The following is a 55,971-nucleotide window of genomic DNA, read 5'->3' on the forward strand; positions in this document are numbered from 1 at the left end:
GAGCCGTCGTTGGCGCTGGGCGCGGGCAGCGACGGCCTGGATATCGTGCGGCGTATTCTGCGCGAGGCCCGGTCACACCTAACGGAAGAGGGGTGGCTGATCGTCGAAGTCGGCAACTCTGACCGCCATGTGGAGGCCGCCTTCCCCGAGGTGCCCTTTATCTGGCTTGAATTCGAGCGTGGCGGCCAGGGCGTGTTTGCCCTGAGCGCCGCTGAACTCGACGCCCATGCGGCGTCTTTTGCGTGAGGAATTAACGCCCATGTCTGGCAATACGTTTGGCAAACTGTTTACCGTCACCACCTTTGGCGAAAGCCACGGCCCCGCGTTAGGGGCCATTGTCGATGGCTGCCCTCCGGGCATTGCGATTAGCGAAGAGGATCTGCAGGGCGATCTGGATCGCCGCCGCCCCGGCAGCTCGCGCCACACCACCCAGCGCAAAGAGCCGGATCAGGTGCGTATTCTGTCCGGCGTGTTCGAAGGCAAGACCACCGGCACCTCGATTGGCCTGCTAATCGAAAACACCGACCAGCGCTCCAAAGATTACTCCAAGATCAAAGACCAGTTCCGCCCCGCCCACGCGGACTACACCTACCATCACAAGTATGGTCACCGGGACTACCGGGGTGGCGGCCGCTCCAGTGCCCGTGAGACCGCCATGCGCGTGGCGGCGGGTGCCATTGCCAAAAAGGTGCTGGCGGCACAGGGCATTCAAATTCGCGGTTACATGAGCCAGCTCGGCCCGATCAAGATCGACTTCAAAACCTGGGAAGCCGTCGATCAGAACGCCTTCTTCTGCCCCGACCCCGATAAAGTCGCCGAGCTAGAAAGCTACATGGACCAGCTGCGCCGGGACCAAGACTCCGTGGGCGCGGAAATTACCGTGATTGCCGATGGCGTGCCCGTAGGCCTGGGCGAGCCGGTCTTCGACCGTCTGGATGCTGACCTAGCGCACGGTTTGATGAGTATCAATGCGGTAAAAGGGATCGAGATTGGCGCGGGCTTCGGCTGCATTGCCCAGCGCGGCAGCGAACACCGCGATGAGATGACGCCGGATGGCTTTCTTTCCAACCATGCGGGCGGCGTACTGGGCGGTATCTCCAGCGGCCAGCCCATCGTCGCACGCCTAGCGCTGAAGCCGACCTCCAGCATTACCACGCCAGGGCGTTCCATCGATGTGCACGGCGAGCCGGTCGAGGTGATCACCAAAGGGCGTCACGACCCCTGTGTGGGCATTCGGGCAACGCCGATTGCCGAGGCTATGATGGCGATTACGCTGCTCGACCACTGGCTGCGCCACCGGGGCCAAAACGCTGCTGTCAGCGTTGATACACCGCGTTTAGGCCAGCAATAACGCCAAGGTACGCTGAGTGGTTCGCTGCTACACTCAAAGAAGACGGTTAAGGAGTGCCCTATGAAAATTAACGTTGAGTTTGACCTGACGCCGGATGAATTTCGGCAGTCGCTGGGGCTGCCCGATGTGGAAGCGTTCCAGCAGAGCCTGCTGGACAACATCCAACGGCAGATGGAATCAGGGGTAGAAGGTTACGACCCCATGAGCTTGATGCGTCCTTTCCTGCAGCAACCCATGATGCAGCAAGGACTTTCACAGGGGCTTGCTAACTTTGGCACCTATCAGCAGATGATGCTGGATATGCTGCGTCAGGCCGGTAGTGCCCATAGTGGCGGTGCCAGCCAAGCAGATAGCGAACCCTCGTCGGCGGCCAGTGAGAAGACCACCAAGGCGAAAGCCACGGCGTCGTCGCGCTCTCGAGCCAAAGGGTAGGCGAGTCAGGCGCTATCAAAAGGGGCCCTGCAGTGGGAGTTAGTGGCATGTTGCAAAGCAGCATGCCACGTATTACTCTTTTTGCGGTGCAACAATTTGCGATGTGATGAGCCACTCCAGGCTCATGCCAAGGAACGAGAGACAGGAGCAACCACAATGCAAGATAAAATGATGGACGCCTTTAACGCCCAAACCCGCCAAATGTTCGAGCCGATGCGTAAGATGAACTCGCTAATGCTCAACAACATGGAAAAAATGACCCAATACCAGCTGGAAGCGATGAAACGCTACAGCCAAATGGGCACCGAGCGCATCCGCAGCGCCACAGAGATCAGCGACGCCGAAAGCCTGCGCGATTTTGGTACCAAACAAGCGGAAATGATGAACGAGCTTTCCCAGCAAATGCAGGAGGACGCGCGGGTGATGAGCGAAATGAGCCTGCAGTTCAAATCCGAAATGGAAAAGCTGTTTAGCGAAGCCGGACAAAAAATGAGCGAACAAGCCAGCGCGGCCGCCAAAGGCGAGCAGCCTGCCAAGGCGTCCAGTCAGTCGTCTCGCAAGAGCTAATCGTTGAAAGAGTCGTGCGGCGCCCATAAGGCGCCGCCTTCTTTTGTCGTGTTCTTTAGTGCGTTGCCAGGGCGGACGCCGCCCAGCAGGTGAGGGGGAAGTGGTATGCAGTCAGGGTGGAAAATGCCGTCTCAACACTATTCGCAAGAAGAGATGGAGGCATGGAAAGAGCAGCTCGACGACATTGGTGAGCAGTACAAAGCGCTCTTGGGAGACTTGCTGACGCGCATGGCGCCCAGCGAAGCCGCCGACTCCGTCTACAGCGATATGCGCGAGAGCTTCGAAGCCGCCGCCCGTTCGCTGATGAGCAACCCGAATCTGCTGTGGCAGACCCAGTCGCGGCTGCTGCAAGACCAGTGGCTGCTATGGCAGCAGGGCGTGCGCGCCATGGCCGGTGAACAGGTGGCTCCGCTGGTGACGCCGCCCAAACATGACCGCCGCTTCAAGGACGACGCCTGGACCACCGACCCCTACTACATGGCGATCATGCAGCAATACCTGCTGTTTTCGCAGATGGTCGACGAGCTGATTAACGACCTCGACGGGTTAGACCCCGTACATAAGCGCAACCTGACGTTCTATGCCCGGCAGTTGGTGAATGCGATGTCACCCACCAACTTCGTCTCCACCAACCCGGAAGTGATGCGCCGCACCCTGGAAACCAAAGGCCAGAATCTCGTCGATGGCCTGACCCGGCTGCGGGAAGACCTCGCCAACTCGGCAGAGGGCATCAACGTGCGCATGACCGATCGCAGCGCCTTTGGCGTGGGCGAGAATATCGCGGTAACGCCTGGCGCCGTGGTGTATGAAAACGAGCTGATTCAGCTCATTCAGTACACGCCGACCACCGAAAAAACGTTCAAAACGCCGCTGTTGATCGTGCCGCCCTGGATCAACAAGTACTACATCCTCGATCTGCGGGAAGATAACTCGCTGGTGAAGTGGATGGTCGATCAAGGTCACACGGTCTTTCTGATCTCCTGGCGTAACCCAGGTCCCGAGCAGCGCGACATTACCTGGGCCGACTATATGCAGATGGGCCCGATCAGTGCCATGGAGGCCATCGAGCATGCCTGTGGTGAGAAGTCGGTCAACCTGCTGAGCTACTGCGTGGGCGGCACGCTGACGGCCTCTACCGTGGCCTACCTCACCAGCACCCGCCGTGGCCGCAAGGTGAAGTCGGTCACGTACATGGCCACGCTGCAGGATTTCCGCGATCCGGGCGATATCGGCGTGTTCCTGAACGAGCGCGTGGTGCAGGGTATCGAACAAACCATGCAGATGAAGGGCTATCTGGATGGCCGCTCCATGGCCTATACCTTCAACCTGCTGCGGGAAAACGACCTGTTCTGGTCGTTTTATATCAATAACTACTTGAAGGGCGAGATTCCGGCGGCCTTCGATCTGCTCTACTGGAACACCGACGGCACCAACCTAACGGCCGGTACCCATGCGTGGTACCTGCGCCATATGTACCTTGAAAACCGCTTGGTACAGCCCGGTGGCATTGAGCTGGATGGGGTTAAAATCGACCTGCGTAAAGTCTCAGCCCCCAGTTACTTTGTCTCCACTAAAGAAGACCACATCGCCAAATGGAACAGCACGTATTACGGTGCACTGCTGCCCAAAGGCCCGACGACCTTCGTGCTGGGCGGTTCTGGACACATTGCCGGTATCGTGAACCCGCCCCATAAGAACAAGTATGGCTACTGGACCAACGACACGCTGCCCGACAGTCACGACGCCTGGCAGGAAGGCGCGACCTTCCACGAAGGCTCCTGGTGGCCCCACTGGCAAGCGTGGGTGACGGAGAACGGCTATGCGGATGCCGACCCGAAAAAGATGGTGCCCGCCCGCCAGCCGGGGGAGGGGGAGTTAAAAGTGATCGAACCCGCACCGGGCCGCTACGTGCGCATGACCATTCCGGAAGTGTTAGGAGAAATCCCCAGCAGTACTTAGCCGGCGCGTTTTAACGAAGCCGCCTAACACGAAGCCCCCGGCCACGAACGTGGCTGGGGGCTTTTTTATGGCCGCTGGGCTATGGGCATTAGCGCCGACGCACGAACCCCGGCAGCAGCAGTAACCCCGCCAGCAACCAAACGGGCAGGCTGCCCAGTCGGGTGAACGGCGTGAGCCCCTCCATGGCGTAAAACTCGCCGGTGAGGTAGGTGGTCTCGAACTGCGGCGCGCGGTCCACCACGTTGCCACGCGGGTCGATGATCGCGGTAATACCGTTGCTGGTGGCACGTACCACGTAGCGGCCGTTCTCCAAGGCGCGCAGGCGCGCCATTTGCAGGTGCTGGTGCGGGCCAATGGAGGCCCCGAACCACGTATCGTTTGAAACGGTCACGATCACGCCGCTGTCTGCCGCCCGTTGGGCGACCAGCTCAGGGTAGATGATCTCGTAGCAAATGGCGTTACCGATAGCGACACCGGCCGCTTGCATGGGCGTTTGATCCGCAGCGCCCTTGGTAAAGCTGGACATGGGCAAGTCGAAGAAGTTGATTGCGCCGCGCAGCAGGCTCTCCAGCGGCAGGTACTCACCAAACGGCACCAAGTGCTCTTTTTGGTAGCTGCCTTCCACGTTGCCAACGCCAATCACGCTGTTGAAGTAGCGGTCGTCCTCATCCAACTGCACGATGCCCGTCAGCAGTGCGGTGTCGACGGGCAGGTTGGCCTGCACTCGTTCCAGCACGGGCCGCGCCTGGCTATCGATCATGGGCAGCGCGGTTTCCGGCCACAAGATCAGATCTGCCTCGTCTGCGACGCCGCGAGTCAACTCGCTGTAGGTATTGGCGGCGGTGCGCTGGCCTTCGGGGGTCCACTTGAGCAGCTGCGGCAAATTCCCCTGCAGCAGCGCCACGCGAGTCGGTTCGCTGACCGGTGTCGTCCACTGGTGGGGTAGCGCAAGCGGGGCTAGCCAAATGGCCGCCAGCGGAAGCGCGGCCCACCACTGGCGGCGCAGCACTTCCACCCCCAGCGTGCCGGTAAGCACCACCAGCAGCGAGAGTAAGTACACGCCCCCAACGGGTGCCCAGCTAGCCAGCGGGGAGTCCACGTAGCTAGAGCCCACCAGCAGCCAGGGGAAGCCGGTAAACAAGTAAGTGCGCAGCACTTCGCCCAGCATCCACGCGCCTGCGAAAGTGAGCAGCGCCCAGCGGGGGCCGATAAAGCGCCGGTAGAGCCAGAACGTGCCCGCGAAGAACAGCGCCAGTACGCCCACAAACAGCGCGGTTAAAAAGACCGCGAGCGGCACACCGGTATAGCCGTAGTCGTGAATCGAGACGTAAACCCAGGAGGTGCCGCTGGCAAACAGCGCCACGCCATACAGCCAGCCTTTTAGCGCTGCTTGGCGCGGGGTAAGCGTGTGTAGGCCCACGTACAACAGACCCATGGCCACCGGGCCTAGCCACCAGAGTTCGAAAGGGGAAGCAGTCAGCGTGGTGAAGCCGCCCGCCACCAGGGCGGCGAGCAGCTGTAGCGTCAACGTGGGTGTAAACCCCATGGCGATATCCTATCTAGGGTGGTAGAGGCAGTGGGAGAACGACCGCCTAGTCGTCCTGTGGTTCGTCGTCAGCGGCGTTGCTGTCGCGGTAGGCTTCGAGCAGGCGAATGCGGCGGTTATCGGCGTTCAGAATGACGAACCGCCAGCCGCCCAGCGTCGTGTGTTCGCCGCGACCGGGTAGGTGACCAAACTGCTGCATCACCAGCCCGCCCACCGTATCGAATTCGTCATCGGAGAATTCGGTGCCGAAGCGTTCGTTGAAGTCTTCGATGGGCGTGAGGGCGCGAATGGCGAAGTGGCCGTTCTCCAGCGTGCGGATGTCGTCCTCTTCATCGGTGTCGTGCTCGTCTTCGATATCCCCGACGATCTGCTCGAGAATATCTTCGATGGTGATGATACCCGCCGTGCCGCCGTACTCGTCCACCACGATCGCCATGTGGTTATGGGTTTCGCGGAACTCTTTGAGCAGGGTATTGAGGCGCTTGGATTCGGGAATGAACATCGCCGGACGCAGCACGTCTTCCAGTTTGAACGCGTCGCGGCTCTCTTGCGATTGCGACAGCAGCGGCAGCAGGTCTTTGACCAGCAGAATGCCTTTTACGTCGTCCAGGTTCTCGCCCACCACCGGGTAGCGGGAGTGGCCGGTCTCTTGGATCAACGGCAGGTAGTCGTCCCGCGTTTGGTCGAGGGTAATGGCCGACACCTGAGAGCGTGGGATCAAGATTTCACGCACCTGCTGATCGCTGATATCGAGCGCCCCCTCAATAATCATGATGGCGTCTTGATCCAGCTTCAGTTTCCCTGCGGTGTGGCGTAAAAACGTCATCAGCTCATCCCGCGAGCTGGGTTCGTCGTTGTCTCCGGAAAGGGCGCCAAAGAGTTTCTCGAGCCATGATTTTTGATTGGGGTTGCTCGATCGGTCTTCGCTCATTGCGTCAAATCTCTCAGTTACGAAAAAAGGTGTTACCAGGATGATCGTACGTACACGCCATCGTTTTATCACTGAGTGGCCGTTGACACCACTCTAAACGTTCGCTTGATTTAGGGGGTCGGCTTAAGCGTGATAAGGATCAGGAATATCGAGAGTCGCCAACAGCTCGCGCTCTAGCTGCTCCATCTCCTCGGCTTCCTGGTCGTCGATATGATCGTAGCCCATTAAGTGCAGCGTGCCGTGTACGACCATATGCGCATAGTGGTGGGCCAGCGGCTTCTGCTGTTCGTCGGCTTCGCGGGCGACCACGGCGTGGCAAATGATCAGATCGCCCAGCAGCGGCAGGGTGATGCCGGGTGGATTCTCGAAAGGAAACGAGAGCACGTTGGTGGGCTTGTCTTTACCGCGATAGTCGCGATTCAGCGCCTGGCTCTCCTCTTCGTCCACGAAACGGATGGTCAGCTCTTGGCGTTCGTCATCCGGATGGCGAGAAAAGACACAGCTCACCCAATGGGTGAGCTGTTCGAGCGACGGCAGCCGCGGTTCGTCGATGGCCGCCTGCCGGTCGATCACGATATCGCTCATCGGTCGTTCTCTCCCGAGCGGTCGCTATAGCTGTTGCGTTCCATGGCCTGCATACGCGCTTCGCGCTCCTGCTGGCGAGCTTCACGCCGGGCGCGCTCGGCCACTTCCTGCTGAGACTCGAACTCGTCGTAGGCTTCGATGATGCGCTGCACCAGCGGGTGACGCACCACGTCCTTCGCGGCAAAGTGGGTCACGCCGATGCCGGGGGTGTCTTTGAGGACGTCCAGCACCTGCGACAGCCCTGAGCGCTGCCCGCGGGGCAGGTCGACCTGGGTAATATCGCCGGTGATCACGGCGGTGGAACCAAAGCCGATCCGTGTCAGGAACATTTTCATCTGCTCCGGCGTGGTGTTCTGGCTCTCATCCAGGATGATGTACGAGTTGTTCAGCGTACGGCCACGCATGTAGGCCAGCGGGGCAATCTCGATCACCTGACGCTCGATCAGTTTCGCCACCTGCTCGAAGCCGATCATTTCGTACAGCGCGTCATACAGCGGGCGCAGGTACGGGTCGATTTTTTGCGCCAAGTCGCCCGGCAGGAAGCCCAGTTTCTCACCGGCTTCCACCGCTGGGCGTACCAGCAGAATGCGGCGCACCTCTTGCTGGTTGAGCGCTTCCACGGCAGCCGCCACGGCAAGGTACGTTTTACCGGTGCCCGCTGGCCCGATGCCGAAGTTGATGTCGTGTTCGCGGATGCTCTGCACGTAGCGCTGCTGGTTCAGGCCGCGCGGTTTGATCATGGTGCGCGGTGTGCGCATGATCACTTCATCGCTACCGCCTTCGCCATCCTCTTCCTCCTCCAGCGCTTCCAGGCCGGATTCTTGCAGGAACAGGTGCACGGTATCCGCCGAGAGTTCATCGGCGGCGGTTTCACGGTAGAGGTGTTCCAGCACGTTGGCGGCCGCTTTGATACGGTTCGCGGCACCGGCCAGCTGAAAAACGTTGCCACGGTTGCGCAACGTCACGTCCAGGCGGCTCTCAATCAGCTTTAGATGCTCGTCCTGTTGGCCGCAGAGACTTGCGAGACGCTGCGGGTCATTGGGTTCAAGGCTTAGGGTGATAATGCGATTGGCCTGAGGTGATGGCTGGCTCAAGAGTAAGAAACCCGTTAGTTGATGTGTGTGAGTCTCAGCTTACTGCCCCGGCGGGGCCGGGGCAATTACCTAGGATACGCGAGCGATCAATAACGCTCGCCAGAGGCAAGCTCGCCACGCAGCGAGTTGGGTAGCGCTTCGGTGATCTCGACATCGACGAAATAGCCGATCAGCTCGGTCGGGTTGGCCGCGCGGAAGTTCACTACGCGGTTGTTTTCGGTGCGCCCAGAGAGCTGACCGGGGTCTTTCGGTGAAAACCCGGTCACTAGAATGCGCTGCGTGGTACCCACCATACGGCGACTGATTTGCGCCGCCTGCTGCAGAATGCGCTCCTGCAGGATGGCGAGGCGCTGCTTCTTCACGCTTTCCGGCGTGTCGTCGGCCAAGCCAGACGCCGGGGTGCCGGGGCGCGCCGAGTAAACGAAGCTGAACGAGTGGTCGAAGCCGATGCGATGGATCAGATCCATCGTCGCTTCGAAATCTTCTTCCGTTTCACCGGGGAAGCCGATGATGAAGTCGGAGGAGAAGCTGATATCCGGACGGTTCGCGCGGATACGCTCCATCTTCTCGATGTACTCTTCTGCCGTGTGCCCGCGCTTCATGGCGCTAAGGATGCGATCAGAGCCTGATTGCACCGGCAGGTGCAGGTGGCTGACCAGCTCCGGTATCTCGGCAAAGGCGTCCACGAGGCTGTCGGTGAACTCCACCGGATGCGAGGTGGTGAAGCGAATACGGTCAATGCCATCGACGGCGGCTACGCAGGCAATCAGCTCGGCCAGGTCGATCTCGTCGCCGTCGTCGTTCTCGCCACGGTAGGCGTTCACGTTCTGGCCCAGCAGGTTGATCTCTCGCACGCCCTGGTCGGCCAGGTGGATGACTTCATCCATCACCGCCTCGAAGGGGCGCGAGACCTCTTCGCCACGGGTGTAGGGCACCACGCAGAACGTACAATACTTAGAGCAGCCTTCCATGACCGAGACGAAGGCCGTCGCGCCATCGGACTTGGGCTGGGGCAAGTGGTCAAACTTCTCGATTTCCGGAAAGGTGACGTCCACCGCCGCAATTTGGTTGTTGTTGCGTGCGTCGAGCATTTTCGGCACGCGGTGCAGCGTTTGCGGGCCAAAAATCATGTCCACGTAAGGGGCGCGTTTGCGCAGCGCCTCACCCTCTTGGCTGGCCACGCAGCCACCCACACCAATTACCAGATCGGGATTGGCGTCTTTCAGCTTTTTCCAGCGGCCTAGCTGGTGGTACACCTTATCCTGCGCCTTTTCACGAATGGAGCAGGTGTTGAGAAGGATGACATCCGCCTCCTTCTCGTTATCGGTGAGCTCCAGCTGGTGAGATTCGCCGAGTAGGTCCGCCATACGCGAGGAGTCGTACTCGTTCATTTGGCAGCCGTGCGTTTTGATGAAGAGCTTCTTCGCCATCGGTACCTGTCATCTATGGGTCGTCAAAGTGGACGAGGGATGAATGAAATAACGGTGAGACAGCGGCAGCGCTGCCGTCGAATGGCTGCATTATACGGACACAGCAAACCAGGGGCTAGCATTCCCCCATAATCGATACTTGACCCGCGCGATTCAATCAGTATACTACGCACCGTGTTTAAGCAGTTCCTCGATAGCTCAGTTGGTAGAGCAAATGACTGTTAATCATTGGGTCGCAGGTTCGAGTCCTGCTCGAGGAGCCAAAACACTTGTCAGCACAATTGCTTAGAACATTTTAAGTGAATACTGATAAGTGATAGGCTCTGCTTCAAACGCAACAGCAAAAGATGTTCCTCGATAGCTCAGTTGGTAGAGCAAATGACTGTTAATCATTGGGTCGCAGGTTCGAGTCCTGCTCGAGGAGCCAAGCTGCTGTTCTGCTAAAGATCTTTCTGTTGTTCCCCGATAGCTCAGTTGGTAGAGCAAATGACTGTTAATCATTGGGTCGCAGGTTCGAGTCCTGCTCGGGGAGCCATCTAGCTTACCATCTTTCCTATCTAAATGAGTGCCCGCCCGCTGCCAACTGGCATTTTGGGTTTTTTTTTGTGCGTGGCTGTTTGTGGCGAGTCATTTCTTAACGCTTTTCCACGCTTCGCGTAAACTAGTTGCTTCAATTTATAGCGTGGGAAGGTGTCGTGGGGAAAGCGGCTAGCCTGCAGGCGCTGCAGGTCTTTAAGTGTTTGAGCGATGAAACGCGGCTGATGCTGGTGCTGTTGATTGCCCAGGAGCAGTCGCTGTGCGTGTGTGAGATGACCTACGCGCTGGAGGAGTCCCAGCCCAAAGTGTCGCGCCATTTGGCGCAGCTGCGCCAGTGCGGCCTGCTGATGGATCAGCGGGAAGGGCAGTGGGTTTACTACCGTTTAGCGCCGCAGCTGCCTGCCTGGGCGCAGTCGATTATTGATTCAGGTGCGCAGGGGAGTGCAGTGCAGCTTGAGGCGCTGACGCAGCGTTTGGCGCGTATGGGGGATCGTCCGGCGCGGCGTGCTGCCCTCTGCTAGTAGCGTTTCGGTACCAGCAAGCGTCCACAAAAAACGCCAGCCCTCGGGCTGGCGTTGTTGTTGCTAGCGCAGAGTAAGCGTGGGTTAACGCTTGGCCATGCGCTGGCTCTCTTGCAGGTGAACGTAGTCGAGCAGCACTTCAGCGGCTTCGAGCACGTGGGCGCGGTCCACGGGCATCTCTTCGTCGTCGCTGTCGTTCTCAGCTTCGGCATCTTCCGTGGCGGCGGTGCCGTCGCTACGCGCGTCCATCCACTCTTCCAGTTCAGGCAGCCCCAGGGCGCGGCGGCGCTGGTTTTCCAGTGAGAGCTGTTCGGCTTCTTGGGCTTCTAGCTCGCGTTGGCGCTGTTCCCGGTTCAGGCTGACGCTGGTGTGCTGTTCACGCAGCTGGCGAGCCAGCGTGGACTGACGCTCCAGGTAGCGGAAGTTGGGGTTCTCTTTGGCGCGCTCTTCATGGCGAGCAATCAGCGCGGGCAACACGCGTTCCGGCTCGCCGTAACGGCGGTACTGCACGTTTTGCACGTTGTCCCACGCCAGGGCGTTATCCAGGCTGCTTTCGCCAATGCGCTCGGGGTCGATCAGGCTGGGGAAGGTGATGTCCGGTTCGACACCGCGATTTTGGGTGCTGTCACCTGAAATGCGGTAGAACTTGGCGCGGGTCAATTTGATCTCGCCGTGGCTCAGCTCGTTCAGGGTTTGAACGGTACCCTTACCAAAGGTCGAGGCGCCCACCACGATTCCGCGGCCATAGTCTTGAATGGCACCGGCGAAGATTTCCGAGGCAGAGGCCGAGAGGCGGTTTACCAGCACGGTAAGTGGGCCGTCGTACACGGTGCCTGCTTCGGTGTCGCCGTAGAGCTGAATGCGGCCCTGGGCGTCGCGTACCTGCACGGTGGGGCCACGATCGATGAACAGGCCGATCAGCGAGTTGGCCTCTTGCAGTGCGCCGCCGCCGTTATTGCGCAGATCGAGCACGATACCTTCCACACCCGCTTGTTTGAGGTTCTCGATTTCGCGGGCCACGTCGCGGGTGGTGCTGCGATACTCTTCTTCACCGGCTTGCCAGGCGTCGAAATCGACGTAGAAGGTGGGCACGTTGATGACGCCGATGCGATGTGGCTCGCCGTCGCGCATCACTTCGATCACTTCGCTGTCAGCCGCCTGATCTTCCAAGCTGACCGTGTCGCGGGTGATCTCGACGATTTGCGAGCGGGTCATGTCCACGGCTTGGGCAGGCACTACGTCCAGGCGCACCACGGAGCCTTTGGGGCCGCGAATCAGGTCGACGACGTTATCCAAGCGCATGCCGACGACGTTGACCATCTCGCCCTCTTCCTGGCCGACGGCGATGATGCGGTCGGCCGGTTCCAGCACGCCTGCGCGCTCAGCGGGGCCGCCGGGCACGAGGCTGGAGACTTTGACGTATTCACCGTCCGCTTGCAGCAGCGCGCCAATGCCTTCCAGCGAGAGGCTCATCTGAATATCGAAGGATTCGCCTTGACGAGGGGAGAGGTAGCCGGTGTGTGGGTCGATGGTGCCGGAGATAGCGGCCATCAGCAGGCCAAACACATCTTCCGATTCCGCTTGGCGTAATCGCGAGAGCTGACCTTCGTAGCGCTGGCGCAGGTTGTCTTCGATCTGCTCCGCGTCCTGGTCGGTAAGAGCGAGGGTCAGGGCGTCGTTTTTCAACCGTTTGCGCCATAGCTCGTCCAGCTCGCTGTCGCGGGTGGCCCAGGGAGCGTCTTCACGATCCACTTCCAGGCGCTCGTCGCTGTTGAACTCCAGCGATAATCCTTCGTCCAATTCGGCGAGCAGCCACTCCAAGCGGGCGGTGTGACGCTCGCTCAGGCGGTTGTAGAGGGCGAAAGCGTCGTCCAGGTCGCCATCGAACAGCACGTCGGCCATGTCGTTCTCAAGGTGGCGATAGGGTTCGATGTCTCGGTTCAGTAGGTAGGCGCGCTGACCATCCAGAATATCCAGATAGCGTTGGAAAGCTTCCTGCGACCACTGCTCGTTGAAAGTAATATCAGCATAGTGGCCGTAGCGGAGTGAATCCGCAATTTCCACTGCCGCTTGGCGTTGTTCGTCGGTCGGCGCGAGTTGCGCCAGCGCTGCCGGGCTGGTGATCACCAGCATCACGGCAAGGGCGACCGAGCGCGAAAGCGTTGCAAACAAGCTCATCAGTCAAGCTCTCCCGGATTTGTGTACACTCATTCTTCCCTAGACCCGCAGTTAGCCTATGAGTTGCGTAGGCCGAGGGAGCATTGTAGCAGGTCATTTCCCCTGTGAGACTCAATCATTACTGTTATGAGGAATTCCATGTCCGAGGCTTTCAACGCGGAACGTTTAACGCGGCTGTGCGATTTTTTGCAGCAGTCGCCTACGCCATGGCATGCCACCCAGAGCATGACTGAGCGTTTGGAGCAGGCGGGCTTCACGCGCCTGGAAGAGACCGCGAACTGGCAGCTCGCGCCAGGAAAGCGCTACTACGTGACGCGTAACGATTCGTCGGTGATCGCGTTTCAGTTACCCGCTGGCAAACTGACTAGCCTGCGTATGATGGGCGCTCACACCGATAGCCCAGGGCTGCGCCTGAAGCCCAACGCGACCCAGTACTCGGCCGGCTGGCTGCAGTTGGGCGTGCAGGTATATGGCGGCGTGCTGCTAGCCCCCTGGTTCGACCGCGATTTGGGTTTGGCGGGGCGTGTACACGTGCGCCATGCCGATGGCCGTTTGGAAAGCGTGCTGCTGAACGTAGACCGCCCCATCGCGATGATTCCGAGCCTCGCGATCCACATGGACCGCGACGTGAACGGGGGGCGCTCGATCAATCCGCAAACGCAAATGGCACCGGTGCTGATGCAGAGCGATACCGCCAAATTGCACGAGCTATTGGGGCAGTGGCTGGAAGAGCAGCACGGCCTGCGTGCGGTCGAGGTGGTGGATTTCGAGCTGGGCTTTTACGACGTTCAGCCGCCGTCACTGGTTGGGCTGCGCAAAGAGCTGCTGGCCAGCGCACGGCTGGATAACCTGCTGTCGTGCTTCGTTGCCCTAGAGGCGCTGCTGGAGTGCGATGGCAGCCAAGGAGCGCTGCTGGTGGCGAACGACCATGAAGAGGTGGGCAGTGCCAGCGCCTGCGGCGCACAGGGGCCGTTCCTGGGCGATGTGCTAAAGCGCTTGAACGCCCAGGTCGGTGGCGGCAGTGAGGAGTCGCTGATTCAGCTGATCCAGTCGTCGCTGATGATCTCCTGCGATAATGCCCACGCGCTGCACCCGAACTTCCGCGACAAGCACGATGAGCGCCACGGCCCGGCCATCAACGGTGGCCCGGTGATCAAGGTGAACGCGAGCCAGCGCTACGCCACCAATAGTGTCACCGGCGCGCTGTTCCGGGATGTGTGCCGCGAAGCGGATGTGCCGGTGCAGTCATTCGTCACCCGGGCGGATATGGGCTGCGGCAGCACGATTGGGCCGATTACCGCTACGGAAGTGGGCGTGCCGACCATCGACGTAGGATTGCCCCAGTGGGCGATGCACTCGATTCGTGAAACGTCCGGCACGCGAGATGTGGATTACCTGACGCGGGCGCTGACGGTGTTCCTGAATCGCCCAACGCTCTCCTGATTCAACCGCCCGGTTAGAAACGAAAAAGGCCCGCTGACTTAGTCAGCGGGCCTTGCTATTGCTAGCGTAATTCGGTGTTGGTGGCTACGCCCTGATTTGAACAGGGGACCCCATCATTATGAGTGATGTGCTCTAACCAGCTGAGCTACGTAGCCGTTCAACGGAGGCGAATATTACTCAGGGAGACGCCGCCCGTCAAGCATTTATTTCTTTTCTCGCTTATACGTTGAAGCGGAAGTGGATTACGTCGCCATCTTTGACGATGTACTCTTTGCCTTCCAAGCGCCATTTGCCGTTGTCTTTGGCGCCTTGCTCACCGCCCAGCGCGACGTAATCGTCATAGGCGATGACCTCGGCGCGAATGAAGCCCTTCTGGAAATCGGTGTGAATCACACCGGCGGCTTCCGGCGCGCTGGCGCCCTGTTTCACGGTCCAGGCGCGGACTTCTTTCACACCGGCGGTGAAGTAGGTTTGCAGGCCCAGCAAGGCGTAGCCCGCACGAATCACGCGGTCGAGTCCTGGCTCTTCCATGCCCATTTCGGCCAGGAACATGCTGCGCTCTTCGTCTTCGAGCTCGGCAATTTCGGCTTCTAGCTGGTTGCACACCGGCACGACGACCGCGCCTTCTTCGGCGGCGATCTCTTTGACGATGTCCAGGTAGGGGTTGTTCTCGAAACCATCTTCATTGACGTTGGCAATGTACATGGTGGGCTTGAGGGTCAAGAAGCCGAAGCTTTTCACCTGGCGCTTCTCGTCCTCGTCTAGCCCAAAGCTGCGCAGCGGCTGGCCTTCGGCCAGATGTGGTTGGATCTTGTCCAGCACGGCTTTGGTGGCAATGGCGTCTTTGTCGCCACCTTTCACCACGCGCACCAGGCGCTGGCTGGCTTTCTCGACGGTGTCCAAGTCGGCCAGGGCAAGTTCCAGGTTGATGGTCTCGATATCGGCGCGGGGGTCGACCTGGTTGGCGACGTGGATGACGTTGTCGTTATCGAAACAGCGCACCACGTGGGCAATCGCTTGGGTTTCACGAATATTGGCCAGGAACTTGTTACCCAGGCCTTCCCCCTTGGAGGCGCCCGCTACGAGGCCCGCGATGTCCACGAACTCCATGGTGGTGGGCAGCACTTTTTCGGGCTTTACGATGGCCGCCAGCTTGTCCAGTCGCGGGTCGGGCATCGGTACGATACCGACGTTGGGTTCGATGGTGCAGAACGGAAAGTTCTCCGCATCAATGCCAGACTTGGTCAACGCATTGAAGAGCGTGGATTTGCCTACGTTGGGTAGGCCGACGATACCGCAGTTAAAGCCCATAAAATAACTTCCTGACCGCTAGGGCGGCGCAACCGTTCGTGCACCTGCCCGGTGTGAAAAGAGTGCGTTCGTAACGCGTGGTAATAGAGTCCGACAGCGTGCTGCTATTTTACGCTATGTAGGCGGTTCATGGCTTTAGCCCAGTCGCCGGAAAGCGCGAGCGGCAGCGTGGCCAGGCACTCGTCCAGCGAGCGCTCGATGGCTTCTTGCTCGGCCTTGCCGGGGCGGCCCAGCACGTAATTGACCACCTGCTTCGCCTCGCCGGGATGGCCAATGCCAATGCGCACGCGGTGAAACTGCTTCTGGTTGCCCAGGGCGCTGATAATATCGCGCAGCCCGTTGTGGCCGCCGTGCCCGCCGCCGGTTTTGTAGCGTGACTGCCCCGGGGGAAGGTCGAGCTCGTCGTGCGCGACCAGCAGATTCTCCGGGGATAGTTTGAAGAATTGGGTAAGCGCTGCGACCGCCGCACCGCTACGGTTCATGAACGTGGTGGGGTTGAGCAAGTGCAGCTCATGGTCACCCACACGGGCTTTGGCGTAGAGCCCTAAAAACTTTTTCTCAGGACGCAGTTCGGTGTGGGCGCTGCGTGCAATGGCGTCGACTAGCCAAAAGCCCGCGTTGTGTCGGGTGGCGTCGTATTCAGCGCCTGGGTTGCCCAGTCCTATAATGGCCGTTACCTGGCTCATTTTCCCACCTCCAACGGTTCTGGAAGATATGACGACGTGTGACGGAGCTGCCTCCGCAGGCAGCTGACTGAGGCTATCGAGCCCCGTGCCGCAAAAAAAAATCAAGCGCCGAAGCGCTTGATTTTAACATCCTTGGGCCATGCGAGCATGGCCCAGGTAGCGCTGGTCAGCGTGGGCTGTCAGCACCTTTAGCAAGGCTTACTCGGCGCTGCCTTCTGCGTCGCCTTCACCTTCGCCTTCTTCTTCGTCATCGCCACGTACTTTCACTTTGGTGATGCTCAGAATGGCGTTGTCGTGCTCTTCACCGTGGGCCAGGTCAACAGACGTGACGCCGGCCGGCAGGGTCAGGTCAGACAGGTGCAAGGTAGTGCCCAGCTCGACCTTGCTGATGTCCACTTCCAGGAAGTCCGGGAGGTCTTTCGGCAAGCAGCTGATGGCGATTTCGTTCGCCAGCACGTGCAGTTCGCCGCCCTGGTCTTTGATGCCGACACACTTCTCTTCGTTCACCACGTGCAGCGGCACGTTCATGGTGATTTCGTGAGTGGCGTCAACACGCAGGAAGTCAGCGTGGGTCAGCAGCGGCTTGAACGGGTGACGCTGCAGGTCACGAACAACCACTTGCTCTTCTTTACCGTCGATCACCAGCTTGATGACAGAGGAGAAGAAGGACTCGTCTTCGATCGCCTTGTAGAACGCAGTTTTTTCTACGGAGATCGACTGAGCGCCTTTCTCACCGCCGTATACAACGGCCGGTACTTGTTGGTTCGCACGACGCAGGCGGCGGCTCGCACCTTTCCCCAGGTCGTTACGAACGCTGGCTTGCAGGATAAAATCAGACATGGAATTTGCCTCTTGGTTTAAGTAAGGAAACGCCGCCGCCCGCGACCAGACGACGACGTTTCCAGGGCCCCAAGTGGGGGCTCATAACGTCAGGCGTTAATGAAACATCGCGCTGACGGATTCCTCGTTGCTGACGCGGCGAATGGCTTCCGCAATCAGGCCAGCAACGCTCAACTGACGAATTTTTCCGCTGCGACGCGCGTGGTCGGCGAGCGGAATGGTGTCGGTCACGACAACCTCGTCCAGTACAGAGTTGGTGATGTTGTCGACCGCGGGGCCGGACAAAATCGGATGCGTGGCGTACGCAACAACGCGCGCAGCGCCGTGGTCTTTCAGAGCTTCACCGGCTTTACACAGCGTGCCGGCGGTGTCGATCATGTCATCGACGACCACGCAGGTGCGGCCTTCGATTTCACCGATTATGTGCATCACCTGGGCTTGGTTCGCCTGAGGGCGACGCTTGTCGATGATGGCCAGATCGGCGTTGAGCTGCTTGGCGATGGCGCGGGCACGCACAACGCCACCAACATCGGGGGAAACAACCACGAGATCGTCGTAGTTTTGACGCTCGATGTCGTCCAGCAGGATCGGTGAGCCGTACACGTTATCAACCGGTACGTCGAAGAAACCTTGGATTTGGTCAGCGTGCAGGTCCATGGTCATGACGCGGTCAACGCCTGCTTTCACCATCATGTCCGCCACGACTTTGGCAGAGATGGGAACACGGGCGGAGCGTACACGACGGTCCTGGCGGGCATAACCAAAATAGGGAACCACTGCCGTAATACGGGTCGCTGAGGCGCGACGCAGAGCGTCGACCATCAGGATCAGTTCCATCAGGTTGTCGTTCGTCGGGGCACAGGTGGATTGCAGGATGAACACATCCTTACCACGCACGTTCTCATTGATCTCGACCGCGATTTCGCCGTCGCTAAATTGACCAACCGTTGCGTTACCCATACGGCTGTCTAAGCTCTCGGCAATCTTTTGAGCGAGTTCGGGATTGGCATTCCCGGTGAAAACCATCAATTTTGACACGCGCAGCCACCTTTGCAGTGTTGGGGATCAGGGGAGAAAACGCAGATCAACATTAGAATTGGCTGGGGTACCAGGATTCGAACCTGGGAATGCCGATACCAAAAACCGGTGCCTTACCACTTGGCGATACCCCAGCAATAACCTAATGCGATGACCGGGCGCTTTCAGCAGCCCAGAGCATCTTGTAGGGGAGAGGTGTTAAGTCCGCGCGCGACCCATGCTTGCCAGCGCTGATTAGCCTGTTCAACCACCGTTTGCGCAGCTTCTTCGGAATCGAATGCTGCAAACAAACAGGCGCCTGTGCCCGTCAGCCGACTAGGTGCATGCTGCGCGAGCCAGTCAAGCGCTTCCGCAATATGCGGGTAGCGTTTTTTGACGGTAGCTTCGCAGTCATTACGCCACTCGGCCACTCCCCCCTGCAGTGCGCGCGCCATAGTAATGGGGAGGCTGTCGCGTGTCAATTCCGAGTCATGGAAGATGGCCGGGGTGGAAACGCTAATGCCGGGGTGAATGACCGCGAACCACGGAGTGTCGAGGGTCACGGGCGTCAGCTTTTCGCCGATGCCTTCCGCCCAGGCGCTGCGGCCATGGACGAAAACCGGCACGTCGGCACCCAAGGCTAGCCCCAGCTCTGCCAGGGAGGCATCGCTAAGCCCCAGCTGCCAGAGCTGGTTGAGTCCTTTGAGCACGGTGGCCGCGTTGGAGCTGCCTCCACCCAGACCGCCGCCCATGGGCAGGTGCTTCTCGATGGTGATCGACGCACCTAGGTGGGTGCCGCTGGCCTGCTGCAATAACGCGGCTGCCCGAACGATCAGGTTGTCATCGTGGGCGACGCCTGCCATTGGCGTCATGAGTTCGATGACGCCATCGTGGCGTAGTGTCATGCTCAGGTAGTCGCACAGGTCGATGAGTTGAAACAGCGTCTGCAGTTCATGGTAACCGTTTGGGCGACGCCCTACGATATGCAGCATACGGTTCAGCTTGGCGGGAGCAGGTAGGGTAAGGGTGTGGGGTATTGCGGACATGCCGTCTCTCTACTGCTAAACGTATGAAAAAGGGCTGGCGCTGGGCCAGCCCGAGGAGCCTATTCCGTCGCCTGCCACTGGTTGACGACCAGCGTAATGCGCACGTCGCCGTAGTTCATCACCAAGCGGCGCGGCAGCCACATGCCTTCGGCCTGCTCCCAGTCGCGGTAATCGATGTCCCAGCCGTCCTGCTGCAAGAAGCTGGGGAAGCCCAGCTCGTCGGTTTCGAGCTGGTAGCTGGCGTGGTCGCCGGGCAGGCCGCGCACCCAGTCGGGCATGGCGCGCACCGGTAACGACCAGCCAAGCTGCTCTTCCATCAAGGCTTCGGGGGTTTCGGCTTCGAAACGGCCTTCGCTGGTGGTCAGTGAGAAACGTCCTTCACGGCCCTCCAGAACGCTGCGGCCGCCACCGAAGGGGCCGCTGATCAGCATGCGGAAGTAGTAGGGCGTTTGGTTCCAGTCCAGGTTGGCGCTGGTGTTCTCCTGGGGCGTGCGCAGACCCGCTTTACCGACCAGCGTCCAGCTATCGAACGCTTCTACCTCGGCCTGCTGGCGCTCCCACTGTCCGGCTTGACGGCCACTCTCATCGACGGGCGCTTGGCTGGCACACCCCGCCAGTGCGGCCATGGCCAGCGCAGCTACCCATAGGCGCGCAGAGCGGTAGCGTGGCGAGGTCGGTGTGCTGTGTAAAAAAGAGATCAACATAACTGGCTCCATGTCCGTGCTGTCGGTAAAGAGGAGACGCGGGCGGCGGTGACGCGCGCCCACAAAACGTATGCCTTAGGGCGTGCGCGAGGGGGTAAGTTCAGGATAGCGCTCGAGTAGGTCATCGATTTGCGGATGATACGTCGCGCGCTGAAGAATGCGCTCGATGAGTTGCCGCGCTTCGTCGCTACGGCCCAGCGAGTGCAGCACCTCAGCCAAGTGGGCGGCAATTTCTTGGTCGGGCATCTGAGCGTAGGCGCTTTCCAACCATGCCAGCGCGTCGTCGGGCTGACCGAGGCGGAAGTACACCCACCCCATGCTGTCGAGCACCGCCGGGTTATCCGGGTCGGCTTCGTAGGCACGCTCGATGAGGTCGCGGGCCTCTTCCAGCCTGCCGGGGAGGTTGAGGTCAGCGAGGGTGTAGCCCAGCGCGTTCAGCGCATCGGCGTTGTTGGGCTCGGTACGCAGAATTTGCCGTAAGTCCCGCTCCATGCCTGCCAAGTCACCCATCTCCCAGGCGCGCATGGCGCGTAGGTAGAGCAGGCTGGTGTCATCCGGCGTGCGGGTGATTTCGCGATCCAGCAGCGCCGTGGCGTCCTCTTGCAGTGAGAGTTCGTCCAATAGCTGCACTTCTAAACGGACCAAGTCGCCGAAATAGGCGTCGTGGCGCATACGCTCGATGCGCAAGAACGCACGGGCGTCCAGCAGGCGGTCGTCTTCAATCAGCATGTTGGCGGCTGCGGCCCGGGCGGGCAGGAACTCTTCGCCCTCGTGTACCTGGCGGTAGTAAAGAAGGGCGTTATCCACTTCACCCTGCGACTGCGCAATCGCGCCCATCAGAAAATAGGCGACGTTGGGGATGTTCTCTTGACCGATCAGCGGTTGCAGTAACCGGTAGGCAGGCTCGCTGTGGCCCTCTTCTAAGTAGAGCTGCGCCAGCGCGATACGCAAATCCTGGTTGCCGCCGTGGCTATCGAGCAGCGCGTTGGTTTGCACTTCGGCGGCAGCGATGTTGTTGAGGCGAATTTCCGCCTGCGCCAGCATCAGGATGAAGCGTACGTCGTCAGGGGCTAGGCTCAAGCCCTGTTGGGCGGCTTGCTGGGCGCCACGGTGGTCGCCGGTTTCCAGCGCTAAGCGGGCTTTCGCCAGCCACAGGGCGGCGGACTCGGGCTCCTGCTGCTCTACTTCATCTAAATAACGCTGGGCCGTTTGCGTTTCGCCTAAGGCGGCTTCGATCAGTGCCGTGCCGAGCAGGACGTCGCTATGAAACTCGCGTTCAGATATTGCGGGCTGGGCCAGATAGCTGCGTAGCTGCTGTGCCAGTAGCCGCAGCGGTGCCTCTTCGGCCACCGCAATTTCGGCGAAGGTGGCAATCTCGCCGTTGCCATCTGCTTCAGCAATGGCGAGCCGCTGCTCGAGGCTGTCGAGCCAGTCGCCCCGCTGCAGCGACAGCGATGCCAGCAGGCGATTGGGCGTTTCTGCGCGGGGGGCGAGTTCCCGCCAGCGCATCGCCGAGGCTTCCATTAGCGCAGCGTCGTTGCCAAACCGAGCGGCGAAGGTAGCGCGTTCGGCAAGCCCCGGTGAGGGATAGCGCTGCGCGGCGTCGAGATAGCCTTGCCCCGCATAGCGATAGTCGCCGCGCTGCCCGGCCAGCTCCGCTGCCAGCAGGGTGCTCAACCCAGCGGCATCTAACCCGCGCGTGACGGGCGGCGCCGAGGCCATGGGGTCTTCGACGCGAGCGTGCTCGTCGTCACCCAACAGCGCAGGCGAGAGCTGGCAGCCGCTCAGTAGCAGCGTGGCGGCCAGGGGAAACAGTGGAAAACCCGAAAACGAAAGGGGAATACCCAGAAGTGTTGCGCGATGGGGCATGCGTATCTCGATCAAGTGGCCGAGTGTTCAGCATAGCGGCTTGGCTGCCTGCGGCAAAGTGGTGTGCGCCAGAAGATGCTCGGCTGTGATAGAATGATCCACCTTGAAAAAGAGCCGAGTCAGCGCAATTCACTCAATAGGCTGCTCTCTTAGACTTGTATCAGCAAGCCAAGAAACAATGACCGACAGTGACGTGACGACCGATCCACTAGCGAAGACGCATAACCCATGACGCTTCTTGCCCTGGGAATCAATCATCGTACTGCCACCGTAGCGGTGCGTGAGCAGGTAGCCTTTACGCCGACGCAGCTAGAAAGCGCGTTGGCCGAGCTGCGTAGCCTGCCGCACATCAGCGAAGCGGCGGTGCTTTCGACGTGTAATCGCACGGAACTCTACTGTGTGACGGATGCCGCCGGTGAGCAGACCGTGCTGGACTGGCTGGGTCGTTTTCACAATTTACGCGTGGAAGAACTCTCCCGCTGCGCTTACCACTACCACGACAACGACGCCGCTCGGCACTTGATGCGCGTGGCCGTGGGTCTGGACTCCATGGTGTTGGGCGAGCCGCAAATTCTCGGCCAGTTGAAAGAGGCCTATCAGCAGGCGCGTCAGGCCAAAGGCCTGGGCGGTGAGCTGGAGCGCCTGTTCCAGCACACGTTTGCCGTGGCCAAACAGGTGCGCACCGAAACTGGCATCGGTAAAAATCCGGTGTCCGTTGCCTATGCTGCCGTGAGCATGGCTAGCCGCATATTCGATGATTTCAGCCGCGCCAACGCGTTACTGATTGGGGCCGGTGAGACCATCGAGCTGGTGGCCCGTCACCTGCACGAAGCCGGGGTGCGCCAGCTCACCGTTGCCAACCGTACTCGAGAGCGTGCCGAGCAGGTCTCTTCCTCGCTGGGGGGGACGGCGATTACGCTGCCGGAGATTCCCGATGCGCTGGAACGCGCCGACATCGTCATCTCTTCCACTGCCTCGCCGCTGCCGATTCTGGGCAAGGGTATGGTCGAGCGGGCGCTGAAAAAGCGCCGCCATCGCCCGGTCTTCATGGTAGACATCGCCGTGCCCCGGGATATCGAGCCGGAAGTGGGGGAGCTGGCGGACGTGTTCCTCTATACCGTCGATGACCTGGAAGAGGTGATCGAAGAAAATCGGCGTCATCGCCAGGTTGCGGCCGACCAAGCCGAGTCGCTGATCGAACACGGCGTGGGGAGCTGGCAGCAGGAGCGGCGGGTACGCAACGGGGGCGAGGTGATTCGCGATTTTCGGCGTCACGGTGAATCGCTGCGCGACCAAGCCCGCGACCAAGCGTTGGAGCGCCTGGCCAAAGGCGAAGACCCTGCCAAAGTGGTCGAGCGTTTGGCGCACCAGCTCGCTAACCGCTTCATGCATCAGCCGACGCTGACCATTCGCGAAGCGGCCGCCCAGGAAAACCACGATTTGCTCAGCGCCGCGCCGCGCCTGCTGCTACCACCGAAGCCCGCCTTCGAGCAGCCTGCGCCCTCGGCAAAACGCCAGAAGGATGATACGCCCGCATGAAAGAGACTTTGCGCCAACGTTTAGACAGCTTTTCCGACCGGTTCGAAGAGCTGGCCATGCTGCTGTCCGATCCTGAGGTGATCAACCATCAGCAGCGCTTTCGCGACTACTCCCGTGAGTACGCCGAACTCGAAGAGCTGGTCGCCGCGTGGAAACGCTACCTCGACGTGGAACAGGGCATTGCCGAGGCCGAGCAGCTCAGCCGCGATAGCGACCCCGAGATGCGCGAGCTGGCCGAGATGGAGATTCTCGATGGCCGCGAGCAGTTGGAAACGCTCGATGCAGAACTCAAGCGCCTGCTGATTCCGAAAGATCCGGACGATGGTCGCGGCGTCTTCTTGGAAGTGCGCGCGGGCACCGGGGGCGATGAAGCGGCGATTTTTGCGGGCGACCTGTTTCGTATGTACTCCCGCTATGCGGAAAAGCGCGGCTGGCGCGTCGAAATTGTTAGCGCTAGCCACGGCGAGCAGGGCGGTTATAAAGAAGTGATCTCCCGGGTGAAGGGCGATGGCGTTTATGCACGGCTCAAGTTCGAATCGGGCGCTCACCGGGTGCAGCGCGTACCGGCGACCGAATCCCAGGGGCGTATCCACACGTCAGCGTGCACCGTCGCGGTGATGCCCGAGGTGGACGAAGTGGGCGATATCGATATCAATCCGGCCGATTTGCGGGTCGATACCTACCGCTCCAGCGGTGCCGGTGGGCAGCACGTCAACACCACCGACTCCGCGATTCGGATTACCCACCTGCCCACCGGCGTGGTGGTGGAGTGCCAGGAAGAGCGAAGCCAGCACAAGAACCGCGCTAAAGCGATGTCGCTGCTGGCCGCCAAGCTCAAGCGCAACGCCGTGGATTCCCAGCGCCAGGAGCAAGCCGATGCCCGCCGCTCGTTGGTAGGCTCTGGTGACCGCAGCGAGCGTATCCGCACTTACAACTTTCCTCAGGGGCGCATTACCGACCACCGCATCAACCTGACGCTCTACAAGCTGACCGAAATAGTGAGCGGTGAGCAGTTGGACGATGTGATCGAGCCGCTGATTCATGAGTACCAAGCGGAACAGCTTTCGGCCCTGCAGGACGCGTAATGACGTTCGATGCCTTGCTGAACAGCGCGGCCCAGCGGCTGCAGCGCGCCGGTTCGCCATCGCCACGGATCGATGCCGAGGTGCTGATGGCCTTCGCCACGGGGCGCAGCCGCACATGGCTATACACCTGGGGCGATGGTGAATGCCCGACTTGGGAACATGCCCGCTTTGATGCACTGGTCGCCGCCCGCGCCCTGGGCCAGCCGGTGGCTTATTTGACCGGAGAGCGCGAGTTTTGGGGGTTGCCGCTGGCGACCTCTCCCTCCACGCTGATTCCCCGCCCCGATACCGAAACGCTAGTAGAGGCCGCGCTAGCGCGTGCCGGCACGCCAACCGGCAGGCTGCTCGACCTGGGCACGGGTACTGGGGCCATCGCGCTGGCCTTTGCCAGTGAACGACCGGCATGGCAGGTCGTTGGGGTCGATGTTCGCCCGGAAGCAGTGGCACTAGCCACTCACAATACTCAGTCGCTGCGCATCACCAACACAACTTTTCTGGTAAGCGACTGGTTTGCCGCGCTGACGGCGCCGCCTGAGGGCGCGGCTTTTGACATCATCGTCAGTAATCCGCCTTACATCGCAGCCGACGACCCGCATTTAGCCGAGGGTGACGTGCGCTTCGAGCCGCGTTCAGCGCTGGTGGCCGGGGCCGATGGCATGGCCGACCTGCTGCATCTGATCACCGCTGCGCAAAGGTTTCTTTCGTCGGGCGGCTGGCTGGCGCTGGAGCACGGCTACCAGCAGGCGCCCCTCGTTCGCCAAGCGCTGATTCATGCGGGCTATCAAAACGTTGAAAGCGTGCAAGACATCGGCGGCCATGAACGGGTTACCCTGGGGCATCTCGACTAACTGCCTGATTCATCAGTATTGGATCCTGCCATGAAACCAAAAAATAGAACGCTGGACCGTATCGACCTGAAAATTTTGCGCTGCCTGCAAGAGAACGCGCGCATCTCTTATGTAGACCTCGCGTCAGAGGTTGGGTTATCCACAACCCCTTGCCTAGAGCGCGTCAAGCGCCTGGAGCGTGCGGGAATCATTCGCGGCTATCAGGCCATTCTCGACCCTCGGGCACTCAAGGCGAACCTGCTGGTCTTCGTGGAAATTAGCCTGGAAACCCAGTCACCTGCCGTGTTCGACGAGTTTCGCCGTGCGGTGGAGAAGCTGCCGCAAATTCAGGAGTGCCATTTGGTCTCTGGGCAGTTCGACTACATTTTGAAGTGCCGCATTCCCGAAATGGCCGCGTATCGTCAGCTATTGGGCGATGTGGTGCTGACCCTGCCCGGCGTGAAAGAGTCGAAAAGCTACGTGGTGATGGAAGAGGTGAAGGAGAGCTTTAGCCTGCACATCCCCGACTTCGAGGAATTTGAGGATAAGTAACGCGATGATGGACGACCAGGCGCTGCTGCGTTACAGCCGCCAAATCATGCTGCCTGAGGTGGACATTGAAGGGCAGGAGCGCTTGCGCGCTGCCCATGCGCTGATCATCGGTGCCGGTGGGCTGGGCTCGCCGGTGGCGCTCTATCTCGCGGCGGCGGGCGTAGGCACCATTACCATCGCCGATGCTGACCATGTCGAGCTAACCAATTTGCAGCGCCAAATTGCCCATCATCAGGCAAGCCTGGGGGTGAACAAAGCGCGTTCAGCCAAGGAGCGTATGCAGGCGCTCAATCCTGAGTGCCAGGTCGTGGCGGTAGAGCAGCACGCAGAAGGCGAAGCGCTCACTGCACTGGTGGCCTCGGCCGATGTGGTGCTGGACTGTACCGACCGTTTCTCCAGCCGCTATGCCATCAATGCCGCCTCCCAGCAGGCAGGCGTGCCGCTGATTTCCGGCGCGGCGATTCGCTTTTCGGGCCAGCTGGCGGTGTTCGACCCGCGTGATGAGGCGTGCCCTTGCTACGCCTGCCTCTACCCGCCAGCAGACAGCGACGACGAAGCGCTGAGCTGTGCAGAGAGCGGTGTCATGGCTCCGCTGGTAGGGCTGATTGGCTGCTTCCAGGCGGTGGAAGCGTTTAAGCTTTTAAGCGGCGCGGGGAGGACGCATCAAGGCTTATCTACCTTCGATGGTTTGACCGGCCAGTGGCGCCATTTTCAGGTGCCGAGAGACCCCGCCTGCTCGGTGTGTAGCGCCCGCGCATAAAAAAACGCCCGCAGGGAGGCGGGCGCGACGTCACGGTCTTCACGTCAAAGGGAACGAACTCAGTAGGGCGGCACGGCCGCCCTCTTAGCCAGTCATTCGCTTAATTACGAATCAGATAGTCGAAGGCTCCCAGTGATGCTTTGGCACCTTCGCCCATGGCAATGATGATCTGCTTGTAGGGCACGGTGGTAACATCGCCGGCGGCGAACACGCCGGGCACCGAGGTCATGCCGTGGGCATCGACGATGATCTCGCCACGGGGTGACATTTCGATGGGTGAGCCTTTCAGCCACTCGGTATTGGGTACCAGGCCGATTTGTACGAAGATGCCTTCCAGCTCGATGCTCTTCACTTCATCGGTGTTGCGATCTTTGTAGGTCAGGCCGTTGACACGGCTGCCGTCACCGGTGACTTCAGTCGTTTGGGCATTCAGCACGATATCCACGTTCGGCAAGCTCTTCAGCTTCTTCTGCAGTACCGCGTCGGCGCGCATTTCACCCATGAACTCCACCAGGGTCACGTGACCGACGATACCGGCTAGGTCGATCGCGGCTTCGACGCCAGAGTTACCGCCACCAATGACCGCCACACGCTTGCCTTTGAACAGCGGGCCGTCGCAGTGAGGGCAGTAGGCAACGCCTTTGTTGCGGTACTCCTGCTCGCCGGGCACGTTCATTTCACGCCAGCGAGCACCGGTCGCCAGTACCAGGGTCTTGCTTTTCAGCTTGGCACCGGACTCGAAAGTGACTTCGTGCAGGCCGCCTTCGGCTTCCGCCGCTTTGAACGACGTGGCGCGCTGGAGGTTCATCACGTCGACGTCGTACTCTTTGACGTGTTCTTCAAGGGCGCTGACCAGCTTGGGGCCTTCGGTATGGGTGACGGAGATGAAGTTCTCGATGCCCATGGTGTCGGCAACTTGGCCGCCAAAACGTTCGGCAGCAACGCCGGTATTGATGCCCTTACGGGCAGAGTAGATCGCTGCCGACGCACCTGCCGGGCCGCCGCCGATAACGAGGGTGTCAAACGCGGCTTTTTCGCTCAGCTTCTTGGCTTCACGTTCGGCAGCGCCGGTATCTACTTTGGCCAGAATCTGTTCGAGGGTCATGCGGCCCTGGTCGAACGGCTTGCCGTTCAAGTAGATGCTGGGCACGGACATGATTTCGCGCGATTCGACTTCATCCTGGAACAGCGCACCGTCGATGGCGACGTGGCGCACCTTCGGGTTGAAGATCGCCATCAGGTTCAGCGCTTGCACGACATCCGGGCAGTTCTGGCAGGAGAGCGAGTAGTAGGTCTCGAACAGCATCTCGCCGTCGAGGGCTTTGATCTGATCGAGCAGTTCTTGAGAAGTCTTGGGTGGGTGGCCACCCACTTGCAGCAGCGCCAGTACCAGCGAGGTGAACTCGTGGCCCATGGGGATGCCAGCAAATACCACGCCGGTCTCTTCGCCGGGGCGGTTGATAGCAAACGACGGGGTACGGCTGTCTTGCCCGTCGGTGTGCAGAGTAATCTTATCGGTGAGGCTGCTGATATCTTCCAGCAAACCCAGCAATTCACGTGACTTGGCACCGTCATCGAGGGACGCAACGATCTCGAACGGTTGAGTCACTTTTTCCAGGTAAGCTTTCAACTGATTTTTTAAATTGGCGTCCAGCATGACAGTGGCTTCCTCGCAGTCAGCAGTAAGTCGTTCTCGACCTAAAACGCACGCTGCCGAATTAGTCGGGCAGCCGATGGTGCTAGGGAAAACAGGGATGCGGTGATACGGGTACTTAAACAAAACACCCGGGCCGAGTGCCCGGGTGTCGTGCTGCCTTTGGGGCAGCGGTAGGCGATTTAGATTTTGCCTACGAGGTCCAGAGACGGGGCAAGGGTCTCTTCGCCTTCTTTCCATTTGGCCGGGCACACTTCGTTCGGGTTTTCACGAACGTACTGAGCAGCCTTCACTTTACGCAGCAGCTCTTCGGCATTACGACCGATGTTGCCAGCATTGATTTCGACGATCTGAATTTTGCCATCCGGGTCGACGACGAAGGTGCCGCGCTCGGCCAGACCTGCTTCTTCGATCAGAACTTCGAAGTTGCGAGAAATCTGTAGGGTCGGGTCAGCGATCATCGGGTACTGGAGCTTACCGATGGTGTCAGAGCTGTCGTGCCATGCTTTGTGGGTGAAGTGAGTGTCGGTAGACACGCTGTAGATCTCGACGCCCAGCTTCTTGAAGGCTTCGTAGTTGTCGGCCAAGTCGCCAAGCTCAGTCGGGCAGACGAACGTGAAGTCGGCCGGGTAGAAGAAGAAGATGGACCACTGACCTTTCAAATCCGCTTCAGTGACGTCGATAAACTCGCCGTTCAGGTAAGCGGTGGCTTTAAACGGTTTTACTTCAGTGTTGATCAAAGACATTCAGAACGTCTCCACAAAAGGTGAATGGCAGTAGAAAAAGTTGTTGCTCATGGTAGCGGACTACGACTAATAGCTAAAATTGGAAAAGCGAATCTTTCCAATAGGTAGTGGCTATTGAACGATGTGGCTACCGTCAGCGACCCTTGAGGTGGGGGCGGTAGCTCCTGAATACAAGAATTTTTCAGTTACTCTTGCGATAGACGGCACTGCACCGCAAAATTCGCACGGTTGCGATAATCGCCTAAGCTGTTTTCAGTTGGATTCGGTGGGCACATGACGACACCTGCCAACGAACAGCCGGTGGCCGAACGTGGGCTGTGATGGTGTGGACTTTACATTTTAGGAGTAGGTCAATGGGGAACATCCAAAAACTTTCAGGGGCCGTTACGGCCATCTCTTTCGCCGTAGCGGCTGCCGCTGCCCACGCTGACGAAGTGCGGGTATACAACTGGTCTGACTATATCGCCCCGGAAACGCTGGAGAAGTTCACCGAGCGTACCGGTATCGAAGTAACGTACGATGTGTACGACAGTAACGAAATTCTCGACGCTGCGCTGCTGTCCGGCCGTTCAGGCTATGACGTGGTGGTGCCGTCAACCTACTACTTTACGCGCCAACTCAAAGCAGGCGTGTTTCAGCCGCTCGACCACGAGCTGCTGCCCAACCTGGACAACCTCGACCCTGAGCTGATGGCCAACCTCGAGTCCATCGACCCAGGTAGCGAATACTCCGTTCCTTACATGTGGGGTACGAATGGCATCGGCTATAACGTCGAGCGTGTCACCGAAATTCTCGGTGACGATGCTCCGTTGGATAGCTGGGCGCTGCTGTTCGACCCGGAAATCACCACCCAGCTGAGCGAAGCAGGCTGCGGCCTGGCCATGATGGATTCAGGCGATGAAATGCTGTCGCCGGCCATGGTTTACCTTGGTTTGGATCCGCTGAACGAGACCGTCGAAGACATCGAAGCCGCCGGTGAGCTGATCGCCAACGTTCGTGACAACATTACGTACTTCCACTCTTCGCGTTACGTGTCTGACCTCGCCAACGGCGATATTTGCGTGGCCGCAGGTTACTCTGGCGATATCTTCCAAGCCGCTGCGCGTGCCGAAGAAGCGGGTCGCGACTTCACCATCGGTTACAGCATTCCGAAAGAGGGCGCTGCCCTCTGGTTCGACATGATGGCGGTGCCGGCGGATGCGCCGAACCCCGAGAACGCTCACGCCTTCATCAACTTCATCCTCGACCCGGAAATCGCCGCTGAGATAAGCGAGTACGTGCGTTACGCCAACCCCAACCTGGCGGCTAACGAGTACCTGTCCGATGAACTGATCAACGACCCGGCCATTTACCCCGAGACCGACGTGATGAAGAACCTCTACGTTCAAGTCGAGAAACCCCAGGAACTATTGCGTGCTCGCACGCGCACCTGGAACCGCGTCAAATCTGGACGTTAATGCCAATCATCGTCTGACGGCGAGCCGGGCTGCTGCCCGGCTCGCTGTTTGTCTTTTATCGCCCGGTTAACCGGGCCTTTTGATGGGAGTGGCGAATGGTCACTACGCCCCTGTCGAACGACGCCTCCTCTGCTTCGTCTGCCGTTCCTCCTCCGGCTCGCGCCCAGGGGAAGGCACCTCGATTTGCCGAGGATATCGTTTTAGAGGTCAAGCGTTTGAGCAAGCGATTCGATGATGCGCTTGCCGTGGATGACGTGAATTTACAGGTAAAGCGCGGCGAAATTTTTGCCCTGCTGGGCGGCTCGGGGTCGGGTAAGTCGACGCTGCTGCGCATGCTGGCCGGGTTCGAAACGCCCAGTGAAGGGCGCATTTTGTTGAGTGGCGAGAACATCACCGAGATGCCGCCACACAAGCGTCCCATCAACATGATGTTTCAGTCGTATGCCCTGTTTCCGCATATGACCGTGGCCCAAAACATCGCCTTCGGCCTGAAGCAGGACAAGCTACCCAAAGCTGAAATCGATGCGCGGGTTGCCCAGATGCTCAAACTGGTGCACATGGAGCGCTTCGCCAAGCGTAAGCCTCACCAGCTCTCGGGTGGTCAGCGTCAGCGTGTGGCTTTGGCCCGCTCGCTCGCCAAGCGACCCAAGCTGCTGCTTCTCGATGAGCCCATGGGCGCACTGGATAAAAAGCTGCGTACCGAAATGCAGTTGGAAGTGGTCGAGATCATCGAGCAGGTAGGCGTGACCTGCATCATGGTGACCCACGACCAGGAAGAAGCCATGACCATGGCGGATCGGGTGGCGATCATGGCCGATGGCTGGATCGAGCAAGTCGGCTCGCCAGTGGATATTTATGAAAGTCCCGCTAGCCGTATGGTGGCCGAATTCGTGGGCACGGTGAACCTGTTCGAAGGCGAGATCATCGAAGACGCCGCCGATCATTGCCGCATCGAATCACCGGCGCTGTCTCGGCCGATTTACATCGACCACGGCATCACCACGCAAGCGGTGGACCGTCGGGTGTGGGCAGCGCTGCGCCCCGAGAAAATCTGGCTGACTCGCGAACAGCCGACGTGTGAGTACAACTGGGAAGCAGGCAAAGTGGACGATATCGCCTATTTGGGCGGCTACTCGCTCTACTACGTGCGCACCGCCTCAGGGCAGATGATCAAGGTGAGCATGGCCAACACCGAGCGTCGCGGCGACCGTCCCACCTGGGAGGATAGCGTGTACGTTTATTGGGAAGACCATAGCGCTATCGTGCTGAACCGCTAATGCCCGGGTGGCTGAGAGGAGATTGCCTATTATGATGCCATCTCGCATTGCAGGCGTGATCAAGCGGATGCAGCTAGGCCGTCGCGCTGTGATTGCGTTCCCGCTGGTGTGGCTCACGCTGTTTTTCCTGCTCCCGTTTGCGCTGGTGCTGAAAATCAGCCTGTCAGAGTCAGCGATTGCCATACCGCCCTATGGGCCGCTGGTGGAGTATGCCGACCAAACGCTGAACATCTTTTTGAATGTGGGCAACTATCTGTTTTTGTTGTCCGATTCACTTTATGTGGCGGCGTACTGGGGGTCGATCAAGACCGCCTTCATCGCCACGGCGGTGTGTTTGCTGATTGGTTATCCAATGGCGTATGCCATGGCGCGTGCGCCGGGCCGCTGGCAGCTCATTCTGCTGCTGTTGGTCATGCTGCCATCGTGGACCTCATTTCTGATTCGGGTCTACGCCTGGATGGGCATTCTCAGCAATAGCGGCTTGATCAATAACCTGTTGATCGGTTTGGGGATCATCGACTCCCCCTTGCAGATGATGAACACCCATTTTTCGGTGATTGTAGGGATCGTCTACGCCTACCTGCCGTTCATGGTGCTGCCGCTGTATGCCCACTTGACGCGTTTGGATAACTCGCTGCTGGAAGCGGCGTCGGATCTTGGATCACGTAAATTCAACACCTTCTTGAAAGTCACGCTGCCGCTCTCGATGGGGGGCATCATCGCGGGCTCGATGCTGGTGTTCATACCGGCAGTCGGGGAGTTCGTCATTCCTGAGCTGCTGGGCGGCCCAGATACGCTGATGATTGGTAAGGTGCTGTGGGAAGAGTTCTTCCTCAACCGGGATTGGCCCGTGGCCTCGGCGCTCGCCATGGTCATGCTACTGCTGTTGCTTGTCCCTATCGTGTGGTTCCACCGTTACCAGTCACGGGAGCTTGAAGAATGATGAGATCGCGTCGACGCCCAAGTTTTACCACCGTGATGCTGGTTGCAGGGCTGCTGTTTCTCTATCTACCCATGGTCGTGCTGGTGGTCTATTCGTTCAACGAATCCCGCTTAGTGACGGTATGGGCCGGATTTTCCACCCAGTGGTACGGCGAGCTGTTCCGTGATCAGCAGATTCTGTCGGCGGTTTGGACCAGCCTGGAGATCGCCTTCTTTGCCGCCAGCATGGCGGTGTGCCTAGGCACGGTCGCTGCCTTCGTCATGACGCGCTACGGCCACTTTCGCGGCAAAACGGCGCTCTCCAGCATGGTGACCGCGCCGCTGGTCATGCCAGAGGTGATCACCGGTCTTTCGCTGCTGCTGCTATTTGTGCAGATGGCGCAACTGATAGGCTGGCCCGCCGACCGGGGGATGGCCACCATTTGGATTGCCCATACGACGTTCTGTAGCGCCTATGTGGCGGTCGTGGTGGCCGCTCGTCTGAGGGAAGTGGACCGCTCTATCGAAGAGGCGGCCATGGACTTAGGCTCACCGCCGGTCAAAACCTTCTTCTTCGTGACGCTGCCAGTGATCTCGCCCGCGCTGGCCGCGGGCTGGCTGCTGGCGTTCACCCTATCGCTGGACGACTTGGTCATCGCCAGCTTCGTGTCGGGCCCCGGTGCGAATACGCTGCCGATGGTGGTGTTCTCTTCCGTGCGGATGGGGGTGTCTCCGAAGATCAATGCGCTGGCGACGCTGATCATTTTGACGGTGTCGTTGGCGACGCTGCTGGCGTGGTACTTCATGCGCCGCAGCGAGGCCAAGCGTTTGGCAGCCATTCAGCAAGCCGAAGGGGCTTGAGGGCAGGGCGGTAAAGCGCTAGAGGACGTCGTCGTCACGCCCCGTGATGACGGCGTCTAGCTCACCGGTCATGGGAGAGACGATGACCTGTAGCTGAATGGGCGCACAGCACTGGTGACAATCCTCCCAGGTGTCGTGGCTGCCCTGGGAGGTGTCGATCACGAAGGTGAGCGGCGTGTCACAGTAAGGGCAGTGAAAATCGTGATTGACTAACGCATCGTCTTGCATGGTATTTGCCCTTTTTAGCGTTACACTCGTGGTACATCAGCATGATGGTTTCTTAGTGTAGCAGTGCTGTTGGCAAGCAGGCACCTGAGGCGCGAATCAGGTAGGATAGTGGCAGGTTGTCCCGAATCACCTAGCGAGATGAAAGCGATGATGAAACGATACATGGCAGTTGCGGCCCTAGCGGCCTTCCCGATGGTCGCCCAGGCGGAAACACCCAACGTGACGCCCGGCGAATGGGAGTTCGTCAGCGTGACCAGCGTCAGCGGCGATATGCAGATTCCCGATCAAACCGAAACCGAGCGTCAGTGCATCACGCAGGAAGAGCTGGAAGGCGCGGAGTTTGGGTTCATCGAAGAGGAAGAGGGCTGCGAGCTGCTTGACCAAGACATGAATGCCGACGGCCTCTCCTACAGCATGGTATGCCGCGCTGAAGGTGGCGAAGCCACCATCGACGGCGAAATGCGCTTCATGGGCGAGCAGATCGAAGGCACCGTGGATATTCTGACGCAGTCCCCCATGGGTGAGCTGACCATGAACACCGCGATTGAAGGCGAGCGCATCGGCGACTGCGAATAAGCACAGCCGTTGTGACGATTAAACACTAAGGGCGCCGCGTTGGCGCCCTTAGTGTTTCTGGTGGTTATGCTTTATCGCTCGGGCGTATCAAGCGGCGTGTGTTGAGCCGTGGGCGCATTAGCGATTTCTTCTTCGAGCTGGCGCTTCACTGCTCCAGGCGAGCCAGAGTGGCGGGCCAGCAGATCGTAGGCCACTGGCACGACGAACAGCGTGAAGACGGTTGCCGCCCCAACCCCGGCCATGATCACCGTGCCAATCACCAACCGTGATTCCGCCCCCGGGCCGCTGGAGATGATCAGTGGAATAGCCCCCGCCATGGTGGTCACGGCGGTCATCAAAATTGGCCGCAGGCGAGTGACCGAGGCTTCAATCAGCGCCGAGCGAAATCCTTGGCCCTCATCGCGCAACTGGTTGGCGAACTCAACGATCAAAATACCGTTTTTCGCCGCCAAACCAATCAGCAGTACCAAGCCCACTTGGCTATATATATTCAGCGACTGGCCGCTGAGCAGCAGCGCAAGCAGTGCCCCGCTCATGGCTAGTGGCACTGTGAGCATAATCACAAACGGGTGGATGAGGCTTTCGAACTGGGCGGCCAGTACCAGGAATACCACCACGGCACCCAGCACCAGCAGGAACATCGTCGCACCGCTGGCCTGCTGGAAATCCCGGGATGGCCCCGCCACGTTGGTTTGTACCTCTTCTGGCAGCAGGGTGTCGGCGGTATCTTGCAGGTAGGCCAGCGCTTCGCCCAGCGGGTAGCCGTCGGCGAGGTTCGCTTCGATGGTGATGGCGCGTACACGGTCGAAGCGGTTGAGCGTGCTGGCACCGGCAAAGTCGGACAGCGTGACCAAACTGGCCAGCGGAATGAGCTCTCCTGTGCGTGCTGAGCGCACCTGAATGTTATCCAGCGCGCGGGGGCTGTTCTGGCGGCTGCGGTCGCCTTCCACGATGACGTCGTACTCCTCACCGTTGTCCACGTAACGGGTCACGTTACGGCCCCCCAGCAGCACTTCCAGCGTGCGGCCAATCTCGGTCACGGTCACACCTAGCGAGGCGGCACGCTCGTAATCGATATCGACCCGCAGCTGCGGCTGGGTTTCGTCGTAGTTGCTCTCGATGGCCGTCAAACGCGGGTTGTTTTCCCGCACGTGATTGATCAACCGATCACGCCAGCGGGCAAGCTCTTCGTAAGTGCCGCCGCCCAACACAAACTGCACCGGCTTTTGGGTGCGCTGGCCAAAGCCCTGGCGCATCACTGGAAAGGCTTGAACGCCCGGCAGCGAGCGGAGCTGCTGGCGCACGTCGGCCATGATCTCCCAGGCGCTGCGGCGGCTGCCCCAGTCGGCCATATTGACGATGATGAAGCCGCTGTTGAAGTTCTCGATATTGCCGAAGCCGCGCGGGGCACGCACGACCACGCGCTCCAGCTCGCCGCTCTCAACAAACGGCGTCAGCCGCGCTTCGATTTCATCCATGTAATCCATCATGTAGTCGAAGGTAGCTCCCTCAGGCCCGTTGACCAGCACGATGAAGTTGCCGCGGTCTTCCTGCGGGGTGTACTCATTGGGCAGTTCCGATGCCAGCCACGCTGTGCCTGCAATCAGCAGCGCAAACAGGGCGACCACCAGCCACTTGGCCGCCAGCACGACTTCCAGCGCTCGCTGGTAGCGGCGCTTGGTGCCGTCCAGCAGCCACTGCACGCCTTGGCCAACGCGGCTATCGTGCATGCCGGGCTTAAGAATTTTGGAGGCCATCATCGGCGTTAGGGTGAGCGCGAGCAGGGTAGAGACGACCACCGCCGCTGCCATGGTGAGGGCGAATTCCGAGAACAGCCGGCCAATGTCGCCTTGCAGCATGCTGAGCGGCACAAAGACGGCGACTAGCACCAGCGTCGTGGCAATCACCGCAAAGGCGATTTGACGCGTGCCGCGAAAGGCGGCCACCAGCGGCGTTTCGCCGTAGTCGTGCATACGTCGGTTGATGTTTTCGAGCACCACAATGGCGTCGTCCACGATCAGCCCGATGGCCAGCACCAGGGCGAGCAGGGTGAGCAGGTTGATGGAGAAGTTCATCGCCGCGAGCGCCGTGAAAGCGCCAATCACGGCAATCGGCACCGTGACGGCGGGGACGAGGGTCGTGCGCAGGTTGCCCAGGAACAGAAAGATCACCACCACCACGAGCCCCATGGCGATAAAGAGGGTCATCACCACCTGCTCGATGGCACCGGAGACGAATACCGAGGCGTCGTAATTCAGAGCCAGCGACATGCCCTCGGGCAGAGTACCTTGTAGTCGCGTCAACTCCTGTTGCACCGCTTCCGACAGCTCGATCACGTTGGCGGTGGACTGCATGATCATCCCTAGGCCCACCATGGGCACGCCATTGGCTCGGAACACCGAGCGATCCTCCACCGACCCAACTTCCACGCGGGCGACATCGGAAAGACGTACCAAATAACCGTTGCTGCTTTGGGCCAGGGCCAAACGCTGAAAATCATCGGCGGTAGAGAAGCTGCGCGGCAGACGGACGATGAACTGGCGGTCGTCGGACTCGATCGAACCTGCGGGAAGTTCGACGTTTTCCGCCCGCAGTGCATCTTCCACGTCGCCCACGGTGAGGCCGCGAGCCGCCAAGGCGTTACGGTCGAGCCAGACACGCATGGCGTAATCCTGCCCGCCGCCCACGCGAACGCGGGCAACGCCCGGCTGCACCGAGAGGCTATCGACAAGAAAGCGGTTGGCGTAGTCGGTGAGCTCGGCAATTGAGTAGTCCGCTCCCGAGAGGCTGAGCCAAACGACGATCTCTTCGCTGCTGTCGGCTTTGGTAACTTCCGGGTTGTCGGCGTCGTCGGGTAGGTTGCGCAGTGCGCCTGAAATGCGGTCGCGGATATCGTTAGCGGCAGCGTTGATATCCATGGTGATGGCGAATTCGATCTCGATGCGCGAGCGGCCATCTTCACTTTGCGAGGTGATGAGTTCGATGCCCTCCACCCCGGCAATGCGATCTTCTAACACTTGGGTAATGCGTGTTTCTACTACGCTGGCAGAGGCACCGGGGTAGCGGGTATCGATACTGACGATGGGCGGGTCGACCGTAGGGTATTCTTGCAGCGGCAAGCGGTTGAGCGCCAGCAAGCCAAAGGCAATGATCAGGGCGGCAATCACCATGGCCAGAACGGGCCGCTGGACGGAAATGTCGGATAAACGCATTAGCGATCAGCCTCCAGCAGCGAGCGAATGTCCGTCGTGTCATCGGCAATGCCCAATATGCGTACTTCCTGGCCTTCCCGGGCGAGCTGCAGGCCGTGAATCACGACCAAGTCGCCTTCACGAATACCTTCCAACACCTCGACTTCTCCACTGCGCCGCTCGCCAATAGCGACTTCACGACGCTCTAAGCGCGGGGCCTCTTGCTGTTGAATCACCATGACAAAATGGCGGTTGCCGCTGGGTTGAAGGGCGGCTTCGGGCAGCACTAACGCATCGCGCACGCGCTGCTGCACGATGACTTCCATCAGCATGCCAGGGCGCAGCTTTAAGTCAGGATTGGCCAACTCGGCGCGCACGTTGACGCTGCGGGAGACGGGGTCGATACGGGTGCCGATACTCGAGATCTCGCCGCGAAACACTTCATCCGGGTACGCGGCGGTGGTGGCGCTCAGGCTCAGCCCAGCTGAGAGTCGGTCTAGAAATACTTCGGGCACGGTGAAGTCGAGTTTCATGACGTCGAGCTTGTCGAGAGTCACCAGCGCCATGCCAGGCGTAACGAGTGCGCCCACACTGACATTGCGAAAGCCCACCCGGCCGCTGAACGGCGCGTGGATGCGATAGTTTTCCAGGCGGGCTTCCAGCGCTTGGGCATCAGCTTGCGCTTGGCGAAGCTGGGATTGAGTATCTTCGACGTCGGCTCTGGCCGCGAGGTTGCGCTGCTGTAGCTGCGAGGCGCGGCCAGAGGCGTTACGCCGTTCATCGGTAATGGCTTGGGCAGCCCGTAACAGCGCCTGCTCCTCGCTGTCTTCGAGGCGAATCAATAAACGGCCACGCTCGACCTGCTCGCCATCGTCGAAATTGATTTCAGCGATGGTGTCCGTGACGGTAGCGGATAGGGTAACGCTCTCATCGGCGTTCAAGGTGCCCAACGCTTCCAGCGGATCGGACCATGTTTCGGTCTTGACGTGGTAACCAATGACCGGTGGCTGCGATTGCGCACAGGCACCAGCGGCCCATCCGAGCAGGAGCAAGAGGCAGCAAAAAAAGCGTTTAAAAGCGAACATAGGTGTCTCTATTGTATTGAGCAGGAGGCGCAGCTGAGAGCAATCGTTAGCCATAACGCCCAGCGGTGTTGTTGCGACTAGGTTTTTTCTTATGCTTTTCTTGTACATTGGTTTTTAAAAAGTACAGTAATTTAGGGCGTCTTACCTGCTAAAATGCCCGACTTTTCATCTTGGGAGCCTCTGTTATGGTCTACGACGTCGTGGTCATCGGCGCGGGTGCTGCGGGATTGATGTGTGCGGCACAGGCTGGCTATGCCGGGCGACGTGTCTTTGTGCTCGACCATGCAAACAAAGCGGGTAAAAAAATCCTAATGTCTGGGGGAGGCCGCTGTAACTTTACCAATCTTGATACAGCACCTGGACATTTTTACTCTGAAAATCCTTATTTTTGCATTTCTGCGTTGAAACGTTATCGCCCGGAACATTTTGTATCGCTGATCGATACCCACGGCGTCGACTACGTGGAGAAAGCGCCTGGGCAACTCTTTTGCGCCGACTCTGCCAAAGAAATCGTCCGGGTTCTACTGACCGAGTGTGACTGGGCGGGAGTGGAAGTGGCGCTCAAGACGTCCATCTCGCGACTGGAGCGCCAAGGCGAGGGCATGCGCTTGACCACTTCCATGGGTACCATCGATGCAGGCGTGGTCGTGGTCGCCACAGGGGGGCTCTCCATTCCCACCATGGGCGCGACGGGCTTTGGCTACGAAATTGCGCGCCAGTTCGGCCTGGAGGTGCTGCCCACTCGCCCCGGCCTGGTGCCGTTTACCCTGAGTGACAGCTGGAAAGAGCGTGCCGCAGCGCTTTCCGGGGTCAGCCTGCCCACGGCGGTAAGCTGCAAGGAGACGCACTTCGTCGAACCGATGCTGTTCACTCATCGGGGGCTCTCTGGGCCGTCCATGCTGCAGATTTCCAGCGTATGGGAGCCGGGTAACGTGATCTCCATCGACCTCTTGCCGGGCGAAAACGCGGCTGACGCTTTGCGTCATGCGCGTCATGAAACCCCAAAAAGGCTGCTGTCGACGTGGCTAGGCGAGCGTTTCCCTAAGCGTTTTGCCCAGGCGCTGCAAGAGTGGTACCCCGATGCTCACTTGGCCAGCCCGTTGGCGCAGTATAGCAACGATGCGCTCGATGTTTGGGCCCAGCGGCTCAACCAATGGCAGCTAAAACCGGCAGGCACGGAAGGGTGGCGCACGGCGGAGGTCACCATGGGGGGCGTGAGTACCGACGCAATCTCATCGAAAACCTTCGAAGTCAAAGACCTTCCACAGCTGCGCTTCATTGGCGAAGTGTTGGATGTGACGGGGCAACTGGGCGGCTATAACTTTCAGTGGGCGTGGGCCAGCGGCGTCGCCTGTGGTCAAGCGTGCTAAGCGCTATCGATGCGCACGAAAAAGCCGCTGCGTTGCTCCGCAGCGGCTTTTCTAAAGCCTCAGCTCAGCGAATATGATGTGAGATCACGTCGCCACTTTGGTCAGTAACTTCAATTTCCTAAAGAGCATGTAGCCTGCGAGCACCTTACGGCCAGCCGCCATGGCACCGCCAGGATGGCGCGCAATGCGCAAAGCCGCGACGCCGCCGATGGCATACAGGGGAAGCTTGAGGCTTTTCCATTGACTGTCCAGCGGCGACGACGCGCGTAGAAGCGTGTCGCTGTCGATCAGCATGTCGATGCGCTGCTGCTCCAGCTCAGCCAGTAATGCCGCCTTACGCTCTGCTCGGGTAGGCGGTTTAACGACGCTGTCGTGACGGCTCATCCTCATTCACCTCCAGCAGGGCGCGATCAGCGGCGAGCTGCTTTAGTGTTTCTTTGAGCAGCGTGTGACGCTTGGCTTGGCGCAGGGCAATGACGGCCAGCAAAATGCTGAGTGCAATGAGCACGCCAGCGCTAACGCTGATCGCGGTCAGGCGATACGTATCCCAAAAGAGCACGACCACCAAAGCGGTTAGCGTGGCGACGCCAAGTAGCAGTAGCAGAAGGCTGGCGCCTGCCAGCAGCAGCAATACCAATAGACGTGCGCGCTCTTCCTCTAATTCCAAAACCGCCAAACGCAGGCGGGTTTCACTGTTGGCAACCAGTGTTTTTAGCAAGCGTTTGGCGGCAGAAAAGACGCGTTGGGTAGGACCCAAAGCCATTAGCGACGTCCGAGCAGCATACCGACGACAAGGCCAGCGGCGGCACCGATGCCGATGCTAGTCCAAGGGTTTTCACGAACATAACGGTCACAGCAGTCGACCTGCTCGGAGAGCGTTTCGCGGGTATCTTCGTAGAAACGTTCGCCGCGTGCTTCCAGGCGGGCTCGGGTATCCTTCAAACGTCGTTCGGCACGCTCACGCAGGTCGCGCATTTCACCGCTGGCGTCTTTGGAGGTGGCGTTCATCAGCTCTTCGACGGTCTCGCTGAGGTGACGCAGATCCTCTTTCAACTGGTCAGCGCGGGCGGAGGTGTCTGTATTACGTTTTGCCATGATGTCTTCCTTTGACGAGTAAATGAGTGACGACTCCAGCATAGCAGTCGTCACCGGATAGACAACCCTACCGGGTTAACGGTTCAGCCCGGTGGCGCTGAATAGTGGGTTGAGGCTGAAACCAAGGCTCAAGCGATGCACGCGATGGTTGTAGTCGATCATGCTCTCCCCGTAGCCGTAATAGTACTGCACATGGGCGCGAACGCCATTGAATGCGGGCCAGCTGTAATCGACCTGCGTGCCGTAATTGCCAGCGCTGGGGTTACCGCGCAGTTGACCGGCAACTTCATGATTGTTCTGCAGACGCTTGGCGAGACGAATGTCGCCATAGCCGACGAAGCGCTCGATGTCTGGGTTGTCATCGTCGCTCTCCGACTCTGGCACGCGCCAATGAGGCGCAAGGGTGAGCGCCCAATCACCGCTTTGGAAGGTGCTTTCCAGATATACCCGGTTCCAACTCCGCGAGAGCGGGTCGGAACGGCCATTTGACTGGTGGATGAATGACACGCGATTGCGCGTATTTACCCAGCCCAGACCACTCCAAGCGTTGTCGAAGTCGATGAACACTTCAGGCTCGTAGTTGGTTTCCCGGAAAGGGGAGGAGGCGTCGGTATTGTAGGCCTGCCACCAGCTACGCTGGGTATAGGCGAAATAAACGTCGCCGATGTCACCAAAGACGTTCTCTGCCAAGTTGAACTTGGCACTAAACTGAAACTTGACTTCGCCGCTATCCGGCTGTACTTCATCGGAAATGCTGCGGAAGTTCTCGACATTCTGGTTCGAATTGTAGCTGATGGGAAACAGGTAGTTGGTACGGTGCGTGGTGATCGAGAACGGGTTACGCGACGACTCCTGTTCCAACTGACGTCGCTCGCTCAGGTCTTCCAGCGCCGCTTCTACCGGCAGTGGTTCCGGCTCGACACCCCGTGCCGCCTCTTCAGGCGCTTCGATTTGCTGCAGTTGCTGGCGCAGTTGGTAAAGCTCGGTATTGAGTGCCTGAATACGCGCCTCAATGTCTTCTCGGGAATCGGCCAGGGCACTTTGGCTGAGCACGGTCGCGCTCGCGAAGGCCGCCATACCGGTTAACAGCAGTTTTCGGGTAACCATCAACGTGGCTCGCAAAGTAAGAGTAGAGATATACCAGCGTTGTTTCTATACAGGCCGCCTGTGTAAGTCAACTCTCGATGCAAAGGGGCACGGACAAGATTGCGTCACGATGGCTTACCTATGACAATAAGCCCCTTGCCCGACTTAGCGGGTCGACATGTCAATGAGGCATCCGTCACGTGGTTAGAAATGCCCTGAAGGCGGCCATCGGCTGCCTATGTATGGTGGCGATGTTAGCAGGTACCGCCACTGCTCAAAGCACTCCGGTTGAGCGCGTCCCTCCTCAAGCAGAGCTGACCGAACGCCTAGCGGCGCTCGAATCGCTCGACACCGAACTCACTGAAGACCAGCAGCGCGATCAGGCGGCACTGACCGCTGCCTTGCAAGCCTACGAGCGGCTGCAGGCCATCGAAGAGCGTCAGCAGGCGCTGGAACAGCGGGTCAACCAAGCGCCCGACCAGCTGCTGCGCTTGGAGCGCGAGCTGAGTGATGCCGAAGAGGAGAGCCAGCAGCTATCGGTCGATCGCCTCAGCGATATGCCTTTAGAGGCGTTAGAGGCCGAGCAGGCGGACGCCGTAGTCGAGCTGCAGCAGCTACAGAGCCAAATGGCGGAAGTGAACTCCCAACTGCTTGCGGCACAAACGCTGCCGGAGCGGGCACAGCAGGCCATTTCCGATGCGCTGCAGCGCGCCGAAACGCTACGCCGTGAGCACGATACCCGAGCGGCGCTGCTCGCCGACCGCCAGCTCTCGGCCCGTGAGGATGCGCAGCTCATTCAGTGGCGCTTGGAGCGAGCACTGGCTGAGCAAGAGGTGAGCCTGAACCAACGAGAGCTGAGTGCCAACAGCCGCTTGCGCGAGCTGGCCCAGCAGCGCCGCGACTTGCTGGCCTTGCAGATTGATCAGCAGGAGCAGCAGCTTAACCTGCTGCAGGGCGTCATCGACCGCCAGCGACGCCTTCAGTCCGAGCAGGCCATTGCCGATGCGGCCAAGAATGACCCACTCATCGCGGAAGGGCATCCGGTCGTGTTGAACGCTCAGCAGCTTAACCAAACGCTGAGCCTAGAGTTACTGCGGGCAACCGACCGCGCCAATGGCATCGTGCGGGAGAACATCGAGGCGCAGCGCCAATTGGAGCATGTTCGCCAGCTTCAGCGCAGTCTCAACGAGCAGATGGAAGCGATTCGTGGCAGCCAGCTGCTGTCGCGTATTCTCCGCGAGCAGCGCCAGTCGCTGCCGGACGTGGTGCCGCGGCGTGATTTACAGGACGAAATCGCCGACCTGCGTTTGAAACAGTTCGACCTCATTCGTCAGCGTGACCAGCTTCGCCAAGGGGAGCGCTTGGCCACCCAGCGCCTGGAGGAAGCCGGGGTCGATGTCACGCCGGGCTTGGTAGACTCTCTCACCCGGTTGTATCAGTCTCGTCGCGAATTGGTCGAGCAGCTCGAGCAGGCTTATGGCAGTTTGCTGAGCTCAGCCATCGAGCTGCAGCTCAATCAACAGCAGCTGCTCACCACTACTCGCGACCTGCGCGCCACGATCGATGAGCAGCTCTTTTGGGTGGCCAACAGCCGCCCGCTGGATGTGAACTGGCTGCGTCAACTCCCCCAGCATCTCAAACAGGAGTGGTACGAAGGGGAGTGGCGTGCCGTGTTACCGACCCGCTGGCAGGGACTCTCGTGGGATTTGCTGGTGGGCGCGCCGTTGCTGCTGCTGAGCGTGGTATTGATCGCCTTACGTGGTCGGATCAAACAGCGTTTGGCGCTGATTCATTCGCAAATTGGCCGTTTGAAGAGCGACACCCAACTGCATACCCCCAAGGCCGTCCTGCTCAATGCGCTGTTGGCGTCGCCGGGGCCGCTGGCGATTGCGGGAGCGGGCGTTGCCCTGCGCACTGCCGAGGGTGGCCTTTCACTAGGGTTGTCGCCTGCGCTGCTTCAGCTTGGCTTGAGCTGGTTCGTGATCGCACTGGGGCGGCGCTTGCTGGTGCCCGATGGTGTGGCGGAGCGCCACTTCACCTGGGCGCCAGCGTATAACGCGCGGCTGCGCCGCCTGTTGATCGGCCTGGGGGTTGCCCTGGTGCCGGTCGTGGCCATTGCGGCCATGTCCGAACAGATGGAAACACCGCTGGCCATGCGGCCAGTGGCCATGGGGCTGTTCATGAGCGGGCTGGTGGCCATGGCTTGGTGGCTGGCGCAGCTCATTCTTGCTCATGTGCCGATTTTTGGTGTGCGGCTTTTCAGGTTGATCCTGGGGTTGGCGATGGCCGCCGTGCCGCTGGTGCTGATGGGGCTGGTCGCTTGGGGTTACGAGTACACGGCGCTCAGGCTGGTGGCGCGCTTTGCCATTACGCTCTACTTGCTGGGGCTTTGGGTCGTGGTGGAAGCGACGGTCGTACGCAGTTTGGCCGTGGCCGCCCGTCGGCTGGCGTATCGCCGAGCGCTGGCGAGGCGCCGCGCCCAAGTGCAAGAGGGGGCCGAAGGTGGGCTGGAGGTGGTCGAGGAGCCGCCGCTGGATATGGAAAAGATCAATGCCCAGTCGCTGCGTCTTTCCAAGCTGATCCTGCTGATTGGCTTCAGTGCGCTGCTCTATTTGGTGTGGTCGGACCTGCTCTCGGTGTTGGGTTACTTGGATCAGGTGTCGCTTTGGGAGGCGGGCGAGGGCGATTTGGTCGACAACGCGCTCTCTATTTCTGACTTTTTTACGGCGCTGCTGGTGGTCGCCGTCACCTTCATCATGGCCCGTAACCTGCCTGGCCTGCTCGAAGTGATGGTGCTGTCACGCTTGGCGCTCAAGCAAGGGAGCGCCTATGCCATTAGCTCGTTGCTCTCTTACACCATCGTGGGAACGGGCATTGTCATGTCGCTGGCGACGTTGGGGGTCTCTTGGGACAAATTGCAGTGGCTCGTGGCGGCGTTGAGCGTGGGGTTGGGTTTTGGTTTGCAGGAGATCTTCGCCAACTTCATTTCGGGGTTGATCATCCTGTTCGAGCGTCCTATTCGTATCGGTGACACCATCACGTTAGGGAATCTTCACGGCACGGTCAGCCGGATTCGCATTCGGGCCACCACGGTGACCGACTTCGATCGCAAAGAGATCATCATTCCTAACAAGACCTTCGTCACGGATCAGCTCATTAACTGGTCGCTGTCCGATAACGTGACCCGCGTGGTGCTGACCTATGGGGTGGCCCATGGCTCCGACTTACCGTTGGTGCATCGGCTATTGCGCCAAGCCGCCGATGAAAATGCCCGCGTGCTGGATGACCCGGAGCCTCAGGTGTTCTGCTTGAGCTATGGGCCGCACAGCTTGAATTTCGAGTTGCGAATTTTCGTCAACGACTTGTTGGACCGCCTGTTCGCCGCCGATGAGGTGAATTGCCGGGTGGATGAGCTGTTCAAGGAGGCGGGAGTGAAGATCGCCTTCGAACAGCTCGATGTGTGGCTGCATCGTGAGCAGGGAGAGTCGGTGAAAGTGCAGTCTCAACCGACTCTCCCGCCTGCCACATTGAGCTAGCCGTTAGCGTTTGCTGGCGAGCAGGAGAAATTCTCGGTTGCCATCTCCGCCGGTGATGGGGCTCTCTTGCCAGTGGCTGATGGCAAGGCCGCACTGCGCGCAGGCGGCGCGAATGTGTTGCTCGACGTCGGCGTAGCGGCGAGGGTCGCGTACGATACCGCGCTTGTCCAGCGCCCCAGGGTCCAGCTCGAACTGCGGTTTGACCAGCGATAGAAGTTGCCCGCCAAGGGGCAGCAGCGCGGCAATCTCCGGCAGAATCAGCGTCTGGGAGATGAACGACACATCCATCACCGCAAGATCAATGGGGCGCTCGGCCAGCGCGTTCAACAGCGCCGCTGCCCTGCTCATGTGGCGGGCGTTGAGGCCCTCCAAGCAGATCACGCGCGGGTCGCTGCGCAGGTGGCTGGCGAGCTGGTCGTGACCCACTTCCACACCAATCACGTGCCGAGCGCCAAACTGTAGGGCGCAATCGGTGAAGCCGCCCGTCGATTGGCCGATGTCCAGCACGCCTCGCTCGTCGAGGCGCATGTCCAGCGCGTGTAACACGCCCTCTAGCTTGAGCCCCGCACGGGAGGCGTAGCGCTCCTCTGGGTCTTCGTCGATATGTAGCGGCGTGTCCAAGGTCCACTTTTCCGAGGGTTTGGTGAGCCGCGTACCATCGCGCAAAAAAACGCGCCCGTTTTTGATCAGCCGTTGGGCACGGGTACGAGAACTGGCCAGCCCTTGGCTGACCAGCAGTTGATCGAGTCGTATCATCGTGGTCGTGTCTATCGTGGTTGAGGCGCCCCGTGTTACTGGGGCCCTGGGTCGGCCTGTAAGTCAGTTGATGGAAGGCGGGTCGCTCCCCAACTACGGTGCAAAAACCCCTTCACACGCTCCAGCTCTTCATCGGTGACGGTGGCCAGTTCGCCACGCTCCAGCGGGTCGTAGTGATAAATATAGAGCCGTGAGGTGAATTGCTCGAAGGGCAGGGAGGCTTCGCCAAAACGCTCGCCGTTGCCGGACGTGCTGACCTTGACGCCATCCCCCCAATCCTGGCCGCTGTCGTTGTTGGGGTTGTAGAAGTAGATCCGCATGACGTCGTTGGGATCCAGCGAGGCCCGCAAAATCGTAATGGCATGCCAGCCGATGAAACGCGCGGCGCTGTCGGTGACGGCGATACCGGCAGGCTGGGGATGAATCAGCGGCTGGTTGCCATTGTAGTAAGGATGATAGCTGGCATAGAAGTGGCGAATGAACGTATCGACTTCGCTGAGTTTTCCCGTGGCGACATCCACGTTAATACTGAACCCGCGGCCGGACCACCAGCCGTGAAATTCGGGGTTCACCCAGCGGTGGGGGTCGCCTTCCCGGCCAATGCAGCGTCGGCCCATTTCCGCGTAAATGCGGTCCAGGTGAGGCACCACGATCAAGGAAACCGGGTCGAGGTCCATCGGCAGTTCGGCGGCCACGCCCGATACGCTCTCGTTGGAGGAGATCGGCTGGCCTTCGAAGTGCATGATGATTTCGTCATCCCGCGCGGCCCAGGTGACCATTTGCAGCAGATAGTCCGGGTCGTTATACGCCCACATCGAGAGCGCCCGGGCCGATTGGCAGGTTGGGTTATTGCCCTGGCCCACGCCCAGCGGCAGGCCCAGCATGCACAGCACGCCCTCGATGAGTCGGGCGCGGGGGGAGGCAACCTCGCCATAGGCCAGCGACAGCCGAGCCTCGGCCCACTCGGAGAGCTGAAGATTGAGCTGACGCCACATGGCCGGGGCCACCGGCGGCTGGTAGAGGATGCCGCGCTCTAGCAGAAGCGCTAATCCATACACCGCTTGTGCCGTCGCTGGATAGACGCCGCTGCGAATCAGCGCATGCACCAGCTCGCGGTAGCACAGCAAACAGTCGCGGCCCGTAGAGGAGAGCCCCAGCGCTTCGGATAGCAGATGGTCGCCCTCTTCCAACAGGTAGCGCAGCAGCACCGCATGGTAAGGGGAGACCAGGCCAGTATCGTGCATGGCGCGGGCAAAACCGGTGGATTCAGCTTGTAACGTGGCGTTATCCATGCGCTCTAGGCGTGCGCGGTAAATATCGATGCCGGGGTCTTCACGGCACGCCTGGGTCGGACCGTACAGCGAGCTAACCAGTCTATCGGCCCCGTGGCCGCTGGCTCCCAGGTCGATCTCGGGGTTGGCCTGACACAGTGCGATCTGAGAGATCATCTGTTTGATGGCATCGACCTGAATGGGTCGCTGTTTGAGGATGCGCCAAATTTCATCGATCAACTGGTCGATGACGTACTCATAGCCGATGCGCTCGGCCAAGTGTTGAAACAGGTGGCGAGAGATGTTCGCCAAACGCCCTTGGGTTTCCCGTTCGGCTTCACTGGGCGCATTGAAGAGCAGCCATAGATTGATCGCCATGACTTGAGTCAGGTAGTGGTGCGCCTGCTCTTGGGAAATAAGGGGATGGGAGTAATCGCCTTTGGCTACGGCCAGTAACCGCAGCTCGCTCAATGCTTCAATGACGACCACATTGGCATCGGCGCTTTTAAGCGAGTAGGTCGTCAATGTGGGGATTAGGTATTGTGGCGTCTCCCAATCCGACCCGGCAAAGATGCCAGCGGATTCAAAATCCGCCGCGCGCTGCTCTAGAGCAGCACAGCCGCCCGCCTGCATGAGCACGCGCCTAGCCGTATCCAATACGCGGGGCAGCTTTGCGGGTTTAGAAAAGGCAGGCGCCTGCGAAAGCAGGCGCACCGCATCATCGAATTTGCTCAGTAATCCATCGAGCTTGCCATCTTCGGTGGAAGTGGCTTCTTGCTTGGTCGTCACGGTGACTCCTTATCCCAGCCTTGGCGGGGATTATACATAGAAGTCGAGATCTTCTTGGCGTTTGAGCAGATCGCGAATCGTATGCGCATCGTCGCCTTTAAAGTAGATCAACCCCCAATGCGTACCAAAGGCGGTGCGTTTCGTGACGGTCTCTTCCACCGGTGGTGTCAGTTCGTGAGACTCGAAGTACGGGTGGTCTTCCGTCTCTTCCGGGATTTCCAGACGGCTGACGACCCGGCGGCGCGGGTAAACCCCAAAGCAGCCCGCGAAGCCGTCGGCATCGACGATCTCTTTCGGGAAGAATTCAGCCACTTCGTCTTTAGTGCTTTTCGGATCGAAGACCAGCATAGACGCCTGGTAAGCGTTAAAGCCGTAAACCCGCTCCAGCAGTTCGAACACCTTGAAGCCCGGCGGACGGTAGGCCACTTCGCCAAAGTACATCTCGCCGTCGCTGGTGACGAAGTATTCGGGGTGAATCAGGCCAAACTCAATATCAAACGCCTTGATCAGTTTTTCGATCTGCGCGGTGATCTGCTCACGGTATTTTTCTAATTCTGGAGAGGCAGGTACGAAGACGGAGTAGCCTAGCGTGACGTACTCGGAAATGTTCAGGAAGGCGATTTTGCCGTCATGAATCCACGCCTCTACGGCGAACTCCCAACCGTCCAGGTGCGACTCCATCAACACCGGAAACTCTTCATCCGGGATGGTATCGACTTCGTCAGGGGTTCGAATGACCCGATGGCCCAGGCAGCCCGCTTTATCAAACGCTTTGAGGTGAATCGGGTCGTTGGGGTCGCCATCGAGTTTCAGCAGCGTCTGGTTGACCCGCTTGAGGAAGCGAATCACGTCCTCTTTGTCATGGGCTTCTTCGAAAATGCCCACGCGAATCCCGCCAAGCTGGGCGCGACGTTTCATCAGCGCTTTGTCACGTAGGAGCAACGATTGTCCGTAAAGACGCGGGTTGTCCAGCAGTACCGAGTTGATGGCGCCCGCCCACTCCACGGTCTCTTCGAACAGGGGGATCGCGACGTCGACGCCTTTCTCTTTCAGCGTCTCGGCGATCTCCATGGAGCGGTCGTTGAGACGCTCGAAGTTCCAGGGGACATAGGGGATGTCGTGCTTTTGGCAGTACTCTTCCGCCCAGTCGGGTGCCACCACGATATATCGACGGTCAAAATTTTCCGCCGCTTCGATCGCATTGAGGCTCCAGCCTAAGAGGGCGATATAGCCCTTATTGGGATCCTTTTGCATGGTGTTGACTCCTCTGGGGTGATGAATGGTCTTGCCAAATACTCTCTTCACCATACACGACCCAAACCATTCTGGGCTAATTAGCAGCTTCTGAAGCGAAAATAGGGGGAATTCGCTGACTTTGGCGATGTCTGCTAAAGGGCAACACGCGAATATGGTAGGCTTGCGGCTTAACGATACGTTCAAGTGGCAAGAGGAATAGGCCAAGATGGCGGCCAAGCCGATCTACCGTGTGGTGGTTCACCAGCAGGGTGAAATTTGGGATTTATACGTCAGAGAGATATTTCAGAGCGAACTCTGGGGCTTTATTGAAGTCGAGGAGTTTGTCTTTGACGATGCGTCGCGGGTGGTGGTGGATCCAGGAGCGGAAAAACTGCAGCGTACCTTCGAGGGGGTCAAGCGTAGCTACCTGCCGTTGAACGCCATTGTGCGGATTGACGAGGTGGAGCGTGAAGGCCCGCTAAAGGCCGTGAAAAGTGATGCCCGCGTCGCAGAGTTTCCTCGTCCCTTCCCGTTACCGCCCCGCGGGGAAGGGTAAGCGCCTAAGACATGCGCAACGCTTTGAGCGACACGCGCGGCGGCTTCGTCGGCCACGCGCGTTTTTTGATCAGGACATGACGTCATGCAAGTAGAAAAATTTCGCAGTAATTGTTACGCCGCCGCGATAGGCGTGCTGTTAAGCGTGAGCAGCCAAGCAGCGCTGGCTCAATCCGATAGCCAAGCCTGGGTCAGCGATGAGCTGAGCACCTATGTACGTAGCGGGCCGACAGATGGCTATCGCATTGTGGGTACGCTCAATGCAGGCGAGCAGGTCGAAGTGCTCGACACCAGCGGTGACTACACACGCGTTCGCAGTAACAGTGGCGATACCGTGTGGGTACTCAGCAACGAGCTGCAGCAAACGCCCAGCGCGCGCCAGCAGCTCCCCGAGCTGCAAGCTCAGGTAGACGAGCTGACCCAAGAGTTGGACGGTATCAACGAAAGCTGGGAACAGCGGGTCTCCTCGATGACCGAAACGCTAGACATCCGCGAGCAGCGCATCGCCGATTTGGAAGCCCGTAACCTCGAGCTGGACAATGAAGCCGAACAGTCGCGCCAACAGGTGCGCGCGCTGCAAGCCCGTCTGGATACGCAAGAGGAAGACTTGCTGATGCGCTACTTCATGTACGGTGGCGGTGTGGCGGGCGCTGGCCTGCTGGTGGGGTTGATCGTGCCGCATTTGCCGCGCCGTCGTAAAAAGCGGGACCGCTGGTTCTAAGCGCGAGTTCCCAGTCATCGAGAGGTAGCTCATGGAGAATCCCTGGCGACAGCGTTGGCAAGAGGGGCGGATCGGCTTTCACCTTGAGGAGGCGCACTCGGCTCTGGTCGAACACTGGCCTACACTTGGCGTGGCAGAGGGGACCAAAGTACTGGTGCCGCTCTGCGGTAAGAGCCTGGATATGCGCTGGCTTGCTGATCGTGGGCATCCGGTGCTAGGAATCGAGCTGGCGCCGGAGGCCATCGAACAGTTTCTGGCCCAGCGCAGCGGCGGCGTTTCGCGCTATCGCCAAGCGGGGTTCGAGGTGTCTCGTCAGGGCAGCATCGAGCTATGGTGCGGTGATTTCTTTCATCTGCATATTCAACAGGCGGCAGAAGTGGGCGCGTTCTATGACCGTGCCTCGCTGATTGCGCTGCCGCCCGCGACCCGTGAGCGCTACGCCTTTCATTTGGCGCAGCTGATTCCGCCCGGAGCGAAGGGGCTATTGGTGGGCCTCACCCATGACGCTGGTGACGCGGGGCCGCCTTTCAGCGTGCCGGATGAGGAGATCGAACGGCTGATGGCGCCTAATTTCCGCATCGAGCGGCTTGCCCGTCTGCCTGCCGATGACCGTGGCCGCAGCGAGAGCCTGTGGGCTCTGGAACGCCGCGGGCCAAGGGTATGAGGGCTCGTTTGGCGAGCAACTCAACGAGCGAGCAGCTGGCCTAGTTCTGGGTCACTGAACGCTCGGTTCAAGCCATCGCTGAGTAGGTCATTGAGCATGCGCGTATTGGCATCCTCACCGGGTTTGATCGCATAGCCCTGCGTACGGCGAGAGGTATACGTGCCGGTGTAGGTCGTCCCCTGGTTTTGCGCAATGGCGCGGAACACTCCTTCGATACGCGCTTCGTCGATCAGTGGCTGCCCGCTATCCCCACGCCCATAGTGCAAGCTGGCCAGCTCCAGCGTCAGGCTAGGGCGGTCCTGGGCGGCTTCCCGCGTGGGTGTAAAGCCCATGTCTCTGGCAGCGCGTTCTGCTTCGGCCTGCAGTTGTGGGATCAATTCATGGCTGTTGACGGTGATTTGCGCCGTAGACATGCTGCCGCCCGCTCGGGTACCAATCACTTCACTCGGCCGTGCATCGACGGCCACCACGGTGACCTGCTGGCCAGAGCCGGTTTGCGGCACGTTTGCGCTACGCGTAGGGTTGAGCTGAAGGTATTGAGGGCTGGCACAGCCCGCCAGCAATACGGTGGCCAACAGCGCAGCAGACGCGCGTAAAAAGTGACGCCGACGCATAAAACTCTCCGCAATCATCGTGGTTGTACGAGATAAATGTCTGTCGTAACAAGGCATTGAGGGTGAAAGCCCCAGTATAGCGCTGTGTTAACGCGAGAAGCCAGCAGCGCCTAGGCCACGCGCGCCTGTTGCTCGGGCGTTTTAGCGTCCTCTTTGAAGCGGTGCCACTGGCGTGGATGGGCGAACAAGCGCTGCCCACGGCGCATGTGTAAACGCTCGAAGTCGGCGTGGCGCACGGTGGCTTGCCAAGGTTTTGCCAGCCAGTCGGCCTCGAGCTCTACGCGCACTTCGGCCCCGACCGGGGAGATAGCGGTAATCGTCACCGGCAGGTGGCTCTCGGCGCTGGGCTCTTCCGCTAGACGCACCTCATGGGGGCGCAGCAACAGCTCTTCGTCGCCATCGGGCAAGTCGACGTTCAGGTGCGCGTCACCGCAGGTCAGGACGCCATCGCGAACGCGCCCCTCTAGGTGGTTCACATCACCCAAGAACTCAAATACAAAGCGGTTCTTCGGCGCGCGGTAAAGGGTATCCGGCGTGTCGATTTGCTCGATGCGACCGTTGCTCATCACCACCACGCGATCAGACAGCTCCAGCGCTTCTTCTTGGTCGTGGGTGACGAAGACGCTGGTAAAGTTCAGTTCGTCATGCAAGCGGCGCAGCCAGCGGCGCAGATCCTGGCGCACCTTGGCATCCAACGCGCCAAACGGCTCATCGAGCAGCAGTACGTCAGGTTCTACGGCGAGCGCGCGAGCCAGCGATACGCGTTGCTGCTGGCCGCCAGAGAGCTGCGCAGGCAGACGGTTCGCCAAGTGCTCAAGCTGGACCATTTCCAGCAGTCTAAACACCCGTGCCCGAATCTCGCCGTTGGAGGGGCGGCGCTTCTTCGGCATCACCGTAAGGCCAAACGCCACGTTGTCGTAAACGCTCATATGGCGAAACAGCGCGTAGTGCTGAAACACGAAGCCGATGCGGCGGTCGCGAACGTGCACGTTGGTCACGTCACGGTCGCCAAACAGGATTTTGCCGGGCTGAGGAGAGCGGTCGGCGTTCTCCAAACCGGCAATGATCCGCAGCAGGGTGGTTTTGCCCGAACCGGAAGGGCCTAGTAGACCTACTAATTCACCTTCGTGAATATCCAGGTTGATCGGTTCGAGCGCCTGGGTGTTGGCAAAGTGCTTGGCAATATTCTGTAAGCGGATACTCATGAGAATGCCTCCCGGCGCGATGCGCGCCATTCCAGGCCTGCCTTGGCCGCAAGCGTTAACAGGGCAATCAGGGCCAGCAGGGCGGCGCTCGCGAACGCGCCCACGGCGTTGTAATCCTGATAGAGCTGCTCTAGATGCAGCGGTAGCGTATTGGTTTGCCCACGAATGGCCCCTGAGACAACCGAGACCGCGCCAAATTCACCCACCGCGCGGGCGTTGGTAAGGATGATGCCGTAGAGCAGTGCCCAGCGGATGTTGGGTAGTGTGACCCGCCAAAACGTCGTCCAGCCGGAAGCGCCCAGCGTTACGGCGGCCTCTTCTTCCCGTGATCCTTGGGCCTGCATAAGCGGGATTAATTCACGCGCCACAAACGGGCAGGTGACGAAGATGGTGACCATCAGAATGCCCGGCCACGCGAACATTAGCTGAATATCGTGAGTGTCGAGCCAACTGCCAATCCAGCCGTTGCGGCCATACAGCAGTAGATAGATCAAGCCCGCCACGACGGGAGAAACGGCAAACGGAATATCAATCAGCGTTTGCAGAATGCGCCGCCCTGGGAAGCTAAAGCGCGTCACCAGCCACGCCAGCGCGACGCCAAACACCAAGCAGATGGGGATGGTCATTAACGCGATGACCAGCGTGAGACCAATGGCGTGCAGGGTGAAGGTATTGCTCACGTTCTCCCAAAACACCGCCACACCTTGGGAGAACGCCTGAGCAAAAATAGCCACCAGCGGCAGCAGCAGAAATAGCGCAGACAGCAGTAGGGCCGCGCCAATCAATAAGCGCCGCACTAAAGGCGCATCACCAATCCGGCGCATTATCCTTTCCCTCCATGCAGACGACGCACAAAGCGGCCCTGCCAAATATTGATAGCGAGCAGCAGCGCCAGAGAGACAAACAGCACCACCGAGGCAATGGCAGACGCCCCCGCGTAGTCATACTCCTGCAGTTTGACGAAGATCATCAGCGCGGTAATTTCGGTTTCGTAGGGCATGTTGCCAGCGATAAAAATAATCGCGCCGAACTCACCTAGTGAGCGTACGAAGGCAAGCCCGGTACCGGTCACTAGGGCTGGCCAAAGGTGCGGCATAATCACTCGACGAAACGCCACGCCATCGGTGGCGCCCAGGGACATCGCGGCTTCGTCCACCTCGGCAGGCAAATCTTCCAGCACCGGCTGCACCGTGCGCACCACAAAGGGAATACTGGTGAAAGCCATCGCCAGCGCAATCCCTACCCAGGTATAGGCGATCTGAAGCCCCATTGGCTCGATGATACTGCCTACCCAGCCATTACCCGCATAGAGCGTGGCCAGGGTGATGCCAGCCACGGCAGTGGGCAGGGCGAAGGGGAGGTCCATCAAGGCATCGAGCAGGCGCTTGCCAGGAAACTCATAGCGCACGAGTACCCAGGCCAGTAGCAGGCCAAACACCGCATTCACCAGCGCGGCCACCGCCGCTGCGCCGATGGTGACCATGTAACTGGCGACCACGCGGCCCTCGGTAATGATCGCAAGGTACTCGGCCAAGCTCAGTTCGGAAAGCTGACCAAACAGGCCCGTCATGGGTAGTAGCAATACCAGCGAGATGAACAGCACGCTGATGCCCATCGACAGACCAAAACCCGGCAGCACGCGCGTGCTGCCGGATCGCCAAAATGCTAACTGGCTCATGGGATACCGTTAACGACGTTGCAGTTGATCGAGTAGAGCCCCGCCTTCGAAGTGGGTCTCCATCGCTTCTTCCCAGCTACCGAACACGTTTTCGACTTCGAATAGCTCGGTGTCGGGGAACTGATCGGCAAACTCTTCAACCACCGTCTCGTTATGGACGCGGTAGTTAAAGCCTGCCAATTGGCGCTGGGCCTCCTCGGTGTAGAGGTACTCCAAGTAGCTTTGGGCTAAATCGCTGTTGCCGTTGCGCTCGGCGTTCTCACCCACTACGGCCACCGGGAACTCGGCCAGAATGCTTACCGGCGGAACGACCACTTCGTAGTCATCGCTGCCGTATTCGCTGCGGATGTTGTTCACTTCGGATTCGAAACTGATTAGCACGTCACCAATGCCGCGCTCGATAAAGCTGGTGGTCGCGCCGCGACCGCCGGTGTCGAACACCGCCACGTTGCCCAGGAACGTGCGCATGAAGTCTTGAATCTGCTCTTCATCGCCGTCGAACTCGTTCTCGGCGAAGCCCCAGGCGGCAAGATAGGTATAGCGGCCGTTACCGGAGGTTTTCGGGTTAGGGAAAACCATCTGCACGTCC

At 59.7% G+C, this 55,971-nt stretch carries 52 protein-coding genes and 5 tRNA genes (2 of these 57 only partly in view); 25 read left to right on the forward strand and 32 right to left on the reverse strand.

What is annotated here, in order from left to right; all coding sequences use genetic code 11:
- From prmB to phaC, 5 genes are all read left to right on the forward strand, one after another.
- A protein-coding gene (gene prmB / locus CTT34_RS06105) for a 50S ribosomal protein L3 N(5)-glutamine methyltransferase (protein ID WP_159341637.1) crosses the window boundary here: on the forward strand, positions 1 to 246 show its end. Its footprint begins 714 nt before the window's first position; the window shows 246 of its 960 coding nt (coding positions 715–960); its start codon lies beyond the left edge, outside the window; it ends in the stop codon at positions 244 to 246.
- A gap of 13 nt (positions 247 to 259) precedes the next feature.
- Positions 260 to 1,351, forward strand: a complete 1,092-nt coding sequence (gene aroC / locus CTT34_RS06110; RefSeq protein ID WP_159341638.1) for a chorismate synthase — start codon at positions 260 to 262, stop codon at positions 1,349 to 1,351.
- A gap of 60 nt (positions 1,352 to 1,411) precedes the next feature.
- Entirely contained in the window at positions 1,412 to 1,783 is a 372-nt protein-coding gene (locus CTT34_RS06115; protein WP_159341639.1) for a hypothetical protein, read from the forward strand.
- 156 nt (positions 1,784 to 1,939) lie between these two features.
- On the forward strand, positions 1,940 to 2,350 hold the full coding sequence (locus tag CTT34_RS06120; protein WP_159341640.1) for a phasin family protein: 411 nt from the start codon (positions 1,940 to 1,942) through the stop codon (positions 2,348 to 2,350).
- Positions 2,351 to 2,455: 105 nt separating this feature from the next.
- Positions 2,456 to 4,309, forward strand: a complete 1,854-nt coding sequence (phaC, locus tag CTT34_RS06125; RefSeq protein ID WP_159341641.1) for a class I poly(R)-hydroxyalkanoic acid synthase — start codon at positions 2,456 to 2,458, stop codon at positions 4,307 to 4,309.
- A gap of 88 nt (positions 4,310 to 4,397) precedes the next feature.
- Here phaC and lnt read toward each other — a convergent pair whose 3' ends face one another.
- From lnt to miaB, 5 genes are all read right to left on the reverse strand, one after another.
- Positions 4,398 to 5,855: an apolipoprotein N-acyltransferase gene (gene lnt / locus CTT34_RS06130; RefSeq protein ID WP_159341642.1), complete on the reverse strand. Its 1,458-nt coding sequence runs from the start codon at positions 5,853 to 5,855 to the stop codon at positions 4,398 to 4,400.
- Between the two features lie 46 nt (positions 5,856 to 5,901).
- Positions 5,902 to 6,786 (reverse strand): HlyC/CorC family transporter, encoded by an 885-nt coding sequence (locus tag CTT34_RS06135; RefSeq protein WP_159341643.1) that lies wholly within the window; start codon positions 6,784 to 6,786, stop codon positions 5,902 to 5,904.
- Positions 6,787 to 6,909: 123 nt separating this feature from the next.
- Positions 6,910 to 7,371: an rRNA maturation RNase YbeY gene (gene ybeY / locus CTT34_RS06140; RefSeq protein ID WP_159341644.1), complete on the reverse strand. Its 462-nt coding sequence runs from the start codon at positions 7,369 to 7,371 to the stop codon at positions 6,910 to 6,912.
- Positions 7,368 to 8,465, reverse strand: coding sequence for a PhoH family protein (locus tag CTT34_RS06145; RefSeq protein WP_159341645.1), 1,098 nt, complete (start codon positions 8,463 to 8,465; stop codon positions 7,368 to 7,370). Before CTT34_RS06145 ends, ybeY begins: the two co-directional genes overlap by 4 nt.
- 86 nt (positions 8,466 to 8,551) lie before the next feature.
- On the reverse strand, positions 8,552 to 9,895 hold the full coding sequence (gene miaB / locus CTT34_RS06150) for a tRNA (N6-isopentenyl adenosine(37)-C2)-methylthiotransferase MiaB (protein WP_159341646.1): 1,344 nt from the start codon (positions 9,893 to 9,895) through the stop codon (positions 8,552 to 8,554).
- 187 nt (positions 9,896 to 10,082) lie between these two features.
- Between miaB and CTT34_RS06155 the strand changes: the two genes are divergently transcribed.
- The 4 genes from CTT34_RS06155 to CTT34_RS06170 all read left to right on the forward strand — a co-directional run bounded on the left by CTT34_RS06155 (position 10,083) and on the right by CTT34_RS06170 (position 10,953).
- A tRNA-Asn gene (locus CTT34_RS06155) sits at positions 10,083 to 10,158 on the forward strand.
- Positions 10,159 to 10,246: 88 nt separating this feature from the next.
- Positions 10,247 to 10,322: transfer RNA gene (locus CTT34_RS06160), tRNA-Asn, on the forward strand.
- 32 nt (positions 10,323 to 10,354) lie between these two features.
- Positions 10,355 to 10,430 (forward strand) — tRNA-Asn (locus CTT34_RS06165).
- Between the two features lie 160 nt (positions 10,431 to 10,590).
- The gene (locus CTT34_RS06170; RefSeq protein WP_159341647.1) at positions 10,591 to 10,953 is read left to right on the forward strand and encodes a metalloregulator ArsR/SmtB family transcription factor; all 363 of its coding nucleotides are present in this window, start codon (positions 10,591 to 10,593) and stop codon (positions 10,951 to 10,953) included.
- An 84-nt stretch (positions 10,954 to 11,037) separates the two neighbouring features.
- On the opposite strand, the gene CTT34_RS06175 is transcribed toward CTT34_RS06170, so the two are convergent.
- Complete coding sequence (locus CTT34_RS06175; RefSeq protein ID WP_159341648.1) at positions 11,038 to 13,131, reverse strand: carboxy terminal-processing peptidase; 2,094 nt, start codon at positions 13,129 to 13,131, stop codon at positions 11,038 to 11,040.
- 138 nt (positions 13,132 to 13,269) lie between these two features.
- On the opposite strand from CTT34_RS06175, the gene CTT34_RS06180 reads away from it, so the two are divergent.
- A complete protein-coding gene (locus CTT34_RS06180) occupies positions 13,270 to 14,574 on the forward strand; it encodes a M18 family aminopeptidase (RefSeq protein WP_159341649.1) in 1,305 nt (434 codons plus the stop codon).
- Between the two features lie 78 nt (positions 14,575 to 14,652).
- Here CTT34_RS06180 and CTT34_RS06185 read toward each other — a convergent pair.
- The 9 genes from CTT34_RS06185 to CTT34_RS06225 form a co-directional block, all read right to left on the reverse strand.
- Positions 14,653 to 14,729, reverse strand: a tRNA-Met gene (locus CTT34_RS06185).
- 64 nt (positions 14,730 to 14,793) lie between these two features.
- The gene (gene ychF / locus CTT34_RS06190) at positions 14,794 to 15,885 is read right to left on the reverse strand and encodes a redox-regulated ATPase YchF (protein ID WP_159341650.1); all 1,092 of its coding nucleotides are present in this window, start codon (positions 15,883 to 15,885) and stop codon (positions 14,794 to 14,796) included.
- 104 nt (positions 15,886 to 15,989) lie between these two features.
- The gene (pth, locus tag CTT34_RS06195) at positions 15,990 to 16,571 is read right to left on the reverse strand and encodes an aminoacyl-tRNA hydrolase (RefSeq protein ID WP_159341651.1); all 582 of its coding nucleotides are present in this window, start codon (positions 16,569 to 16,571) and stop codon (positions 15,990 to 15,992) included.
- 198 nt (positions 16,572 to 16,769) lie between these two features.
- The gene (locus CTT34_RS06200; protein ID WP_159341652.1) at positions 16,770 to 17,411 is read right to left on the reverse strand and encodes a 50S ribosomal protein L25/general stress protein Ctc; all 642 of its coding nucleotides are present in this window, start codon (positions 17,409 to 17,411) and stop codon (positions 16,770 to 16,772) included.
- A gap of 96 nt (positions 17,412 to 17,507) precedes the next feature.
- Complete coding sequence (locus CTT34_RS06205; RefSeq protein WP_026001771.1) at positions 17,508 to 18,449, reverse strand: ribose-phosphate pyrophosphokinase; 942 nt, start codon at positions 18,447 to 18,449, stop codon at positions 17,508 to 17,510.
- Positions 18,450 to 18,508: 59 nt separating this feature from the next.
- A tRNA-Gln gene (locus tag CTT34_RS06210) sits at positions 18,509 to 18,583 on the reverse strand.
- 30 nt (positions 18,584 to 18,613) lie between these two features.
- A complete protein-coding gene (gene ispE / locus CTT34_RS06215) occupies positions 18,614 to 19,474 on the reverse strand; it encodes a 4-(cytidine 5'-diphospho)-2-C-methyl-D-erythritol kinase (protein WP_159341653.1) in 861 nt (286 codons plus the stop codon).
- 59 nt (positions 19,475 to 19,533) lie between these two features.
- On the reverse strand, positions 19,534 to 20,178 hold the full coding sequence (lolB, locus tag CTT34_RS06220; RefSeq protein WP_159341654.1) for a lipoprotein insertase outer membrane protein LolB: 645 nt from the start codon (positions 20,176 to 20,178) through the stop codon (positions 19,534 to 19,536).
- A gap of 75 nt (positions 20,179 to 20,253) precedes the next feature.
- Positions 20,254 to 22,047 (reverse strand): tetratricopeptide repeat protein, encoded by a 1,794-nt coding sequence (locus CTT34_RS06225; RefSeq protein WP_159341655.1) that lies wholly within the window; start codon positions 22,045 to 22,047, stop codon positions 20,254 to 20,256.
- 228 nt (positions 22,048 to 22,275) lie between these two features.
- On the opposite strand from CTT34_RS06225, the gene hemA reads away from it, so the two are divergent.
- From hemA to CTT34_RS06250, 5 genes are read left to right on the forward strand one after another with little or no spacing between them, the layout of a single operon-like run.
- Positions 22,276 to 23,586 carry a glutamyl-tRNA reductase gene (gene hemA / locus CTT34_RS06230; RefSeq protein WP_159341656.1) on the forward strand — a complete coding sequence of 437 codons (1,311 nt, stop codon included), beginning with the start codon at positions 22,276 to 22,278 and terminating at the stop codon, positions 23,584 to 23,586.
- Positions 23,583 to 24,671, forward strand: a complete 1,089-nt coding sequence (gene prfA / locus CTT34_RS06235; RefSeq protein ID WP_159341657.1) for a peptide chain release factor 1 — start codon at positions 23,583 to 23,585, stop codon at positions 24,669 to 24,671. Before hemA ends, prfA begins: the two co-directional genes overlap by 4 nt.
- Positions 24,671 to 25,519, forward strand: a complete 849-nt coding sequence (gene prmC, locus CTT34_RS06240) for a peptide chain release factor N(5)-glutamine methyltransferase (RefSeq protein ID WP_159341658.1) — start codon at positions 24,671 to 24,673, stop codon at positions 25,517 to 25,519. Before prfA ends, prmC begins: the two co-directional genes overlap by 1 nt.
- Before the next feature lie 30 nt (positions 25,520 to 25,549).
- Entirely contained in the window at positions 25,550 to 26,050 is a 501-nt protein-coding gene (locus tag CTT34_RS06245; RefSeq protein ID WP_044628221.1) for an Lrp/AsnC ligand binding domain-containing protein, read from the forward strand.
- A 4-nt stretch (positions 26,051 to 26,054) separates the two neighbouring features.
- Complete coding sequence (locus CTT34_RS06250) at positions 26,055 to 26,810, forward strand: HesA/MoeB/ThiF family protein (protein WP_159341659.1); 756 nt, start codon at positions 26,055 to 26,057, stop codon at positions 26,808 to 26,810.
- 100 nt (positions 26,811 to 26,910) lie between these two features.
- On the opposite strand, the gene ahpF is transcribed toward CTT34_RS06250, so the two are convergent.
- Together ahpF and ahpC are read right to left on the reverse strand one after the other, a co-directional pair.
- Positions 26,911 to 28,467 carry an alkyl hydroperoxide reductase subunit F gene (gene ahpF / locus CTT34_RS06255; RefSeq protein WP_159341660.1) on the reverse strand — a complete coding sequence of 519 codons (1,557 nt, stop codon included), beginning with the start codon at positions 28,465 to 28,467 and terminating at the stop codon, positions 26,911 to 26,913.
- A 179-nt stretch (positions 28,468 to 28,646) separates the two neighbouring features.
- On the reverse strand, positions 28,647 to 29,210 hold the full coding sequence (ahpC, locus tag CTT34_RS06260) for an alkyl hydroperoxide reductase subunit C (RefSeq protein ID WP_159341661.1): 564 nt from the start codon (positions 29,208 to 29,210) through the stop codon (positions 28,647 to 28,649).
- Positions 29,211 to 29,563: 353 nt separating this feature from the next.
- On the opposite strand from ahpC, the gene CTT34_RS06265 reads away from it, so the two are divergent.
- The 4 genes from CTT34_RS06265 to CTT34_RS06280 all read left to right on the forward strand — a co-directional run bounded on the left by CTT34_RS06265 (position 29,564) and on the right by CTT34_RS06280 (position 33,726).
- Positions 29,564 to 30,667 carry a polyamine ABC transporter substrate-binding protein gene (locus CTT34_RS06265; protein WP_159341662.1) on the forward strand — a complete coding sequence of 368 codons (1,104 nt, stop codon included), beginning with the start codon at positions 29,564 to 29,566 and terminating at the stop codon, positions 30,665 to 30,667.
- Positions 30,668 to 30,762: 95 nt separating this feature from the next.
- On the forward strand, positions 30,763 to 31,944 hold the full coding sequence (locus CTT34_RS06270; RefSeq protein ID WP_159341663.1) for an ABC transporter ATP-binding protein: 1,182 nt from the start codon (positions 30,763 to 30,765) through the stop codon (positions 31,942 to 31,944).
- Positions 31,945 to 31,975: 31 nt separating this feature from the next.
- Positions 31,976 to 32,887 (forward strand): ABC transporter permease subunit, encoded by a 912-nt coding sequence (locus CTT34_RS06275; RefSeq protein WP_159341664.1) that lies wholly within the window; start codon positions 31,976 to 31,978, stop codon positions 32,885 to 32,887.
- Positions 32,884 to 33,726 carry an ABC transporter permease subunit gene (locus CTT34_RS06280; protein WP_159341665.1) on the forward strand — a complete coding sequence of 281 codons (843 nt, stop codon included), beginning with the start codon at positions 32,884 to 32,886 and terminating at the stop codon, positions 33,724 to 33,726. Before CTT34_RS06275 ends, CTT34_RS06280 begins: the two co-directional genes overlap by 4 nt.
- A gap of 18 nt (positions 33,727 to 33,744) precedes the next feature.
- On the opposite strand, the gene CTT34_RS06285 is transcribed toward CTT34_RS06280, so the two are convergent.
- Positions 33,745 to 33,954, reverse strand: a complete 210-nt coding sequence (locus CTT34_RS06285) for a zinc ribbon domain-containing protein (protein ID WP_159341666.1) — start codon at positions 33,952 to 33,954, stop codon at positions 33,745 to 33,747.
- Positions 33,955 to 34,116: 162 nt separating this feature from the next.
- Here CTT34_RS06285 and CTT34_RS06290 point away from each other — a divergent pair, with 162 nt between their 5' ends.
- The gene (locus tag CTT34_RS06290; RefSeq protein WP_253017241.1) at positions 34,117 to 34,530 is read left to right on the forward strand and encodes a DUF3617 family protein; all 414 of its coding nucleotides are present in this window, start codon (positions 34,117 to 34,119) and stop codon (positions 34,528 to 34,530) included.
- A gap of 71 nt (positions 34,531 to 34,601) precedes the next feature.
- Here the strand turns inward: CTT34_RS06290 and CTT34_RS06295 are convergent, their stop codons facing one another.
- Complete coding sequence (locus tag CTT34_RS06295; RefSeq protein ID WP_159341667.1) at positions 34,602 to 37,742, reverse strand: efflux RND transporter permease subunit; 3,141 nt, start codon at positions 37,740 to 37,742, stop codon at positions 34,602 to 34,604.
- A complete protein-coding gene (locus CTT34_RS06300) occupies positions 37,742 to 38,806 on the reverse strand; it encodes an efflux RND transporter periplasmic adaptor subunit (RefSeq protein WP_159341668.1) in 1,065 nt (354 codons plus the stop codon). The genes CTT34_RS06295 and CTT34_RS06300 overlap by 1 nt, the downstream gene beginning before the upstream one ends.
- Positions 38,807 to 38,991: 185 nt before the next feature.
- On the opposite strand from CTT34_RS06300, the gene CTT34_RS06305 reads away from it, so the two are divergent.
- Positions 38,992 to 40,176, forward strand: coding sequence for a BaiN/RdsA family NAD(P)/FAD-dependent oxidoreductase (locus CTT34_RS06305; protein WP_159341669.1), 1,185 nt, complete (start codon positions 38,992 to 38,994; stop codon positions 40,174 to 40,176).
- Between the two features lie 84 nt (positions 40,177 to 40,260).
- Here the strand turns inward: CTT34_RS06305 and CTT34_RS06310 are convergent, their stop codons facing one another.
- The 4 genes from CTT34_RS06310 to CTT34_RS06325 form a co-directional block, all read right to left on the reverse strand.
- Positions 40,261 to 40,560 carry a YqjK family protein gene (locus tag CTT34_RS06310; protein WP_159341670.1) on the reverse strand — a complete coding sequence of 100 codons (300 nt, stop codon included), beginning with the start codon at positions 40,558 to 40,560 and terminating at the stop codon, positions 40,261 to 40,263.
- On the reverse strand, positions 40,535 to 40,939 hold the full coding sequence (locus tag CTT34_RS06315) for a phage holin family protein (RefSeq protein ID WP_159341671.1): 405 nt from the start codon (positions 40,937 to 40,939) through the stop codon (positions 40,535 to 40,537). Before CTT34_RS06315 ends, CTT34_RS06310 begins: the two co-directional genes overlap by 26 nt.
- The gene (locus tag CTT34_RS06320) at positions 40,939 to 41,271 is read right to left on the reverse strand and encodes an ElaB/YgaM/YqjD family protein (RefSeq protein WP_159341672.1); all 333 of its coding nucleotides are present in this window, start codon (positions 41,269 to 41,271) and stop codon (positions 40,939 to 40,941) included. Before CTT34_RS06320 ends, CTT34_RS06315 begins: the two co-directional genes overlap by 1 nt.
- Before the next feature lie 75 nt (positions 41,272 to 41,346).
- Positions 41,347 to 42,378 carry a phospholipase A gene (locus tag CTT34_RS06325; protein ID WP_159341673.1) on the reverse strand — a complete coding sequence of 344 codons (1,032 nt, stop codon included), beginning with the start codon at positions 42,376 to 42,378 and terminating at the stop codon, positions 41,347 to 41,349.
- Between the two features lie 179 nt (positions 42,379 to 42,557).
- Here CTT34_RS06325 and mscK point away from each other — a divergent pair, with 179 nt between their 5' ends.
- Positions 42,558 to 45,893 (forward strand): mechanosensitive channel MscK, encoded by a 3,336-nt coding sequence (mscK, locus tag CTT34_RS06330; RefSeq protein WP_159341674.1) that lies wholly within the window; start codon positions 42,558 to 42,560, stop codon positions 45,891 to 45,893.
- Between the two features lie 3 nt (positions 45,894 to 45,896).
- Here mscK and CTT34_RS06335 read toward each other — a convergent pair whose 3' ends face one another.
- The 3 genes from CTT34_RS06335 to CTT34_RS06345 are packed head-to-tail and all read right to left on the reverse strand — an operon-like array spanning position 45,897 to position 49,963.
- Complete coding sequence (locus CTT34_RS06335; protein WP_159341675.1) at positions 45,897 to 46,649, reverse strand: TlyA family RNA methyltransferase; 753 nt, start codon at positions 46,647 to 46,649, stop codon at positions 45,897 to 45,899.
- A gap of 35 nt (positions 46,650 to 46,684) precedes the next feature.
- The gene (locus CTT34_RS06340; protein WP_159341676.1) at positions 46,685 to 48,709 is read right to left on the reverse strand and encodes a hypothetical protein; all 2,025 of its coding nucleotides are present in this window, start codon (positions 48,707 to 48,709) and stop codon (positions 46,685 to 46,687) included.
- 30 nt (positions 48,710 to 48,739) lie between these two features.
- On the reverse strand, positions 48,740 to 49,963 hold the full coding sequence (locus CTT34_RS06345) for an ATP-grasp domain-containing protein (protein ID WP_159341677.1): 1,224 nt from the start codon (positions 49,961 to 49,963) through the stop codon (positions 48,740 to 48,742).
- A gap of 208 nt (positions 49,964 to 50,171) precedes the next feature.
- Here CTT34_RS06345 and CTT34_RS06350 point away from each other — a divergent pair, with 208 nt between their 5' ends.
- The 3 genes from CTT34_RS06350 to CTT34_RS06360 all read left to right on the forward strand — a co-directional run bounded on the left by CTT34_RS06350 (position 50,172) and on the right by CTT34_RS06360 (position 51,885).
- Positions 50,172 to 50,501, forward strand: a complete 330-nt coding sequence (locus tag CTT34_RS06350; protein WP_009100748.1) for a DUF1820 family protein — start codon at positions 50,172 to 50,174, stop codon at positions 50,499 to 50,501.
- An 84-nt stretch (positions 50,502 to 50,585) separates the two neighbouring features.
- Positions 50,586 to 51,221: a TIGR04211 family SH3 domain-containing protein gene (locus CTT34_RS06355; protein ID WP_159341678.1), complete on the forward strand. Its 636-nt coding sequence runs from the start codon at positions 50,586 to 50,588 to the stop codon at positions 51,219 to 51,221.
- Between the two features lie 31 nt (positions 51,222 to 51,252).
- Positions 51,253 to 51,885 (forward strand): thiopurine S-methyltransferase, encoded by a 633-nt coding sequence (locus CTT34_RS06360; RefSeq protein WP_159341679.1) that lies wholly within the window; start codon positions 51,253 to 51,255, stop codon positions 51,883 to 51,885.
- 20 nt (positions 51,886 to 51,905) lie between these two features.
- On the opposite strand, the gene CTT34_RS06365 is transcribed toward CTT34_RS06360, so the two are convergent.
- The 5 genes from CTT34_RS06365 to cysP form a co-directional block, all read right to left on the reverse strand.
- The gene (locus CTT34_RS06365; RefSeq protein ID WP_159341680.1) at positions 51,906 to 52,499 is read right to left on the reverse strand and encodes a YajG family lipoprotein; all 594 of its coding nucleotides are present in this window, start codon (positions 52,497 to 52,499) and stop codon (positions 51,906 to 51,908) included.
- A 110-nt stretch (positions 52,500 to 52,609) separates the two neighbouring features.
- Positions 52,610 to 53,704, reverse strand: coding sequence for a sulfate/molybdate ABC transporter ATP-binding protein (locus CTT34_RS06370; RefSeq protein ID WP_159341681.1), 1,095 nt, complete (start codon positions 53,702 to 53,704; stop codon positions 52,610 to 52,612).
- Positions 53,701 to 54,528 (reverse strand): sulfate ABC transporter permease subunit CysW, encoded by an 828-nt coding sequence (gene cysW / locus CTT34_RS06375; RefSeq protein WP_159341682.1) that lies wholly within the window; start codon positions 54,526 to 54,528, stop codon positions 53,701 to 53,703. Before cysW ends, CTT34_RS06370 begins: the two co-directional genes overlap by 4 nt.
- The gene (cysT, locus tag CTT34_RS06380) at positions 54,528 to 55,382 is read right to left on the reverse strand and encodes a sulfate ABC transporter permease subunit CysT (protein WP_159341683.1); all 855 of its coding nucleotides are present in this window, start codon (positions 55,380 to 55,382) and stop codon (positions 54,528 to 54,530) included. The genes cysW and cysT overlap by 1 nt, the downstream gene beginning before the upstream one ends.
- A gap of 9 nt (positions 55,383 to 55,391) precedes the next feature.
- Positions 55,392 to 55,971 carry the 3' portion of a thiosulfate ABC transporter substrate-binding protein CysP gene (cysP, locus tag CTT34_RS06385; RefSeq protein WP_159341684.1) on the reverse strand. 458 nt of this gene lie beyond the right edge of the window, so the window shows 580 of its 1,038 coding nt (coding positions 459–1,038); the start codon falls outside the window, past its right edge; it ends in the stop codon at positions 55,392 to 55,394.

It is taken from the genome of Halomonas meridiana (assembly GCF_009846525.1).
GTDB lineage: Bacteria > Pseudomonadota > Gammaproteobacteria > Pseudomonadales > Halomonadaceae > Vreelandella.

Coding starts and splice junctions, on each gene's coding strand:
- aroC (WP_159341638.1), top strand. CDS start 260: ATGTCTGGCAATACGTTTGGCAAACTGTTTACCGTCACCACCTTTGGC.
- CTT34_RS06115 (WP_159341639.1), top strand. CDS start 1,412: ATGAAAATTAACGTTGAGTTTGACCTGACGCCGGATGAATTTCGGCAG.
- CTT34_RS06120 (WP_159341640.1), top strand. CDS start 1,940: ATGCAAGATAAAATGATGGACGCCTTTAACGCCCAAACCCGCCAAATG.
- phaC (WP_159341641.1), top strand. CDS start 2,456: ATGCAGTCAGGGTGGAAAATGCCGTCTCAACACTATTCGCAAGAAGAG.
- lnt (WP_159341642.1), bottom strand. CDS start 5,855: ATGGGGTTTACACCCACGTTGACGCTACAGCTGCTCGCCGCCCTGGTG.
- CTT34_RS06135 (WP_159341643.1), bottom strand. CDS start 6,786: ATGAGCGAAGACCGATCGAGCAACCCCAATCAAAAATCATGGCTCGAG.
- ybeY (WP_159341644.1), bottom strand. CDS start 7,371: ATGAGCGATATCGTGATCGACCGGCAGGCGGCCATCGACGAACCGCGG.
- miaB (WP_159341646.1), bottom strand. CDS start 9,895: ATGGCGAAGAAGCTCTTCATCAAAACGCACGGCTGCCAAATGAACGAG.
- CTT34_RS06175 (WP_159341648.1), bottom strand. CDS start 13,131: ATGAGCTTGTTTGCAACGCTTTCGCGCTCGGTCGCCCTTGCCGTGATG.
- CTT34_RS06180 (WP_159341649.1), top strand. CDS start 13,270: ATGTCCGAGGCTTTCAACGCGGAACGTTTAACGCGGCTGTGCGATTTT.
- ychF (WP_159341650.1), bottom strand. CDS start 15,885: ATGGGCTTTAACTGCGGTATCGTCGGCCTACCCAACGTAGGCAAATCC.
- pth (WP_159341651.1), bottom strand. CDS start 16,571: ATGAGCCAGGTAACGGCCATTATAGGACTGGGCAACCCAGGCGCTGAA.
- CTT34_RS06200 (WP_159341652.1), bottom strand. CDS start 17,411: ATGTCTGATTTTATCCTGCAAGCCAGCGTTCGTAACGACCTGGGGAAA.
- ispE (WP_159341653.1), bottom strand. CDS start 19,474: ATGTCCGCAATACCCCACACCCTTACCCTACCTGCTCCCGCCAAGCTG.
- lolB (WP_159341654.1), bottom strand. CDS start 20,178: ATGTTGATCTCTTTTTTACACAGCACACCGACCTCGCCACGCTACCGC.
- CTT34_RS06225 (WP_159341655.1), bottom strand. CDS start 22,047: ATGCCCCATCGCGCAACACTTCTGGGTATTCCCCTTTCGTTTTCGGGT.
- hemA (WP_159341656.1), top strand. CDS start 22,276: ATGACGCTTCTTGCCCTGGGAATCAATCATCGTACTGCCACCGTAGCG.
- prfA (WP_159341657.1), top strand. CDS start 23,583: ATGAAAGAGACTTTGCGCCAACGTTTAGACAGCTTTTCCGACCGGTTC.
- prmC (WP_159341658.1), top strand. CDS start 24,671: ATGACGTTCGATGCCTTGCTGAACAGCGCGGCCCAGCGGCTGCAGCGC.
- CTT34_RS06245 (WP_044628221.1), top strand. CDS start 25,550: ATGAAACCAAAAAATAGAACGCTGGACCGTATCGACCTGAAAATTTTG.
- CTT34_RS06250 (WP_159341659.1), top strand. CDS start 26,055: ATGATGGACGACCAGGCGCTGCTGCGTTACAGCCGCCAAATCATGCTG.
- ahpF (WP_159341660.1), bottom strand. CDS start 28,467: ATGCTGGACGCCAATTTAAAAAATCAGTTGAAAGCTTACCTGGAAAAA.
- ahpC (WP_159341661.1), bottom strand. CDS start 29,210: ATGTCTTTGATCAACACTGAAGTAAAACCGTTTAAAGCCACCGCTTAC.
- CTT34_RS06265 (WP_159341662.1), top strand. CDS start 29,564: ATGGGGAACATCCAAAAACTTTCAGGGGCCGTTACGGCCATCTCTTTC.
- CTT34_RS06270 (WP_159341663.1), top strand. CDS start 30,763: ATGGTCACTACGCCCCTGTCGAACGACGCCTCCTCTGCTTCGTCTGCC.
- CTT34_RS06275 (WP_159341664.1), top strand. CDS start 31,976: ATGATGCCATCTCGCATTGCAGGCGTGATCAAGCGGATGCAGCTAGGC.
- CTT34_RS06280 (WP_159341665.1), top strand. CDS start 32,884: ATGATGAGATCGCGTCGACGCCCAAGTTTTACCACCGTGATGCTGGTT.
- CTT34_RS06285 (WP_159341666.1), bottom strand. CDS start 33,954: ATGCAAGACGATGCGTTAGTCAATCACGATTTTCACTGCCCTTACTGT.
- CTT34_RS06290 (WP_253017241.1), top strand. CDS start 34,117: ATGGCAGTTGCGGCCCTAGCGGCCTTCCCGATGGTCGCCCAGGCGGAA.
- CTT34_RS06295 (WP_159341667.1), bottom strand. CDS start 37,742: ATGCGTTTATCCGACATTTCCGTCCAGCGGCCCGTTCTGGCCATGGTG.
- CTT34_RS06300 (WP_159341668.1), bottom strand. CDS start 38,806: ATGTTCGCTTTTAAACGCTTTTTTTGCTGCCTCTTGCTCCTGCTCGGA.
- CTT34_RS06305 (WP_159341669.1), top strand. CDS start 38,992: ATGGTCTACGACGTCGTGGTCATCGGCGCGGGTGCTGCGGGATTGATG.
- CTT34_RS06310 (WP_159341670.1), bottom strand. CDS start 40,560: ATGAGCCGTCACGACAGCGTCGTTAAACCGCCTACCCGAGCAGAGCGT.
- CTT34_RS06315 (WP_159341671.1), bottom strand. CDS start 40,939: ATGGCTTTGGGTCCTACCCAACGCGTCTTTTCTGCCGCCAAACGCTTG.
- CTT34_RS06320 (WP_159341672.1), bottom strand. CDS start 41,271: ATGGCAAAACGTAATACAGACACCTCCGCCCGCGCTGACCAGTTGAAA.
- CTT34_RS06325 (WP_159341673.1), bottom strand. CDS start 42,378: ATGGTTACCCGAAAACTGCTGTTAACCGGTATGGCGGCCTTCGCGAGC.
- CTT34_RS06335 (WP_159341675.1), bottom strand. CDS start 46,649: ATGATACGACTCGATCAACTGCTGGTCAGCCAAGGGCTGGCCAGTTCT.
- CTT34_RS06345 (WP_159341677.1), bottom strand. CDS start 49,963: ATGCAAAAGGATCCCAATAAGGGCTATATCGCCCTCTTAGGCTGGAGC.
- CTT34_RS06350 (WP_009100748.1), top strand. CDS start 50,172: ATGGCGGCCAAGCCGATCTACCGTGTGGTGGTTCACCAGCAGGGTGAA.
- CTT34_RS06355 (WP_159341678.1), top strand. CDS start 50,586: ATGCAAGTAGAAAAATTTCGCAGTAATTGTTACGCCGCCGCGATAGGC.
- CTT34_RS06360 (WP_159341679.1), top strand. CDS start 51,253: ATGGAGAATCCCTGGCGACAGCGTTGGCAAGAGGGGCGGATCGGCTTT.
- CTT34_RS06365 (WP_159341680.1), bottom strand. CDS start 52,499: ATGCGTCGGCGTCACTTTTTACGCGCGTCTGCTGCGCTGTTGGCCACC.
- CTT34_RS06370 (WP_159341681.1), bottom strand. CDS start 53,704: ATGAGTATCCGCTTACAGAATATTGCCAAGCACTTTGCCAACACCCAG.
- cysW (WP_159341682.1), bottom strand. CDS start 54,528: ATGCGCCGGATTGGTGATGCGCCTTTAGTGCGGCGCTTATTGATTGGC.
- cysT (WP_159341683.1), bottom strand. CDS start 55,382: ATGAGCCAGTTAGCATTTTGGCGATCCGGCAGCACGCGCGTGCTGCCG.